General features: G+C 40.5%; 53 protein-coding genes and 1 pseudogene (1 of these 54 running past the window's edge). 43 read left to right on the top strand and 11 right to left on the bottom strand.

Annotated features, from left to right (window positions below):
• The 3 genes from rsmI to mscL form a co-directional block, all read left to right on the top strand.
• Positions 1-576, top strand: the 3' portion of a protein-coding gene (rsmI, locus tag B2V22_RS04005; RefSeq protein WP_290490693.1) for a 16S rRNA (cytidine(1402)-2'-O)-methyltransferase. 321 nt of this gene lie to the left of the window's left edge; 576 of the gene's 897 nt are visible here — the last part of the coding sequence; its start codon lies off the left edge, out of view; it ends in the stop codon at positions 574-576.
• Between the two features lie 8 nt (positions 577-584).
• Positions 585-1,622 (top strand): YdcF family protein, encoded by a 1,038-nt coding sequence (locus tag B2V22_RS04000; protein ID WP_290490692.1) that lies wholly within the window; start codon positions 585-587, stop codon positions 1,620-1,622.
• Between the two features lie 134 nt (positions 1,623-1,756).
• Positions 1,757-2,155: a large conductance mechanosensitive channel protein MscL gene (gene mscL / locus B2V22_RS03995; protein ID WP_290490691.1), complete on the top strand. Its 399-nt coding sequence runs from the start codon at positions 1,757-1,759 to the stop codon at positions 2,153-2,155.
• A gap of 239 nt (positions 2,156-2,394) precedes the next feature.
• Here the strand turns inward: mscL and B2V22_RS03990 are convergent, their stop codons facing one another.
• The 5 genes from B2V22_RS03990 to B2V22_RS03970 form a co-directional block, all read right to left on the bottom strand.
• Positions 2,395-3,774: an MmgE/PrpD family protein gene (locus B2V22_RS03990; RefSeq protein ID WP_290490690.1), complete on the bottom strand. Its 1,380-nt coding sequence runs from the start codon at positions 3,772-3,774 to the stop codon at positions 2,395-2,397.
• 103 nt (positions 3,775-3,877) lie between these two features.
• Positions 3,878-4,729 carry a phosphosulfolactate synthase gene (locus tag B2V22_RS03985; protein WP_003142301.1) on the bottom strand — a complete coding sequence of 284 codons (852 nt, stop codon included), beginning with the start codon at positions 4,727-4,729 and terminating at the stop codon, positions 3,878-3,880.
• Between the two features lie 50 nt (positions 4,730-4,779).
• On the bottom strand, positions 4,780-6,174 hold the full coding sequence (locus tag B2V22_RS03980) for a citrate synthase (protein WP_290490689.1): 1,395 nt from the start codon (positions 6,172-6,174) through the stop codon (positions 4,780-4,782).
• A 436-nt stretch (positions 6,175-6,610) separates the two neighbouring features.
• A complete protein-coding gene (locus tag B2V22_RS03975) occupies positions 6,611-7,720 on the bottom strand; it encodes an NAD(P)/FAD-dependent oxidoreductase (protein ID WP_290490688.1) in 1,110 nt (369 codons plus the stop codon).
• 74 nt (positions 7,721-7,794) lie between these two features.
• Complete coding sequence (locus tag B2V22_RS03970; RefSeq protein WP_290490687.1) at positions 7,795-8,880, bottom strand: hypothetical protein; 1,086 nt, start codon at positions 8,878-8,880, stop codon at positions 7,795-7,797.
• Between the two features lie 376 nt (positions 8,881-9,256).
• On the opposite strand from B2V22_RS03970, the gene B2V22_RS03965 reads away from it, so the two are divergent.
• The 3 genes from B2V22_RS03965 (at position 9,257) to B2V22_RS03955 (ending at position 13,601) form a co-directional block, all read left to right on the top strand.
• Positions 9,257-10,738, top strand: a complete 1,482-nt coding sequence (locus tag B2V22_RS03965) for an ATP-binding cassette domain-containing protein (RefSeq protein ID WP_290490686.1) — start codon at positions 9,257-9,259, stop codon at positions 10,736-10,738.
• Between the two features lie 259 nt (positions 10,739-10,997).
• Complete coding sequence (locus B2V22_RS03960) at positions 10,998-12,149, top strand: pyridoxal phosphate-dependent aminotransferase (protein WP_290490685.1); 1,152 nt, start codon at positions 10,998-11,000, stop codon at positions 12,147-12,149.
• A 210-nt stretch (positions 12,150-12,359) separates the two neighbouring features.
• The gene (locus B2V22_RS03955; protein ID WP_290490684.1) at positions 12,360-13,601 is read left to right on the top strand and encodes an MFS transporter; all 1,242 of its coding nucleotides are present in this window, start codon (positions 12,360-12,362) and stop codon (positions 13,599-13,601) included.
• A 247-nt stretch (positions 13,602-13,848) separates the two neighbouring features.
• On the opposite strand, the gene B2V22_RS03950 is transcribed toward B2V22_RS03955, so the two are convergent.
• From B2V22_RS03950 to B2V22_RS03940, 3 genes are all read right to left on the bottom strand, one after another.
• Positions 13,849-14,688 (bottom strand): aldo/keto reductase, encoded by an 840-nt coding sequence (locus tag B2V22_RS03950; protein WP_290490683.1) that lies wholly within the window; start codon positions 14,686-14,688, stop codon positions 13,849-13,851.
• 127 nt (positions 14,689-14,815) lie between these two features.
• Positions 14,816-16,207 carry an HD domain-containing protein gene (locus B2V22_RS03945; protein WP_290490682.1) on the bottom strand — a complete coding sequence of 464 codons (1,392 nt, stop codon included), beginning with the start codon at positions 16,205-16,207 and terminating at the stop codon, positions 14,816-14,818.
• Between the two features lie 62 nt (positions 16,208-16,269).
• Positions 16,270-17,145 (bottom strand): lipoate--protein ligase family protein, encoded by an 876-nt coding sequence (locus B2V22_RS03940; protein WP_290490681.1) that lies wholly within the window; start codon positions 17,143-17,145, stop codon positions 16,270-16,272.
• Positions 17,146-17,311: 166 nt separating this feature from the next.
• Between B2V22_RS03940 and B2V22_RS03935 the strand changes: the two genes are divergently transcribed.
• From B2V22_RS03935 to B2V22_RS03840, 20 genes are all read left to right on the top strand, one after another.
• Positions 17,312-17,764, top strand: coding sequence for a DUF1934 domain-containing protein (locus tag B2V22_RS03935; RefSeq protein ID WP_290490680.1), 453 nt, complete (start codon positions 17,312-17,314; stop codon positions 17,762-17,764).
• Between the two features lie 71 nt (positions 17,765-17,835).
• On the top strand, positions 17,836-18,414 hold the full coding sequence (rpoE, locus tag B2V22_RS03930; RefSeq protein WP_290490679.1) for a DNA-directed RNA polymerase subunit delta: 579 nt from the start codon (positions 17,836-17,838) through the stop codon (positions 18,412-18,414).
• Between the two features lie 245 nt (positions 18,415-18,659).
• Positions 18,660-20,261 (top strand): CTP synthase, encoded by a 1,602-nt coding sequence (locus B2V22_RS03925; protein WP_290490678.1) that lies wholly within the window; start codon positions 18,660-18,662, stop codon positions 20,259-20,261.
• 389 nt (positions 20,262-20,650) lie between these two features.
• Entirely contained in the window at positions 20,651-21,358 is a 708-nt protein-coding gene (gene pyrF / locus B2V22_RS03920; protein WP_290490677.1) for an orotidine-5'-phosphate decarboxylase, read from the top strand.
• A 12-nt stretch (positions 21,359-21,370) separates the two neighbouring features.
• On the top strand, positions 21,371-22,012 hold the full coding sequence (gene pyrE / locus B2V22_RS03915) for an orotate phosphoribosyltransferase (protein ID WP_290490676.1): 642 nt from the start codon (positions 21,371-21,373) through the stop codon (positions 22,010-22,012).
• Between the two features lie 162 nt (positions 22,013-22,174).
• The gene (locus B2V22_RS03910; RefSeq protein WP_396159381.1) at positions 22,175-23,440 is read left to right on the top strand and encodes an MFS transporter; all 1,266 of its coding nucleotides are present in this window, start codon (positions 22,175-22,177) and stop codon (positions 23,438-23,440) included.
• A 166-nt stretch (positions 23,441-23,606) separates the two neighbouring features.
• Positions 23,607-23,981 (top strand): YbaN family protein, encoded by a 375-nt coding sequence (locus B2V22_RS03905; RefSeq protein ID WP_290490674.1) that lies wholly within the window; start codon positions 23,607-23,609, stop codon positions 23,979-23,981.
• 19 nt (positions 23,982-24,000) lie between these two features.
• Entirely contained in the window at positions 24,001-24,945 is a 945-nt protein-coding gene (locus B2V22_RS03900; protein WP_290490673.1) for an FAD:protein FMN transferase, read from the top strand.
• Between the two features lie 36 nt (positions 24,946-24,981).
• Positions 24,982-25,587, top strand: a complete 606-nt coding sequence (locus B2V22_RS03895) for an NADPH-dependent FMN reductase (RefSeq protein ID WP_290490672.1) — start codon at positions 24,982-24,984, stop codon at positions 25,585-25,587.
• Between the two features lie 19 nt (positions 25,588-25,606).
• Positions 25,607-26,887, top strand: coding sequence for an NAD(P)H-dependent oxidoreductase (locus B2V22_RS03890; RefSeq protein WP_290490671.1), 1,281 nt, complete (start codon positions 25,607-25,609; stop codon positions 26,885-26,887).
• 247 nt (positions 26,888-27,134) lie between these two features.
• The gene (fba, locus tag B2V22_RS03885; RefSeq protein ID WP_290490670.1) at positions 27,135-27,989 is read left to right on the top strand and encodes a class II fructose-1,6-bisphosphate aldolase; all 855 of its coding nucleotides are present in this window, start codon (positions 27,135-27,137) and stop codon (positions 27,987-27,989) included.
• Between the two features lie 440 nt (positions 27,990-28,429).
• On the top strand, positions 28,430-29,710 hold the full coding sequence (locus tag B2V22_RS03880) for a UDP-N-acetylglucosamine 1-carboxyvinyltransferase (protein ID WP_290490669.1): 1,281 nt from the start codon (positions 28,430-28,432) through the stop codon (positions 29,708-29,710).
• A gap of 216 nt (positions 29,711-29,926) precedes the next feature.
• The gene (rho, locus tag B2V22_RS03875; RefSeq protein WP_290490668.1) at positions 29,927-31,222 is read left to right on the top strand and encodes a transcription termination factor Rho; all 1,296 of its coding nucleotides are present in this window, start codon (positions 29,927-29,929) and stop codon (positions 31,220-31,222) included.
• A gap of 104 nt (positions 31,223-31,326) precedes the next feature.
• The gene (locus tag B2V22_RS03870; protein ID WP_003142271.1) at positions 31,327-31,593 is read left to right on the top strand and encodes a type B 50S ribosomal protein L31; all 267 of its coding nucleotides are present in this window, start codon (positions 31,327-31,329) and stop codon (positions 31,591-31,593) included.
• A 215-nt stretch (positions 31,594-31,808) separates the two neighbouring features.
• Positions 31,809-32,192, top strand: coding sequence for a RidA family protein (locus B2V22_RS03865; protein WP_290490667.1), 384 nt, complete (start codon positions 31,809-31,811; stop codon positions 32,190-32,192).
• 278 nt (positions 32,193-32,470) lie between these two features.
• Positions 32,471-33,310, top strand: a complete 840-nt coding sequence (locus tag B2V22_RS03860) for an ABC transporter permease (RefSeq protein ID WP_290490666.1) — start codon at positions 32,471-32,473, stop codon at positions 33,308-33,310.
• Entirely contained in the window at positions 33,310-34,113 is an 804-nt protein-coding gene (locus B2V22_RS03855) for an ABC transporter permease (protein ID WP_290490665.1), read from the top strand. The genes B2V22_RS03860 and B2V22_RS03855 overlap by 1 nt, the downstream gene beginning before the upstream one ends.
• Positions 34,113-35,168, top strand: a complete 1,056-nt coding sequence (locus tag B2V22_RS03850) for an ABC transporter ATP-binding protein (RefSeq protein WP_290490664.1) — start codon at positions 34,113-34,115, stop codon at positions 35,166-35,168. Before B2V22_RS03855 ends, B2V22_RS03850 begins: the two co-directional genes overlap by 1 nt.
• A gap of 53 nt (positions 35,169-35,221) precedes the next feature.
• Positions 35,222-36,325, top strand: a complete 1,104-nt coding sequence (locus B2V22_RS03845) for an extracellular solute-binding protein (protein WP_290490663.1) — start codon at positions 35,222-35,224, stop codon at positions 36,323-36,325.
• A 15-nt stretch (positions 36,326-36,340) separates the two neighbouring features.
• A complete protein-coding gene (locus B2V22_RS03840; RefSeq protein WP_290490662.1) occupies positions 36,341-37,681 on the top strand; it encodes an amidohydrolase in 1,341 nt (446 codons plus the stop codon).
• A 127-nt stretch (positions 37,682-37,808) separates the two neighbouring features.
• Here the strand turns inward: B2V22_RS03840 and B2V22_RS03835 are convergent, their stop codons facing one another.
• Entirely contained in the window at positions 37,809-38,273 is a 465-nt protein-coding gene (locus tag B2V22_RS03835) for a GNAT family N-acetyltransferase (RefSeq protein WP_290490661.1), read from the bottom strand.
• Positions 38,274-38,553: 280 nt separating this feature from the next.
• Between B2V22_RS03835 and cysK the strand changes: the two genes are divergently transcribed.
• The 3 genes from cysK (at position 38,554) to B2V22_RS03820 (ending at position 41,276) form a co-directional block, all read left to right on the top strand.
• On the top strand, positions 38,554-39,474 hold the full coding sequence (gene cysK / locus B2V22_RS03830; protein ID WP_290490660.1) for a cysteine synthase A: 921 nt from the start codon (positions 38,554-38,556) through the stop codon (positions 39,472-39,474).
• Positions 39,464-40,027: a serine O-acetyltransferase EpsC gene (gene epsC / locus B2V22_RS03825; protein ID WP_290490659.1), complete on the top strand. Its 564-nt coding sequence runs from the start codon at positions 39,464-39,466 to the stop codon at positions 40,025-40,027. Before cysK ends, epsC begins: the two co-directional genes overlap by 11 nt.
• Before the next feature lie 544 nt (positions 40,028-40,571).
• Entirely contained in the window at positions 40,572-41,276 is a 705-nt protein-coding gene (locus B2V22_RS03820; RefSeq protein WP_069286487.1) for a class A sortase, read from the top strand.
• 69 nt (positions 41,277-41,345) lie between these two features.
• Here the strand turns inward: B2V22_RS03820 and B2V22_RS03815 are convergent, their stop codons facing one another.
• On the bottom strand, positions 41,346-42,050 hold the full coding sequence (locus B2V22_RS03815) for an SMI1/KNR4 family protein (protein ID WP_069286488.1): 705 nt from the start codon (positions 42,048-42,050) through the stop codon (positions 41,346-41,348).
• 187 nt (positions 42,051-42,237) lie between these two features.
• On the opposite strand from B2V22_RS03815, the gene B2V22_RS03810 reads away from it, so the two are divergent.
• From B2V22_RS03810 to B2V22_RS03755, 12 genes and pseudogenes are all read left to right on the top strand, one after another.
• The gene (locus tag B2V22_RS03810; RefSeq protein WP_225968936.1) at positions 42,238-42,954 is read left to right on the top strand and encodes a hypothetical protein; all 717 of its coding nucleotides are present in this window, start codon (positions 42,238-42,240) and stop codon (positions 42,952-42,954) included.
• Positions 42,955-43,000: 46 nt separating this feature from the next.
• Positions 43,001-44,053, top strand: a complete 1,053-nt coding sequence (locus B2V22_RS03805) for a D-alanine--D-alanine ligase family protein (RefSeq protein WP_290490658.1) — start codon at positions 43,001-43,003, stop codon at positions 44,051-44,053.
• A gap of 126 nt (positions 44,054-44,179) precedes the next feature.
• Positions 44,180-45,580, top strand: coding sequence for a UDP-N-acetylmuramoyl-tripeptide--D-alanyl-D-alanine ligase (locus B2V22_RS03800; RefSeq protein ID WP_290490657.1), 1,401 nt, complete (start codon positions 44,180-44,182; stop codon positions 45,578-45,580).
• A gap of 259 nt (positions 45,581-45,839) precedes the next feature.
• Positions 45,840-47,372, top strand: coding sequence for a DEAD/DEAH box helicase (locus B2V22_RS03795; RefSeq protein WP_290490656.1), 1,533 nt, complete (start codon positions 45,840-45,842; stop codon positions 47,370-47,372).
• Positions 47,373-47,656: 284 nt separating this feature from the next.
• On the top strand, positions 47,657-48,031 hold the full coding sequence (acpS, locus tag B2V22_RS03790; protein WP_290490655.1) for a holo-ACP synthase: 375 nt from the start codon (positions 47,657-47,659) through the stop codon (positions 48,029-48,031).
• Between the two features lie 301 nt (positions 48,032-48,332).
• Positions 48,333-49,553: an ABC transporter ATP-binding protein gene (locus B2V22_RS03785; protein WP_290490654.1), complete on the top strand. Its 1,221-nt coding sequence runs from the start codon at positions 48,333-48,335 to the stop codon at positions 49,551-49,553.
• On the top strand, positions 49,553-50,203 hold the full coding sequence (locus B2V22_RS03780) for an ABC transporter permease (RefSeq protein WP_290490653.1): 651 nt from the start codon (positions 49,553-49,555) through the stop codon (positions 50,201-50,203). Before B2V22_RS03785 ends, B2V22_RS03780 begins: the two co-directional genes overlap by 1 nt.
• Positions 50,187-51,170 carry an osmoprotectant ABC transporter substrate-binding protein gene (locus B2V22_RS03775; protein ID WP_290490652.1) on the top strand — a complete coding sequence of 328 codons (984 nt, stop codon included), beginning with the start codon at positions 50,187-50,189 and terminating at the stop codon, positions 51,168-51,170. Before B2V22_RS03780 ends, B2V22_RS03775 begins: the two co-directional genes overlap by 17 nt.
• Entirely contained in the window at positions 51,170-51,835 is a 666-nt protein-coding gene (locus tag B2V22_RS03770; RefSeq protein WP_290490651.1) for an ABC transporter permease, read from the top strand. The genes B2V22_RS03775 and B2V22_RS03770 overlap by 1 nt, the downstream gene beginning before the upstream one ends.
• Before the next feature lie 27 nt (positions 51,836-51,862).
• Positions 51,863-52,381, top strand: a pseudogene (locus B2V22_RS03765) (DUF2179 domain-containing protein); the annotation flags it as partial.
• Positions 52,382-52,724: 343 nt separating this feature from the next.
• Positions 52,725-53,219 (top strand): QueT transporter family protein, encoded by a 495-nt coding sequence (locus tag B2V22_RS03760; RefSeq protein ID WP_290490649.1) that lies wholly within the window; start codon positions 52,725-52,727, stop codon positions 53,217-53,219.
• An 84-nt stretch (positions 53,220-53,303) separates the two neighbouring features.
• Positions 53,304-53,909: an MBL fold metallo-hydrolase gene (locus B2V22_RS03755; RefSeq protein ID WP_290490648.1), complete on the top strand. Its 606-nt coding sequence runs from the start codon at positions 53,304-53,306 to the stop codon at positions 53,907-53,909.
• A 97-nt stretch (positions 53,910-54,006) separates the two neighbouring features.
• Here B2V22_RS03755 and cbpA read toward each other — a convergent pair whose 3' ends face one another.
• Positions 54,007-54,654: a cyclic di-AMP binding protein CbpA gene (gene cbpA, locus B2V22_RS03750; protein WP_290490647.1), complete on the bottom strand. Its 648-nt coding sequence runs from the start codon at positions 54,652-54,654 to the stop codon at positions 54,007-54,009.
• 522 nt (positions 54,655-55,176) lie between these two features.
• Between cbpA and B2V22_RS03745 the strand changes: the two genes are divergently transcribed.
• On the top strand, positions 55,177-56,520 hold the full coding sequence (locus tag B2V22_RS03745) for a hemolysin family protein (RefSeq protein ID WP_290490646.1): 1,344 nt from the start codon (positions 55,177-55,179) through the stop codon (positions 56,518-56,520).
• 51 nt (positions 56,521-56,571) lie between these two features.
• Positions 56,572-57,324, top strand: coding sequence for an O-methyltransferase (locus B2V22_RS03740; RefSeq protein ID WP_290490645.1), 753 nt, complete (start codon positions 56,572-56,574; stop codon positions 57,322-57,324).
• Positions 57,325-57,671 lie beyond the last annotated feature (347 nt).

Below are 57,671 nucleotides of genomic sequence, written 5' to 3'. Positions count from 1 at the left end.
TTTGAGTTGGCGCAAGCAGCTATTGCAGAAGGTATTCGGGTTGTGCCACTGCCGGGTGCAAATGCGGCCTTAACGGGGCTTGTGGCGTCAGGTTTGGATACTGACCAATTTGCCTTTATTGGCTTTTTACCGCGTAAGAAATCTGAGAAAAAGGCTTTCTTGGATGATTTGGTGAATTTTCCCTACACGATGATGTTTTATGAATCTCCTTACCGCTTGGTGCAAACCCTTGAGGATTGCCGAGAGGCCTTCGGTTCTGACCGGTCTGCGGTAGTAGTACGGGAGTTGACTAAGAAGTTTGAAGAGTTTAACCGAGGCAGCCTGGATGATTTGGTTGTGCATTTTGACCAAAATGGGCCGATTAAAGGGGAGATTTGCTTCTATATTGCGGGTAACGATGCGCCAGTGACTGAGGCAACAATGTTACAGGATGCTTTAGAGGAGATGACTTTGAAGGACCAGGTGGACTGGTGGATGGGTCAAAAGGACTTGTCGACTAAGGATGCCATTAAACAAGTGGCCAAGCAAACAGGCGTGAATAAGCGGGATGTGTACGCAGCTTACCACGAAATCTAGGAGGCTTTATGATTCCATATCTCATAGCGCTGACATGTTTTCTTGTTGGCATCGTCATTTTAGTGATTGCACCAAGGAATTTGGTGGATAATTTCCTGTTTTTAGCAGGTTTTATTATCTTATTTTTTGCTATTTTAAATGATCCTACTTTCAATAACCACCCCTTCTTCCAGCATATTTTTTATTGGTTGGACCGGTATGTGCGGTTATTAGCGCCTTTATTTACCATGATTTTTGGGATCGGGATGATTTCCTATGCTTTGAAAGTCTATCGGATTGAAAAGTCAAAATTGCAGTTGACGGTAGGTTTACTACTGGCTGCTGTATTGATTGGCGGGACTGTCTTCCAATATGTTGCCAGCTTTTTCTACTCGACCCTTTTTCACCAGGAAGTGGTAAGGGTCTTCCAGTTTGCGATGGCCTATTTCGTGCTTGCTTTCGTCAATTATTTGGCGGTGACCTTGCGATTGACATTGTTGGAGGATGAGAGCCAACAGGATTTTGTGGTCATTTTAGGGGAACAGTTGTCTAAGGACGGGAAGCCTTCGAGTGTTTTGGAGAGTCGGTTGGATATGGCAGTGGATTATATCGAGCGGCAACAGTTCCAATTTCAATCGGTGCCACGGATTATCGTGAGTGGAACGTCGACTGGTGCGGAGTCGCAGGTGAGTGAGGCGCGGATTATGGCCGATTATTTGGTGGACCACGGGGTGCCGCCTGAGATGATTTTGCTTGAGGACCAGGCGCATAATACCCATGAGAATTTTATTTATGCGAAAGGGATTATGCAAGCGAATGTGAAGCAGTTGAAAACGACGAAAGCGGTCTTTGTGACGTCATCTTACCATTTATATCGCAGTCAGTTGTACGCAAATATGGAGGGCTTGTACCAGATGTCTGGTGTGGGTGCTCAGGCGACGATGATGGAGCGGATTTTAAATTGGGTGCGGGAGTTTGTGGCCATTATTTTCATGCACCGAAAGCTACATCTGGCGGTTTCTTGCTTGATGATTGGTTTGGGGGTCATTAATTTCGTACATTTTTAATACAATATTGAAACATTTAGCTTGGAATTGTACTTTTTTGTATGTTTTTAGGCTATTTTTTTACAAAAAATAAGAGATATGGTTTAATAAATTATGTATTATTAAACATATTTTATTTAGGGGAGGAAACAAAAATGTTAAAAGAATTCCGCGATTTTATCGCTAAAGGTAACGTATTAGATATGGCTATCGGGGTTGTAATAGCAACTGCGTTTACTGCTATCGTGAACTCATTAGTAAATGATATCATTATGCCATTTGTTGGATTGTTTTTGGGGTCAACAGACTTTACATCTATCACAGTTCAGTTAGGTTCAGCTGTATTAACTGTAGGTAACTTCATCCAAGCAGTGATCACATTCTTAATTATCGCATTGGTATTATTCTTCGTCATGAAGGCTGTAGCATCATTGAAGAGCCAATTCGAAAAAGAAGAGGCTGGTGTTGAAGACGAGGAAGTTGCACTTGTTGATAGCCAAGAATTACTATTAACTGAAATCCGTGACTTATTAAAAGAACAAAATAATAATTAAGGATGCGAGGACCGACGCCAAGAAAGGAACCGTTGGAAGATTAAGGCAGTAGATGACGCAGTCAGCTACAACTTAAACTGAAACGCAGTCCTTTCTGGAGGTCCGAACTCGAATATAAGATGTGAGCTCGATTTTAGGCACCGTCCTTTAATCTATCTTTATCTATTTTGAGCAAAGTAAAAGGCCTAGCTGAGTATGTAAGTATACTCAGCTAGGCCTTTTTAGTTGGCATAATGTGCTTATTTTACTTTTACTTGTCCTAGTAAGTCAGTTAAAACAGTGATATCAACGTTTTCGATATCTTTAATGGTAGCGGCAATCTTATCTGCTAGGTCAGCATCGATTTTACTTGTAAGGCCCTTGTATTTTTCCATTAAGACGTCCCAATCGGCAGGGTGGGTGTTGAAGCCGTGGTAGTCATTTTTCTCAATTTCAAATACTTGGCCGTCGTTGGTTTCTAATTCAATACGGCAAGCCATTTCTGCTGGGAAACGGTCGCTGTATGCTTCAACTGGTTCAACATGGACTTTTTGTAAGAGGTCTTGAACGTCTGAACTAGTAATGCGGGCTGGTTCGTATTGTTCAGGCATGACTTGTCCGTCTAAGTAGGCGACAGCTAGCATGTAAGGTAGTGAATGGTCGGCTTCCTCTTTGAATTGGATGTTCTTCTTGCCACCTTCCTCGCCGCCACCGATAATATTGAAGGCGACGTCAAAGGTGTACAAGCGAATTTCCTTGATGTCATCAGCGGCTATTTTTTCTGCATCTTTCAATTCCAGCAAACCTTCAATAGAAGATTGGGAATGAATTTCAGCATTGTATCGTTTGGTGATGGTCTTGGTTACCCGGTTTAAATCTTCTTTCGACCAGTCGATATCAAATTTACCAGCAATGGAATCCATGAATCCTTTGTTTCCTTCAAAGACCTCTTTAGGTCCGGTAATGCCGTAGCTAGCGAGTAAAGTCGCATGCATGGCACCCATGGCCGTGTTTGGATAAGCTAACCCTTTCCAGTGAGATAGGGCACCGGTTCTAGTCACCCGCAATGAATTGTAGCCTGTACCCGCAATGGCAATGGCATTTGCGGTCTTATCAGCGTCTAATTTCAAGGCAGCGGCCGCACCTGCAGCGGCACCGTAACTCCCTTGTACAGTATGGTCAAAACCATGGTCACGTACGGGGGCAACGTCAGATAAGCGGGTTTGGACTTGGTAGGCGATACCTAAGGCAAGTAAGAAGTCTTTACCGCTTCCGCCTGCGTATTCAGTGGCGGCTAATACTGGGGCAATATTGTCAGATGGGTGGCAGGTTTCGTTTTTCGCTAGGTATGAATCGTTGTAGTCTAAATAACGGATAGCTGCCCCGTTATAAAAGGTTGCGTAGTCAGGGCTAGATTTACCACCACCAAGTAAGGTTACTAGTGGGGCGCCGCCTAGATCTTCTGTCATCTTGCGGATATCTTTCACAGGTTGGCCTTCTAGGGCGCCGATCCCGACTCCGATACTATCTAAGAGACGTAATTTTAATACTTTAACGGCTTCATCTGACAAGTCATCATAGCTACGGCTTTCCACCCAGCTTGCAAGTTGTTGAACCAATGTTTGTTTATCATTTGACATCTACTCGACCTCCGATATGTTATTCAGTCTATTTCCATATAGATAGATAAGAAGGGTATGGTCAAAAACGCATACCCCCTATAGTTGATGTTTATACCACTACTTAGTTTTTACCGTCGTTTAAGGTGATTACACGGCCGAATAACTCGTTGTTGCCCCAGATACCGCGACGGATACCTTCTAATTGTACGATTTGACTATGGTCAACGAACAAGTTCACGTCTGGACCGTAGTTTTTAATGTACCAAGAGAATACATCCGGATCAGCTGCTTCAAACATGACTTTTTCAGTACCTAATTCTGAAGCAAAACGGGTAGCGATTTCTGTTCTCCAACTAGCCACACTTTCAGTGATTCCTTCAGACTCGATCATCAACATGTAAGCCCCAGCTTCTAAACAACGTTTACCTACTTCAATCGCTTGAGCTGGATCAAGTAGACCGGCTGCTTCATTTTGTTCGATTGTGTTGGTACCACCTGAACCGAATTGCACACCGATTTCTGGTTTGGCTAATAGACCGGCATCTTGCACGCGTTCTACTAAACGGACAATGTCATCAGTTGGCATAGTAATAAATCCTGTAGAGATTTCAATGATGTCAAAACCAACACGTTTACATTCGCTAATGTAGTAGTCTACCGCTTCAATTCCTTGTGTTAAAACATATTCCATGAATCCACCTGTAGATACTTTGACACCATATTCATGCGCCAAGTCTAAAATTTTAATCAATTCTTCTTCAGGCATTAAGGTGAAAGAACCACCAGCAAATTTCAAGATATCTACATGTTCACCCATTGTTTCTAACACATCGCGTAAGTAGCGTTCACCCATAACTGTATAGTATGGTCCACGGATTTCTGTAATCCCGCGTGTACGTGGTTTTGCTTGACGGTTGTTATGTTTAATTTTAGCAAAGGCTTCTTTGTTGTTTAGATCAGTGTTGTTTCCCATAGTAATCACTTTCCCTTTCGTAAACCAGAGTGTCTGTTGGCATTTGATCGTTACTTGATCGCTAGTTGACTATGTTTGCTTTGCCTATCTTCCATGGTTAGGTAGGGCTTGTTTTCGGAAATATTGACATAAGCTGGGCGGATAATTTTCGGGTCTTGAATTTGTTCCAAGCGATGGGCGCACCAACCGGCAGTTCGTGCGACGGCAAAGATTGGGGTATAGAGGTCTGGACTCAGTCCAAGCATTCTATAAACAAGGCCCGTGTATAAATCGACGTTGGCACAAATTTCACTGCCAGGGCGCTTTTCATTGAGGAGGTCTTTGGTGATAGCTTCGATGTTACTTAGGAGGTTGAAATCATCGCAATAGCCTTTCTCAATGGCCATTTCTTTCGCCTTATCTTTCAGCAAAACAGCTCGTGGGTCTGACTTTGTATATACTGCATGCCCCATACCGTAGATGAGACCTGACTGGTCAAACGCTTGCTTATTTAAGATATCACGTAGGTATTTTTCAACTTGGCCCTTATCCGTCCAATCAGCCGTTGTGGCTTTTAAATCTTGCACCATGGCTTCTACCATCGAATTGGCACCACCGTGTTTTGACCCTTTAAGCGAACTTAAGGCTGTTGAAATGGTTGAATAAGTATCCGTTCCTGTTGAAGACACTACGTGAGTAGCGAAGGTGGAATTGTTCCCGCCACCGTGTTCGGCATGGATAATCAAACATAGGTCTAATAACTTGGCTTCCTCATCTGTAAATGTCGCGTCTGGACGAATGAGATGAAGGATCGTTTCAGCTGTCGACATATTCGGCTCCAGGTGATGCAAGATAAGTGACGCATCATCGTAGTAATACTTCTTACCTATGTAGGAATAGGCAAGTATGAGTGGCATCTTCGCAATGATAGAAATGACTTGGGAGATTTGATTTTCAAAATCACGATCTTCCGCCTTATCATCAAAGGAATAAAGTGCCAGCAATACCCGCTGCATATTATTCATGACGTTTTTGGATGGTGAATTAATAATGAAATTTTCGATGAAGCTATCGGGGAGTTTTCGATTCTCCTCCAGTAATTCATCAAAAGCAGCCATTTCTCCCTTAGTTGGTAAACTGCCAGAGAGCAACAGGTAAATAGTTTCTTCATAGCCGAATTTATCTTCTTTAAAATAATTCTCTACTAAGTCTGTCAATCGAATTCCCCGATAACGGAGTTCCCCATCTGTTGGAATTATTTTATTATTTAGTATTTTATATCCTGAAACTGAAGCAATTCCAGACACGCCAACCAATACCCCTGTACCATCGTCATTCCGTAGACCGTGTTTCAAGTCATAGGTAGAATAATGATCATGAGAGATGGTCGTGTTAGCTTTTACTACATCAACAAATTGACGTCCAAACGCTCTGTTATCAAAATCGATAGACAAGATATACCGCACCCTTTCTTTAATTTTAATAAAACATGCAAAACAAAATCCTTGTAGAAAAGGCTACAAGTAAGTTTTGATACCTGTATCCTAGTCACTTTGAATTTGAATGTCAACTATTATTTTAAGAATACAATGAGAATAAATCTCATCTTTTTCTTATCTCGCAAGGGTTTGCGTCGTGTAAAATAATTTAAAAAAATTTTTTAAAAAAGTAGGATGACAGAAGATACCTCACATGATTTTCTCATCAATGTAACATTATATCCGCGATTCATGTTAGCTTTGTAAGAAAAAGCACAATGCTAGCAGGATTAGAAATTAATTCAAAAGTTATGCGAACTAAGTAGGTGAAAAAAGAACGCGAAAAAGTCCTTGCTGATTCATTTGAGACAGCAAGGACTGTGTATTGTATCGGTTATTTGAAATGAATTGAAAGACTTTCCTACTATTGGACACGTTTTTGGATATAATTTTCAACGGCATAGTCGCTAGGATCAAGCAAGGTTTCCTCATTGTTGATTAGGCGACTCATCTCTCTAGCAATCAAAGGGCCAGTGGTTAAACCAGATGAACCCAGGCCGGATGCTACATAAACATTTGGTCGGTCAGGCAATGGTCCGTAGAAGGGCGCATAGTCAGAGGTGTAAGCCCGGCTACCAATTTTATAATCAGTGACTGGATAGTTAGCCAATTCAGGGACTAGTTGATAGATTGTGGAAAAGATACCCACTAATCGACTTGGGTCTGTGGATAAATCAAATCCTTCTTCGTCTTCATGACTAGCACCCACAAAGATTTTCCCGTCTAAATGGGGGATAAAATCACCTTCACCTTCAGGCATAATCAGGGGTAATGCTGGGGTATCCCAGTCAGTTTCTATCACTGCCAGTTGGCCTTTTTGAGGGCGGACATCTACTTGATAGCCCAGTGGGTCAAGAATCTGACCCAGCCAAGCACCAGTCGCTAAAACCACGGTATCATAGACTTCTTGGTCATTTTTTACCATAATTTTACCATCATTTAAGAAAGTTAATTCAACCCGACCATTCACAACTTTTAGATTTTTCCCCTTAGCTGCGGCAATTAAATCCTGACATAAAGCTTGACCGTCTACTACCGCACCGCCATCCGTTTCAATCAGGTCATTGTCATAGTGAAACTGTGGAAATCTAGCCTGTTGATAAGTTGGGGATAACTTGTTAATTTCTTGGATTAAAGGGGCTTCTGCCTGCCGTTTTTCAGCAATCGCCATCAAATCATCGATCAGTTTGGGCTTTTTCTTCAACAACCAAGTTGTTTTTTGTTGATAAGCCTGAGTCACTATCCCAGTGTCCGCCAAATCTTTCAATAAGTCTCGGTAAAAATGGGCCCCACCATTGGCTAGGCGGTACCAGGGTTTATTGCGACGTTTAGAGAACCAGGGGCAGATAATACCGGCCGCCGCTTTAGTAGCTTGTCCAGTTCCGTCGTCATACAAGGTTACATCATGGTCTTTGGTTAAATAAAAGGCAGCGGTCGATCCAAGGATCCCGCCACCTATTACTGCTATCTTCACTTAGTTAGCTCCTTACTATATATCAGTACAATGTATCAGTACCAAAATCAGCGCATTTCATCTTTTGCTAGACTTTATTTTTTACGGCGCTGACTGGTTTTGTCAGTTTCGCTAATTTTTTTATCGTCTTTATCTGCCATATCAGTGTAACCATCGCGTTCTTGACGGTCCTGCATTTCCCGGTAAGTCTTCCGGTTAATAATCGGACGTTTCAACATAACGGTATTCCACAAGTTATTTAGACGCATGGGTTCATCAGAGACTGACGGTTTTTCTTCATTATGATTATCAGGTGTTTTGTCTAATTCCCGAACTGGGGTTAAATCCTCGACGTCATTCCCCGGCTTGCCTGTTAAATAGGCGCCTAAAGTTGGTGAATAAGTGTCGTCATCACTTAAAGTTGACTGAGCCGCTCGGTTTGAAATCCACAAGTCTACTTTGTCGCCCACATTAAAGTAAGCAACCAAGAAGTAGTAAGCCACAGCAATGATGGCCACCAACCATACCAACCAAACAGGTAGGTTTACTTGGGCTACCCGGTATGAATGGATAATGTAGGGTAGGATGAAAACCAGTGCGGCAGAAAAGATGCCGGCCAATAAATATAAGACATTAAAGCCTTGATACCACTTGCGGCCAAAGGCGGTATTGCGTCTGAAAGTCACCCAGAAGAAAATGGCTGTGAAAATCACGAAAACCTGTAGAGGCAATCCTAAAATCGATACCGCAACTGGCATCTGGATAGCAGAAGCAAAGTCCCCCCACCATGCGTAACCGGCAATAAACATATAAGTCGCATAAATGGTTAAAGTTAAGATGAAAAATGATAGAACAGCTGGTACATACTTAGCTAAATTAAAATCATAACGTTCAATATTCAAGCGACGTAGGGTCAACTTGCAATAATCTTCCCCCGACATCCCCAGCACTTCCTCCGCTGAAATTTGTCGCAATTCCGCCACTTGCAACCGATCCACTAATTTCGATAATTCCTGATAAATCGCTGGTTGCGCTGGACCACTCGTTAGAAAGTACCCCTCACAATCCTGGAAGAAGGACCGCATATCCGCCGATAAGGCGCTGGCTTTCTCATGCGTCTCGGCTCGCAAAACTTGCATTTGGTTGACACTCGCATCCGTATTATATCTCCGTTGTGCCATGGTATACACTCCTCATTAGTACAATTGATATATTTATTTAGAAAAAGGGTTAAAGCGTTTTTGCGGGCATCCCTTATAACGCCACTTCCTTTTCATTATATACTACCAAAAGTCAGACCAATAGCGGTAGCCTTTAAATCTTTTGTAATTTTTAATGGTTAGGGATTTTTGTCGCACTTTTGAAAGCAGCGGGCCACGAATCCACATGCCAGGTAAAAACAAAGGTAGAGAATTGTTATATAGGATAAGTGGCCCTTGATTTTTTGTGCATATGATAATATGATTAGAATAAAACGATATTTTATTCTGTATTTCTAATCCTTTGATTTTTTGGGTGTAAGTTTCGTTTGGGGTTATTTTGGTATAGGGAGGGTCTATGAAGAAGTATTTTAAATGGTATTGGAAAGAAAATGCACTGTTAACTTTGATTATCTTGCTAGGGGCAGTGGCACAAATTGTCGCCAGCGTTTTGAATGCCAATGTCTTAAATGCATTGATTGCCTTTGATTGGCAGACGATGATAGTGTCTATCTTATGGGTGACCTTGTTACAAGTCGCTTATATCTTAACGCTCCTGGTTAAAATTCCCTATCAGGCGAAAGTTACGCAAAAGATGGTAGCAGCCATTCGAAAGGATATTACAGAATCCATTGAAAAAATGCTCTACCAAGAATACCATGGGAAGCATTCTTCCGCCTTTGCTTCTTGGTTAACCAATGATATCAATACCATTGAGGAGAGCGGTTTTGCAGGTGTATACGAAATCATTAATTTAGCCGTCATGGGCATCGGCGCGATTATTGCTTTATTGTATTTTCATTGGTCTATTCTATTATTCTCACTTGCTTCAGCTGTGTTAACCTTATTGTTACCACAATTAGTGACGAAACGTGTTCAGGATGCAACAGTTGAAGTCACCAAGGAACAAGAGCAGTTCATGCAGACCATTACTAGTACTTTACAAGGATTTGATACCTTGTTTTCTTATAATTTGCTTTCTCGGATTACGCGACGCATTGAACAAGGATCCAAACAAGTGGCCACTGCAACTGTGCACCAACATCAACAAGTCACCTATTCAGCTATTCTGGGTGCATCCGGCAACCTTTTTGGCCAAATTGGGGTTTGGGTATTGAGTGCAGTTTTGGCCTTTAGACAAGTGATTTCTATTGGGTCGATTTCAGCAACAGAAGGCTTGAGTTTTCAAATATTTAATAGTGTAGGGAATATCACCAATTATTGGATGGAAGTGCGAACCGTTTATCCAATCTTTGAAAAATTTGCCAGCATTGAACAAACAGAACAAGCCACTTACAATGCATTTGTCGTTAGTGACACAGGGATTGACTTAGAAAATTTAGCTTATGCCTACGAAGATAAGGTGATTTTTGAAGAACTCAATTATCATTTTGACCAAGGCCATAAATACGCCATTGTTGGGCCTAGTGGATCAGGAAAAACGACTTTACTGAATATCTTAAATGGGAAACTAACCGACTACAGCGGATCAGCCCGTCTGATGGATAATGAGTTAAAAACAGTTGACGGGTATGACATTCGCCAAGAAGTCATTTATCTAGACCAAACGCCATATATGTTTGAGGGGACGATTCGAGATAATATTACCTTAAATAATGATTTCTCTGATGACGCTATTTGGATCGCATTAACAAAGGCGGGGTTGGCGACTGCAGTAAAAGCTCTTGACCATCAATTGGACAGCAATATCGGTGAAGCCGGACGCTTATTGTCAGGTGGTCAGAAACAACGGCTAGCCTTGGCCCGTGGTTTAGTCCATGGTAAAAAGATTATCCTACTTGATGAGGGGACCTCTTCACTTGACCAGGACACTGNNTAAAAATCGAAAAGGACTTGGTCGATGATCCAAGTTTGACAGTAATTATGATTACCCATCACTTACATAGCGACATTGAGGCATCACTTGATGGCATCCTAGATTTAGGGACTTGATTGGTTTGTCTTGGAGATTAGCTTGGTATTGCCTGTCCTTTTGCCAAAATGTTTGGAAAAGACATCACGATTTTTGGGGATAAGTGCTACAATATAGAAAATACGCGGTTGGGGGACTGACCGATTAATGAGAGGATTTGTGTGGTATGACGATTAATGAGCGATTAAAGCAGATTACGCCGTCTGAGATTCGGGCTTTTGATGCGCAGGTGTCAACGATTCCAGGCTTATTGAATTTTACGATTGGGGAGCCGAACTTTGATGTGCCTGAGTTTATTAAGGATGCGATGAAAGAGGCTTTGGATAACAATTTCACCCATTATGCGGCTTCGGATGGCTTACAAGAATTGCGACAAGCGATTGCTAATTTCTATCATCGTCGTCATCAGCTGAAGTTAAACTGGCAACAAATTATGGTGACAGTTGGGGCTAGTCAAGGGTTTATGATTACTATGATGGCCCTTTTGAATCCTGGCGACAAGGTCTTGATTCCTTCGCCGTATTTCCCACTATATAGCTATTCCTCCATTTTATCCGGTGGGGAGTCAATTTTTGTGGATACGTCTGCGGATGACTTTGTCTTAACGCCTGAAGCTTTGGACCGCCAGTTGCAAGCCCATCCTGAAGTGAAGTTGTTGATGCTGAATTATCCGAATAATCCAACTGGGACCACTTATACTAAAGCTCAAGTACAAGCTTTGGCGGAAGTCTTACGGAAATATCCAGATGTCTATATCTTATCGGATGAAATTTACGGGGACTTGGTTTATGACGGCGACCACTATTCAATGGTAGAAGAATTGCCGAACCGGACTATTTTACTGGCAGGTGCGTCTAAATCTTATGCCATGACCGGCTTTAGACTAGGTTTCTTACATATTCCAGCTGACCTCTACGAAGAGTTGTTCAAAATTTTCCAAACTATGGTAACCTGTGTATCAACACTTGACCAGTGGGCTGGGGTAGCTGCTTATAACGACGGCGATCAAGCTATTGACGACATGAAGGATGAATACAACCACCGCCGGAAGATGATTGTGGACCGGATGACTGCTATGGGATTTGATATCCCGCATCCGGCTGGCGCATTTTATGTATTCCCCCGCATTCCAGCCAAATACGGTGACGATGACCAAGCCTTTGCCCTAGATTTAGCGGAAAATGCGAAAGTCGGTGTCATTCCTGGCTCAGCCTTTGGGCCAGGCGGCCAAGGTTACTTCCGTTTCTCTTATGCTGCAGCCTACGAGGATATCGCCGTAGCCATGGACCGGATGGCGGCCTTTATGGAAGCATTATAGAAAAATAAATAGAAGAAAAATAAATAGAATAAATAAAGTCGGGGCCGCGGGTCTCGATTTTTTTGTTTTGTCAAAGTGGGTTTCGATGTCATTAGCTTTTGCCTATAAATTACTTGTGTATGCCTTTTTGAACGGCTTAAATATCGACAGGGGAAGCTTGGTCGAGTAAGATGGAAGATGAAGAAAGATTGAAATATGGGGGAGATTTCCATGAATGAAATCAATGAACAAACAAATAGCAACTGGGTAAGGGATGTCGCATTATTCCTAACCAGTCAGGGAATTTCCCTATTCGGCTCATCCATCGTCCAGTATGCCATTATGTGGCATATTACGATTGAAACAGGGTCTGGTGTCATGATGACCTTGTATATCATCTGCGCATTTCTACCAACCTTTTTACTGTCGCCAGTAACAGGGGTCTGGGCTGACCGGTTTAACCGTAAGCGATTAATCATGTGGGCTGATGGTGGGATTGCAGTAGCTACCCTGATTTTAGCCCTGTTGTATATGCAGGGTTACCAAGAGATTTGGATGTTACTGATTGTGGCGGCCATTCGTGCCTTTGGGGCAGCCGTTCAAACACCGGCAGTGGGTGCCATTTTGCCCCAAATCGTCCCTAAATCAGAATTAACTCGGATCAACGGCCTCAACTCCTCAATTCAAGGAATCCTAAACTTCGGATCGCCCTTGATATCAGCGGGTTTACTAGCAGCTTGGCCACTGGCTTATATCTTCCTAGTCGATGTGGTTACAGCAGGATTAGCGATTGTTACCATGCTCTTCTTGAAAGTTCGGACCCATGATAAGGCAAATAGCAACCAGTCTGCGTCCTATGCTGTCGATTTTATGTTGGGTGTCCGTTACGTCAAAAACCATGACTTCCTAAGAAACCTATTCATTTTCTTCGGAATTTTCATGTTACTGATCGCGCCAGCCTCAATGTTACCGACCTTAGTTGTGACAAGGACGTATGGAGACGAAGTGTGGCGGTTGTCAGCTATTGAAATTGCCTTCTCAGTCGGGTTCGTCTTAGGTGGTGGCTTGATTTCTTGGTGGCAAGGATTTCCCAACCGAATCAAGACCATGGCCTTGGGTTCCTTTATCTTGGCAGCCTGTACCTTGGGATTAGGGTCGACCAGCAACTTCTGGTTGTATGTCGTCCTGATGGTCATTACAGGGATTGCTGTCCCTTTATTCAATACACCGTCTATGGTATTGATCCAAGACCACGTGGAAGAAGCCTATCTAGGTCGGGTGTTTGGCGTTATGTCTATGATTAACACCGCCATGATGCCTTTAGGAATGGCCTTGTTTGGCCCATTAGCCGACTTTATGCCTATTTCCTATATCCTGTTATTCGCAGGATTTGCCTTGGTCATTCTATCATTTGGCTTTTTACGGAATAAAGCCTTGCTCGAAGCAGGGAAACCAATAGCTAAAATTAAATAGGCCACAATAAAAAGACAGGATTAAACCTGTCTTTTTATTTTCATGACTTATACGCCTATCACCTTGCTCTGGTCGAATTTTCTTCCAAAGAAAAGGATTCTAGGGATTTTAATGAAGAGTATAGTGTAGTGTTCAAAACATTGGGTCCTTGATTTCCAACTGAACCACCTAATAACTGTGAATCACTTGCTGTACAGATATATGAACTCATTTTAATCTGCCCTTATTAAAGTAAATATGCTTAAGACTACCTACTTAAAATATATTTGACTCTTTCTGGATCCCAATGTGGTGCTTGGTTTGGTTGTCCAGTATCTAAGCCTTTCAGTTTGGCCATATCTTCATCTGATAATTCAAAATCAAAGACATCAAAGTTTTCATCCATGCGTTCTTTATGGGTAGTTTTTGGAATTACTACATAACCTAATTGTAGTAAGAATCTTAGGCCAACTTGGCTATTTGACTTACCGTATTTATCACCAATGGCTTTGATATCAGAGTGGTTAAAGAAATCATGATTACCTTGTGCAAGTGGTCCCCAAGCTTCAAGGACTGTACCATATGGTTCCATCACTTTTTGTAAGGCTTCTTGTTGGTAGAAGACGTGTGCTTCTACTTGGTTGACCATAGGTTTAACATCCACAAAATGCACGAAATCTTGGTAACGACCTGGGTAGAAGTTAGAAATACCAATCGCTCGAATAACACCTTGACGGTAAAGTTTCTCTAAGGCACGCCAAGCACCGAAATAATCACCGAATGGCTGATGTAATAAGACTAAGTCTAGGTAATCAGTCCCCAAACGGTTTAGTGATCCTAAGACCGCATCGTGTGTTTTTTCTTCACCATAATCACTTGGCCAGATTTTCGTGGTTAAAAAAATATCCTCACGTGGTACATCTGACATGGCTAGACCTGAACCGACCGCTTCCTCATTTTGATAAAATTGGGCGGTATCAATCGACCGATAGCCGGATGCCAAAGCATCAATAACTGAACGTTCACATTCCGAATAATCCTTGATTTGAAAGACACCAAAACCTAACTGGGGCATATCAACACCATTATATAAGCGAACATTTTCCATATTCCCACCTCCGTTACCTTCATTATAATTTAAAAAGCTTACAAAGTTAAAATGTAAGCTTTCTCGTATAATTATATTTTAAAGTATAGGATTGAATTTTAGGGATAATGAGATGTTTGTTAGCAGACTAGATAAAGGTATCTGTTAGGTTTTCGTCTAATGGTGTGATTTTACCTGTTTTGGTCATGGCGTGGATTTGCGTCAAGATAGGTTCAAACAAGGTAATGTTGTCACGGTTTTTCCCATAGAATAACTCATTAGGTAAGAATAGGCGCTCATCACCGCGCTGTTGACCAGTAAAGGCTGCGATTAAACTCGAAGCTTTTGACAATTCGACCATGTGGCCATTTTTCTCAACTAATTCAATTTGCGTACGTGGTTTCTCCGCATTTGGTCTGTAGAAATCATACGGTAAATCAAAGCGCGAGTTGATGGCAACGTAGTATTGGATGTCATAGCCCAATTTACCCACTAAGTCGATTAATATTTTCACGTCTTCTTGGTTTTCAACCTCGTTATAAGTGACTGACTTAAATGGTTTACGGTTGATAAACCGGTCAGCTAAATCTCGCAAGACTGGGTCTTCTGCATAGAAAATCCAGTGTTGGAAATAAGTTTGTAAGACCCCGTCATCTAGGCGCAGGTAGTCTTCTAATGTCCAGTCCTGAGTAAAAAATGGCTCTAAGAATGAAGCGTGGGTATCACGACTGGTAAATGCATCTTTTGTCAGGAACAATTCTTGAGCACGTTTTAACAAATGGTGGAGTAGCATTTCCATCCCTCTTGAAACAGGGTGGAAGTAGACTTGCATGTACATTTGATAACGACTTGTAATATAGTCCTCCACTGCGTGCATGCCGTTGTAGTCAAAACGAATCCCGTCTTTATAAGGGTGCATCACTCGCAGAATTCGACTCAAATCAAAGTTCCCGTAATTGGTCCCTGAGAAGTAAGAGTCACGGAGTAGATAATCCATCCGGTCAGCGTCAATTTGACTAGAAATCAACTGAACAACTTGTGGATTTGGGTAAGTCTTATCAATGACTGATGCCACTTGTCTTGGGAAATCAGCGGATACCCCACGCAAAATCTGGTTGACCTCAGTGGCTTCTGACAAAATGATTTCTCTGGTCATCTTTTCGTGATCGGTATTGAAGATATTTTCAAAAGTATGGGAAAAAGGCCCGTGCCCAATATCATGCAAGAGGGCTGCACATAAAACCACTAATCGCTCAGAATCATCCCAAACCCCGCCGTTTTCAATCGAAAAATTGCGAACGAATTTATCACAAATCTTCCGGGCAATTTCATACACACCTAATGAATGACTAAACCGTGAATGTTCCGCGCCGTGGAAGGTATAAGAAGCCGTCCCCATTTGTTTGATTCGGCGTAGGCGTTGCATTTCTTTAGCATTGATTAGGTCCATAATTACCTGGTGTTGGACGTGGATGTAGTCGTGCACGGGGTCCCGAAACACCTTCTCGGGTATGCGTTTACTCGCTTCTGCAATACTCATAACAGTCTCCTTTGTCAAATTCTGCCTCTCTATATTTATACGTGAAGGTGGGCGGTTTCTATCTATTGATTCGCTAATATATCGTAAAGGACTTGGTTTCGTTTCTGCATCCGTTGGCTATAAGTCACCGTATCCAAAGTCTCTTGACTTCGTTCGACTAATTCAACCCCAGCATCCGCAATCACTGTTAACAAGTCATCGACAAATTTTTCGACTGTATCAATAGGCGCGAAGTCGGACAAGTTGGCCATAACATTAGGGTCCACGTTTGGATACCGGCCTTTTTCATCTTTACTTGCTTGACCGAATTTGTACATATCAGCGATTAATTGGCCGCGACTGGCTTGATCTCCGGTGATTGACATGTAGAGGTAGATACCTACTGCATGACCGATTCTACGTTGGGCAATACCGGCTACTTTTTGCCCACGAATGGATACGTCAAATTTACCAGGGCAGTAGGATGTTGCGACTTCCCCGACTTCTAGTGATATACCATATGCGTCCATCATTGCTTGTAAGAGTGTGACGATAAAGTCATAAGCCTGATCGATGGTAAAGGATTTGTTTTTAGTGTCCATCAATAGGGTCACGTTCAAGACATTTGGGTCAGATACCACCGCTAACCCACCAGCAGGTCGTACAACCGGCAAAATGGCTTGGTCCTCATACAGCCAAGTCACAGCTTGATTAAAGTCTGGTAGCCTAGTGTCCATGCCCCCAAGGATAACAGTTGGGCGGGTTGGCCAGAAATGAATGGCTAAGGGCGCTTCAAAAGATTCTTGGTTAATAGCATTCAAGATAGTGTCATCAACTGCAAAGGGTAACAAGGCTATATCTGCTTCCTCTAAATCATAGGCTTGATTATTTTGAGTAATATCTTTATAAACCGCCATAGTCAGCGGTTTGTCGCTTGTTTTAAAGTCGTCAAACATCATGTGAAAGTCCTTCCCACTAATTTGTCTATATTGTACCATAAAAGTAGCTATTTCCCCTATTTCACGGCGGTTTCATAGGTATCTAATCTTTGAAGTCTAAGGGAATCGTGTTAGAATAGGGGAGGTTAAATATACAAGAAAAATTGTCATTAGAGGAGGTTGCCAAATGGCAAATGCTGGTAAACAAGCAATCCAGTTAAAAGTTAAAAACTATATCCAACAAGATCGTGATGGCCAACAAGTGCAAGAGGAATTTACCACGAAAACAAAGGGTTACTACTATGAAGTCGGCGAGGCTATTTATGTAGAATATGAAGAAAAAATCACTGAAAACACGGTAGCTGTCCGTTTAAAATTTGAAGCTAACGATAAAGTGACTATCCGTCGTCAAGTGAACGGTACAGAAACGACAATGAATCTAGTCAAAGGTAAAAAAACGGATATTCTCTACCATGTGACAGATGCACAAGCAATTACTTTCCAAGGACAATTAAATTTACTTAATGTAAACCAAAACGATGCGGATACCTTTAATGCCCGGATGGCATACAACTTATACCAATCAGAAGAAATGATTGGGCAATACCAAATCGAATTGCAAACAAGGGTCCATGTGTAGTAATATATAGTGGATATACTAGACGATTAATCACAAGTGCGTTGGTTATAAGGCGAAAGGATGAACTAGTAGTGGAATTAAAAGGATTTGCTGGTCAAAACAAAGAACAGTTATCAATGGTTGAAGTCGCATACCAAATTTTAGTGGAAACGAATAATGTATTCGAGTTCAATGATTTATTAGCTGAAATTCAAGATTTCTTGAACATGCCACAAGATGAATTAGAAGGCAAAATGGCGAATTTCTACACAGAAATGAACTATGATGGTAGTTTTATCTCTTTAGGTGAAAACCGTTGGGGCTTACGTGAGTGGTATGCAGTTGATTCAATCGATGAAGAAATTGTTTCTTCTATCGATGATGACGATATTAAAGCGAAACACAAAGGTAGCAAGAGTCTATTGGCGTCTGTTGAAGATGACGATTTAATTGACTACGCGTCTGACGACCCAGAAGATGTGGACTACGTTGAAGACGAAGAAGATTACGATGACGAAGAAGAAGATGAAGAAGACGAAATTTCAGCTTACTCTTCTGACCTAGGTGAATTAGGCGATGACGAGGAAGAAGACGATCTTGAAGATGGTCTTGAAGGCGACCTTAGCTTAGTTGACGAAGATGATGATGAGGAAGACGAAGAAGACTTCTAACAAAGACTTCTAACAAAGATTTCTAAACTTCTATAAAAAACATGTTGTTTTTCCTTGACTCAAATAAGTGAATGAATTATTATTCTATTTGGGCACTTTAGTTTCATAACTATTGTGAGATGAACACGTTACTCCCTGTCTTTCTTAGGAAAGATGGGGATTTTTTTATTTTTTCTAAGGAAAATAGTTATCCGCATCTCCCTTCTTATGTAAGCATATAAATTTTTTGGAAAAGGAAGGATATCATGACAAAGTATATTTTTGTAACCGGTGGGGTAGTTTCTTCAATCGGTAAAGGTTTAGTTGCAGCATCTTTAGGACGTTTATTAAAAAATAGAGGTTTAAAAGTAACCATTCAAAAGTTTGACCCATACATTAACGTTGACCCAGGTACAATGAGCCCTTATCAACATGGGGAAGTATTTGTGTTAAATGATGGAACTGAAACAGACCTAGACTTAGGTCACTACGAACGTTTTATTGATATCAACTTAAATCAATACTCAAACGTGACAACTGGTAAAATCTACTCAGAAGTTATCAACAAAGAACGTCGCGGGGACTACTTAGGGGCAACTGTCCAAGTAATTCCACACATTACTGACTCAATCAAAGATAAAATCTTACGTGCTGGTGATACAACAGGCGCTGACGTCGTGATCACTGAGGTTGGTGGTACAGTTGGGGATATCGAATCAACACCATTCGTTGAAGCATTACGTCAAATGCGTTCACAAGTTGGCGCTGACAACGTATGCTACATCCACACAACTTTACTACCATATATCGCAGCAGCTGGTGAGTTGAAAACAAAACCTACGCAACACTCTGTGAAAGAATTACGTGGTATGGGGATTCAACCTAATATCTTGGTTGTACGTTCAGAACACCCACTACCAGACGGTATGACTGCGAAAATCGCTCAATTCTGTGACGTTGAAGAAGATGCCGTTATCGAGAATCGCGACGTAGAAACAATCTACACACTACCATTGCGTCTACAACAAGAAGGTTTAGACGATAAAGTATGTGAAGTATTAGGTCTAGACGAAACACCAGAAGCAGACATGCGCGAATGGCGTAACCTTGAAAACCGTGTATTAAACCTATCTAAGAAAGTGAAAATCGCTTTAGTTGGTAAATACGTATCGCTTCAAGACGCTTACCTATCAGTAGCAGAATCATTACGTCACGCCGGCTATGCCCACGATGCAGAAATCGACATCGACTGGATCGACTCTGAAACCATTACAGCGGACAACGTACAAGAGATCCTTGGTAATGCTGACGGTATCTTAGTACCAGGTGGTTTCGGTAACCGTGGTATTGAAGGTAAAATCCAAGCCATCAAATACGCACGTGAAAACAATGTACCATTCCAAGGTATCTGTTTAGGGCTACAAGTGGCTTCTATTGAATTTGCTCGTCACGTATTAGGTTACACAGACGCTAACTCAACTGAAATCAATCCAAACACTGAACACCCAGTAATCGACTTGATGACAACACAATCAGGCCTTGAAAACTTAGGTGGTACACAACGTTTAGGTCTATACCCATGTGCCCTTAAAGAAGGTTCTAAAGCACGTGAATTATACAACAATGAAGCCTTAGTTGAAGAGCGTCACCGTCACCGTTGGGAATTCAATAACACTTACCGTGAAGAATTCGAAAAAGCTGGTATGATTTTCTCTGGAACATCACCAGATGGCAACCTAGTTGAAATCATTGAAATTCCAGAACATCCATTCTTTGTGGCATCCCAATTCCACCCAGAATTTATCTCACGTCCAGACCGTCCACAAGCAATCTTTAATGGATTCATTGGCGCGGCATTAGAAGCGTAAGAATTATAAATTGTAAATTATCCGTTCTTTTTGTACGTTTTGTATAAGAGAACGGATATTTTTTAATTGTATATCCTTGTCTTATCAAGATTTCGTTGATAATGTAAATATTTATTAAAATATATGTTGACTCTTTCTTTCTAAGTCGGTACAATAGCCAACAGAGTAAAAACAGGGGAAACTGCACTAGCGTATGGATGCCCTGCACATAAGAGCTGTTCGCTCACAAGAATAACCACTTTATTTTGTTAGTGAACAAATTTTAAGACCAGCATCCGCTAGTATATAATCAGCAACCTTGTTTCGTTGTTGGTTATTTTTTTTGCCCATTTTTAGATAAATGAGAAAAAAATGAAAAGATAATAGAAAAATATGAGAGGAAGTGCCATGTGGATCCGAAGAAACCAATTATTGCCTTAGATTTTCCTAATCAAGAAGAGGTATTTGCGTTCCTTGATCAGTTCCAAGGTCAACAACTAAATGTAAAAGTAGGTATGGAATTGTTTTATGCTGGTGGGACAGCTTTCTTAAAAGAGTTACAAGCAAAAGGCCACGACATTTTCTTAGACTTGAAATTATACGATATTCCCAATACGGTTGAGCGCGCAATGGCCATTTTAGCCAGTACTGGTGTTGCAATGGTCAATGTACATGCGGCTGGTGGGAAAGAGATGATGCAAGCAGCGCTTCGTGGTTTAGAGGCAGGTTCGACAGGTAAACGCCCGATGTTAATTAGTGTCACGCAATTAACGTCCACTTCTACTGAACAAATGAACGAAGAACAAGGAATTCCAGGTGAAGTATTGGATTCAGTATTGCGCTACGCTAGATTAACTAAAGCAGCGGGCCTTGATGGTGTGGTTTGTTCACCACTTGAAGCAGCAGCTATTAAAGAAGCTTGCGGAGAAGACTTCCAAACAATTACACCGGGTATCCGCCTAGCGACTTCTGTTGCGGATGACCAAAAACGAATCATGACACCAAGCCAAGCAGCCCAAGGCGGTTCTGATTATATCGTTGTTGGACGACCAATTACACAAGCCAATAACTCAAAAGTAACTTACGATCAAATCACAGCTGATTGGTCTGGACAATAAGGAGGGTGCAAGATGACAGTAGAAAAAGCCGATTTGGTAGCACAAAAATTACTAGAGATTAAAGCTGTAAACTTTAGCCCTGAGGCACCATATACTTGGGCCAGCGGACTTAAAGCGCCGATTTATACAGATAACCGATTAATCATGTCATACCCGAGTGTGCGTTCAACAGTGGAAGATGCTTTGGCTGAATTAATCAAAGAAAACTTCCCTGACGTAGATGTGATTGCAGGTACTGCAACTGCTGGTATTCCACATGCTGCATTTGTAAGTGAACGTTTAGACTTACCAATGATTTATGTGCGTTCTTCTGCCAAAGATCACGGTAAGCAAAATGCTATTGAAGGTGCTTTAGAAGCAGGCGCAAAAGTAGTGATCATTGAAGACTTGATTTCAACTGGTGGTAGCGTGATTACTGCAGCTGACAAGATTCAAGAAGCGGGCGGCCAAGTAGTAGCAGCAGTAGCTATTTTTGACTATTTATTAGCAGCTTCAAAAGATGCTTTCAAACAAGCTGGCTATCCTTTAATGACCTTGACAAACTACGTGAAGATTTTGGATTACGCAGTAAAAGATCCTAAATTATCACCACATTATGACAAGTTGATGGAATGGTACAAAGACCCTAAAGCTTGGTCTGAAAAACACGGTTAAGTTGATTTAACCTGCTATACAAATAACAGCGTTACAAAATTTATGTCCTTATTTTTTTTTGCCCATTTTTATTTTCACGGTGACTAAATGAGGGAATTACACCAGTTTTACCAAAAAAGGAGCACAAAAATGGAAAAAACAATCGAAAAAAATGCATTACAAGTGGAAGATCACAAGTTAAACAAATCGCAACGAAACGCCTTGATTGCTGCTATTGTTGCATCAGGGACAGATGATTTGAACGTGATGTTCTTATCATTTTCAATGTCATCTATCATCAGCCAATTAGGGATTTCAAGTGTAGCTGCTGGTTGGATCGCGACAATTACCAACTTAGGGATGCTAGCTGGAGGTTTGCTATTCGGGGTCTTAGCTGACCGTTGGGACAAGATGAAGGTTTTCTACTTAACAATTCTTACTTTCTCTATCGCAACAGCTTTAATCTTCTTCACGCCAAATATTCAATACCTATACCTACTACGCTTTATCGCAGGAATCGGGGTTGGTGGTGAGTACGGGGTAGCCATCTCGATTATGGCCGGACTTGTTCCTGCTAAACAATTAGGCCGGATTTCATCCTTGAACGGGATTGTCGGTCAAATCGGTTCTATCAGTTCGGCGCTTCTAGCAGGTTTTATTGTACCAACACTTGGTTGGAGAGGGTTGTTTCTATTCGGGATCTTACCAATCCTAGTGGTTGTGTGGGCTAAATTAACTATTAATGAAGATGAATTAGGGATTAATACAGACGAAGTGACAGAAGACCTTGTAGAGATTGATGACAGGGAGAAGCCAGCTATTAGAGACCTGTTCAAGACACCAGGGCAAGCCTATCAAACAATCATCTTAATGGTGATGACAACTGTACAAATTGCTGGTTATTTTGGAATGATGAACTGGTTACCAACTATTATGCAAGAACAAGTTGGGGTAACTGTTTCAGGTTCATCTACTTGGATGGTGACAACAATCTTAGGTATGTGTTTAGGGATGCTAACATTTGGACAAATCTTAGATAGATTAGGGCCAAGATTGTCTTATGGTGTCTACTTAATCGCGTCAGCAGTTTCAGTTTACTTGTTCACTTTTGCCAACTCAGCTATGACCATCTTAATCGGTGGTGCCGTCGTTGGTTTCTTCGTAAACGGTATGTTCGCAGGCTACGGGGCAATGATTTCACGTCTTTATCCATTTAAAATCAATGCGATTGCCAACAACACGATTTTAAACGTTGGACGCGCAGTCGGTGGGTTCTCCTCAGTAATTATTGGTTTCATCTTAGATGCTTCTGGTGTGGGTATGGTCATGCTTTTCTTAGCCAGCCTTTACCTAGTCAGCTTTATCGCCATGATGAGCTTGCCACAATTGAAACAAGCGAACTATGAAAAACATCAATTAAATATTCGTCATAAGGCGCTAGATAAGTAATACAATTTGGTTCAAGATTGATAATAAAATAAGACATATTTTAGAGGGTGCAACACAAATGTTGCACCCTCTTTTTGTCATTTGGATATTTCATTGACGGGATAAATATAGTTTGATAATTTGAGGTAGATATACCATGTGATTTTTTTCTCAAGGGGGGTGAGTAATGCAAATGAGAACTATTAAAGAGAAGGTTTTTCTAATAATGGGCTTATTGAGTGTGATCCTAGGGAGTATAGGCGTTATATTGCCTGTTCTACCGACAACCCCATTCTTGTTGCTCGCTGGCTGGTTTTTCACGCGAAGTTCACCGCGATTTAAAAACTGGTTAGAATCTACTCGTTTATATGAAAACTATGTAGGCGAATTTAAGCGACAGGGTGGTATCAGCAAGCGCAAAAAAATTCATATCCTAATGACAACTTATCTTGTGATGGGTTTATCAATGTTACTTATGCCATTAAAAGGTGTACAAATTTTTGTAGGCGTTTGTGGTTTAATTTTTGGTTACTGTCTACTATTTAGGGTGGAAGAGGTTTAAGGAGTTGGAGGCTAGTGATTTGGACTTTGAGCAACGGCATTCTATAAATTTGATGGGTACGACGATTGACCTAATGGTTGACCATCCAAATAGTCATTCTTTATTACTTGCTGCAGTCCAGCGTTTGTTTCAATTGGAAGCGCGTTTTTCAGCGAATGACCCATCTTCTGAATTAATGGCGGTTAATCAAATGGCAGGAGTTAAGGCTGTACGCGTTCATCCAGAGCTATTTCATCTCATTCAAATCGGTAAAAAAGAGAGTATTACATCGGGACGAAAGCTAAATATAGCTATTGGACCGTTAGTTAACTTATGGCGGATTGGTTTTTCGGATTATCGTAAACCTAGCCAGCAAGAGATTGATGGTCGGCTGACTTTAGTAGACCCGAATGAAATTCATCTGGATGAAATAAAGAAAACAGTTTACCTTACTAAGCCAGGTATGTCGATTGATTTAGGTGCGCTTGCAAAAGGGTATGCGGCAGATCAAATTATCGCCTATTTCAAAAATCAAGGCGTAACCAGGGCATCTATTAATCTTGGTGGTAACCTTAGATTCTATGGCCATCGACCCAGTCATACAGAAAGTACACATTGGCGTATAGGTATCCAAGATCCTGACCAAACCCGTGGTTATAACAAGGCCATTGTCGATTTAAGTAACCGATCGGTTGTAACGTCTGGGGATTACGTACGCGTATTCGAACAGGATGGACATCTTTACCATCATATTTTAGATTCCACAAATGGTAAGCCATTTCAAGCGGACGTTCGCAGTGTCACTGTGGTAAGTGAATCTTCGTTAGATGGTGAAATTTGGACTACTCGATTGTTTCCCTTATCTAAGGAAGCAATTATCAATCAAGCAGAACAAATAGAACAGATTGAAGTGTTGGTTGTTGACCAACAGGGACAAGTCACCTATACATCTGGTTTAGAGGGCAAAGTTGAACTTATTTGTTAGCAGGTTATATTTCTACTATAGAAAGGACAGAAAATCATGAAACATATTATCGGAATCGTAGGGACAAATTCTAAGAAATCTACTAATAGAAAACTTCTTAAATATATTCAGAAACATTTTGCAGATCAAGCTGAAATTGAATTATTGGAAATCCGTGATTATCCAATATTTACTAAACCAGAAGATAAGACACTTCCAAATATTGTTGAAGAGGACGCTAAAAAAATCGAGCAAGCAGATGCGGTCATTATTAGTGCTGCAGAATATAATCATTCCATTACTTCTTCACTAACTAATGCCTTACATTGGTTAAGCTATTATATTTATCCCTTAGCAGATAAACCAATTATGATTACTGGTGCCTCTAACGGTCGTTTAGGATCTTCTAGAGCACAAATGCACTTGCGCCAGATTCTAGACTCACCGGATATTAGAGCACGTGTGATACCAAATTCAGAATTTCTATTAGGAAATTCTTTACAAGCTTTTGATGATGATGGTGATTTAAGTGACCAAAAATCTGTTAAACAATTAGAAGATATTTTTAAAGAATTTATTCAATTTATTGATCATACACAAGAATTTACGCAGCTAAGAACTGAGACAAAAGCAGCTGCTGAAAACTACGAGTGGACCAAGTAGAAAGGACTAGGGTGACAAAATGAAAATTGTTGGAATTGTTGGCTCAACTGCTGAAAAATCATATAACCGTTTATTGTTACAATATATTCAAAGAGAATTCACTGATTTATTTGATCTAGAGATTCTTGAAATTGACCAAATACCTTTATTTAACCAAGATAACCCGGAGTTAGCGACAGAGGGGCCTGTTCATACATTGAATCGGAAGATCCGACAAGCAGATGGTGTGATTATTGCTACAGCGGAGCACAACCATACAACGCCAGGGCCTTTGAAGAGTGCATTGGAATGGCTATCCTTCACAATTCATCCATTGAAAAACAAACCTGTAAAAATCATCGGTGCTTCTTATCTAGACCAAGGAACATCACGATCACAATTACACTTACGTCAAATTCTTGAGGCACCCGGAATCGATGCCTTAGTAATGCCAGGTCAAGAGTTCCTATTAGGAAATTGTAAAGAGGCAATCAACGCTAATGGTGATTTAGTTGAACCTAGCACTGTAAGTTTCTTGAAAGGTAGCTTAGAGAAGTTTATGAAGTACGTTGAATCTGTTCAACCACTTAAAGATAACCCCGTATTCCCTGAGGAAGATTTAACTGCAACTAAGCATTGTGACACAACCATTGAAGGTGTAGACATGACCGCACCGGATTGGGTTGAGCAAGCTGCAGCAAAAGTGGGCGCTGTCGAAGGTGATACCTATGTGAAACTGGATAGAGGATTGTTAACAGTAAACCAATTAAACTGGTTCTTAAAGACTATCCCTCTTGAATTGACTTATGCAGATGAGAACAATCAGTATATTTACTATAACCGAGTGAAACCTGGTCAAGACATGTTTGCTTCTCGTTACGAAAAAGATGTTGGTAGCCCACTTGGTGCTGTTCACCCACCACGTGCTGTGAAGAACGTTTCTTGGGTAATCTCTCAATTGCGGTCAGGAAACAAGGAAGGTATCCATGTACACGTACCAATCCATAAAGATCATTATGTTGTCCATAATTATGTAGCTATTCATGATGAAGATGGTAAGTATCGTGGAATCAACGAGCATGTTTTAGACTTGCAACCTGTAATTGAGTGGTATCTAGAACAAACTGGACAAAAGGTAGTGAAGATTGAGGAAGATACAACTGATGCTTCAACTAGCGCTTCAATGAATGGTGCATGGAGTCACGACGACAAAAACGCTGTGGAAGCTGATGCTAAAAGTGCTGCAAGTGATGCAGAAGTAGCAGATACAACCACTGCAGCTATTGGTACTGATGAAGATTCGAGTGCTAGCCAATCTTAGTCAGTGTGATAGCCTAATTTAGGGAAAAAGGATATTGTTAGTCAAAAAAGCCTATAAAGGCTTAGGAATATTATTGCAAAAATTGCAAGAGCAGAATAATAAAAACGATGTATGCGTTTGCCAATTGTCATTTTATGGCATCAATTAATATTTATTTTTTTATGAGACAAAACTCTTGTAAAATGCAATTGATAAGGGTTACAATAAGCACGAGCACATCAAAATTAAAAATCAGGGGGATCTATTTATGCCATTAGAAAACATGGTCGACATGCTGACAAAAGCGAAAGACGGTCAATATGCAGTAGCACAATTAAACATTAACAACTTGGAATGGACTCAAGCTGTTTTAGAAGCAGCCCAAGCAGAAAACTCACCAGTAATTTTAGGTGTTTCTGAGGGTGCTGGTAAATACATGGGTGGCCCAGAAGTTGTTGCCGCTATGGTTAAAGCTTTAGTTGAAACTATGGAAATCACTGTTCCTGTTGCATTACATTTAGACCACGGTTCATCTTTTGAATCTGCTAAACGTGCAATCGACGCTGGATACACTTCAGTAATGATCGATGGTTCTCATCACCCAATTGAGGACAACATCGCTATGACTAAACAAGTTGTAGAATACGCACACGAACGTGGCGCTTCTGTTGAAGGTGAAATCGGTACTGTTGGTGGTACTGAAGACGGCGTTACTGCTGGTATCAACTACGCAGATAAAGAAGAATGTAAACGTATCGTTGACGAAGCGGGTATCGATGCATTAGCTGCAGCCTTAGGTTCAGTTCATGGTCCTTACTCAGGCGAACCTGTTTTAGGTTTCGATGAAATGAAAGAAATTTCTGAATACACAAACACACCATTAGTATTACACGGTGGTTCAGGTATTCCAGAAGAACAAATCAAAAAAGCTATCGAACGCGGCCATGCGAAAATCAACGTAAATACTGAATTACAAATCGTATTTACTGCTGCAGTTCGTGAAAACTTAAATAATGATGACAAAGTATACGACCCACGTAAAGTTTTAGCACCAGGTAAAGCTGCGATTGTTAAAACTGCACGTGAAACATTACGTATGTTTGGTTCTTCAAACAAAGCATAATTCATTTTAGCCAGTGAATTTCCGCTTTATATATCCTTTTTTGAGCAATGACCTTTTGGTTGTTGCTCTTTTTTTGTACTTGAAATCCTCAAATTTACGTGAAATTGCCTTTTTCCCAAGATGTTTAAACCTTTCGGATGAAAAATGGTTGGTTCATGGGTTATAATAAATTAAATATCTCTTATAACTGATTGTATATATATGTCAAATTTTACAAAGAAGTTAAAAAAACCATTAAAATTGGTGGGGATGGTAGTTATATCTTAGAGAATTAGGTATAATCAATCTTGCTTTATCTATCATAGAATCGGAAAAGTATGCAAAATCCGCATATATGATTCAAATAGGTAATTAATGAATGAACTTAACAAAAGCTAAAAGGCTTAGATAAAATGAAATAAATAAAACGAAAATGAAAACGATGAGTGAGGGGTTTTATAATGGAAAAATTTATCATCAAGGGTGGTAATCCGTTAAAGGGTGAGATTACGGTTTCTGGAGCGAAGAATAGTGCAGTTGCGCTAATTCCTGCAGCGATTATGGCGGATTCACCGGTGGTAATTGAGGGCGTACCGGAAATTGACGACGTGTTCGCTTTAATTGAAATATTGAAAGACTTTAATGTAAAGGTTGATTTCAACGAGCATGTCATGCGTATTGACCCAACGAACATGGAAAATGTCCCAATGCCTGATGGTAAGATCCAAAGCTTGCGCGCATCTTACTACTTCATGGGTGCCTTATTAGGTAAATACGGTGAGGGTGTTGTAGGTTTACCAGGTGGTTGTAACTTGGGTCCTCGTCCAATGGATTTACACTTAAAAGGGTTTGAAGCTTTAGGTGCTGAAGTAAGCAACGAATTAGGTGCTATGCACTTAACGACTAACGGTAACGGCCTTACAGGTACTGAAATTTACCTAGATGTTGTCAGCGTTGGTGCAACAATCAACATCATGTTGGCAGCTTCTCGCGCTAAAGGGATAACTGTCATTGAAAATGCAGCCCGTGAACCTGAAATCATTGATATCGCTATGTTATTAAACAAAATGGGTGCCAAGATTAAAGGTGTAGGTACTTCTACTATCCGTATTGAAGGTGTGGACGAGATGCACGGTGCTTCTCACCAACAAATTCCTGACCGTATCGAAGCCGGTACTTATATTGCAGCCGCTGCGGCAGTTGGCCAAGGAGTTACTGTCAACAATGTAATTGCTGAACATATCGAAAGTTTCCTAGCGAAATTGCGTGAGATGGGTGTCAAAATGGATATCAGCGATGATGCTATTTACATTCATCCAAATGATGGTCAATTAAAAGCTGTAGATATTAAAACAGCGCCATACCCAGGATTCGCAACTGACTTACAACAACCTATTACGCCATTATTATTAACAGCAAATGGTAACGGTAAATTAGTGGATACGATTTATCCAAAACGTGTGAAACATGTACCTGAGTTAGCGCGTATGGGTGCAAATATTGAAGCACAAAATGACCAAATTACTTACAATGGCCCTAACCAATTAACAGGTGCAACTGTCACGGCTTCAGACTTACGTGCTGGTGCTGGTCTAGTAATTGCTGGGTTAATGGCTGAAGGTGAAACTGAATTATATGGTGCCGGTAATATTTTACGTGGTTATGACCATATCGTTGAAAAATTGTCAGCTTTAGGTGCTGATATTCAATTGGTACAATACGATTATTCTACAGTAAACTAATGTTGTCGCTGTAGTGATGCATGTTAGGGCTGTGGCAAAGGTGCCGCAGTCCTTTACATTTTTACCCAAACAACAAGCAAGTCCTCTCTTAACACTTCTTAGACCCAAGGAGCTACTGGCTTCATAATGGCCAGCGACATCTTTTTGCACTCAGCTTCTAGGCGGTCGTCCTTTTCCAGAAAGTAACTAAGTATTGATAGAAATGAAGGTTTTTTTATGTCAGAAAATGAGCAAGAACACGTAAAGTTGCATAGTTTGCAGGCTATGACGTTGAAGGAGATTTACCAGTATGCAAAGGCGTATAAGGTCCCTTACTATAGTCAAATGAATAAGAAGGAGCTGATTATGGCTGTCTTGCGGGCGCAAGAGGTGAGTCAGGGCTTTATGAATGTCGAGGGTGTGCTTGATATTACGGGGTCTGATTTTGGTTTCTTGCGGTCGATTAATTATTCGCCTAGTCAGGAGGATATTTATATTTCGAATTCTCAGATTCGCCGGTTTGGTTTGCGAAATGGGGATTTAGTATCGGGGACAGCTCGTCCGCCTAAGGCTTCTGAGCGGTACTTGGGTTTGATGCATGTGTACGCGGTGAATGGTAAGGACCCAGATGAGGCGAAGGAACGGGCGCATTTTCCGGCCTTGACCCCTGTCTACCCGAATGAACAGCTACGGTTAGAGTCGATACCCGGACGTTTGTCTGCCCGGATGATTGATTTGATTTCGCCTGTTGGTTACGGTCAACGTGGTTTGATTGTGGCACCACCTAAGGCTGGTAAAACGGTCTTGATGAAGGAAATCGCTAACGGGATTACCGCCAATAATCCGGATGTTGAGTTGATCATGCTGTTAATTGATGAGCGGCCTGAAGAGGTGACGGATTTAGAGCGGTCAATTGACGGTGAAGTGGTTTCTTCTACTTTCGATCAACGGCCTGAAAACCATGTGCGGATTGCGGAGTTGGTTTTAGAACGGGCGCGTCGCTTGGTGGAAGATAAGCGTGATGTCGTTATCTTGATGGATTCAATTACGCGCTTGGCTCGTGCTTACAACTTGGTTGAGAAGCCGAGTGGCCGGACTTTATCTGGAGGTATTGACCCAGCTGCTTTCTATAAGCCAAAGAAATTCTTTGGATCAGCCCGAAATATTGAAGATGGGGGTTCCTTAACTATTCTGGCGACAGCTTTAGTAGATACGGGTTCTCGTATGGACGATATGATTTATGAGGAGTTCAAGGGAACGGGTAATGCGGAGATTCACTTATCACGTGACTTGGCAGAGTCTCGTGTCTTCCCAGCAATCGATATTCGTCGTTCATCTACTCGTAAGGAAGAGTTGTTGCATGATGAGTCGACCTTGAAAGTGTTATGGAAATTGCGCCAGACGATGAAGGGCGATATGTTGGTTTATACCAATGAAATGCTGAAAGAAATGAAGAAAACTGAAACTAATGATCAGTTTATTGAACGGCTTGATGTCTTTTTATCCAAAGGAAAAAACAAGGGTAAATCATAAATATCTACTTGAAAGTGATAGTTGATTATGATAGACTACTCGTGTTATGTTAAAAATAATCTCTGGGCTGCAGAAGTTCAGGGCGAAAAGGAGAGTATGTACAAATGAAACAAGAGATTCATCCAGATTACCATCCAGTAGTATTTATGGATACAAGTACAGGATACAAATTCTTATCTGGTTCAACAGTTCATTCTGCTGAAACAGTTGAGTGGGAAGATGGTAACACTTACCCATTGATCCGTGTTGAGACTTCATCAGACTCACATCCATTCTACACTGGACGTCAAAAATTCACACAAGCAGATGGTCGTGTGGACCGTTTCAACAAAAAATACGGTTTCAAAGACGAAAACGCAGAAGAAGCATAAAAAGACTGAATTTATCAGTTTTCAAGGGTATCCATGTTGGATATCCTTTTTTTATGTATTTAAATTTAGGGCATCATATATCTAATGTTTATAATGACGATAACTCTAAAAGGTGGATAGGGATACTTTATGTTTAATTTAACCATCGACAATTCTCCTAAATTAGTAAATAATAGATATATAAGATTAAAAAATTATTAGAGGAGATGTTATCTATGACAAAAAAAGCAATTGCAACTGAAAAAGCGCCAGCAGCTTTAGGGCCATATTCTCAAGCCGTTAGTGTGAATGGTACTGTTTATGTGTCTGGACAATTACCAATTGATCCAGCAACGGGTGAATTTGCGACTACTGATATTCAAGGGCAAACCCGTCAATCATTAACCAATATTCAAGCTATTTTAGCGGAAGCAGGATTGGATATGTCTAATGTAGTAAAGACAACAGTTTTATTAGATAATATCGATGATTTTGCGGCTATGAATGAAGTCTACGCTGAATTCTTTACAGGCGTAACACCTGCCCGTGCAGCTTTTGAAGTTGCGGCAATTCCTAAAGGTGCACTAGTAGAAATTGAAGCAGTTGCTGTAGCAGAATAATAATTGAATAACACCAATGTATTTTGAAAGAGTAGTTTTCCTTGGAGGAGGCTACTCTTTTTTTGATGGCTAGAAGAGCAATTTGATGGATTTGTCGTAGGTGACATAATGTTCGTTTTTAAGTCTTTGTAGCTACTTATATATAAAATAGGTAAAATACAAAAGGTTAAATCCGAACAATTTTATAATAAATACGTATAATATCAATAATTTTATTTTAATTCGTTCGTGTTTGTGCTTAAATGATTAGTATGTTTTAAAAGAAAGGAAGAAAAATAATGCACAAAGTAAGTCGCACGATAGCACTACTACCAACCCTTATATTGGTACTTGTGTTCTTGCTAATTCCTTTAGCCATGCTATTTGTGACCACATTTGTCACCGAATCTGGTAATCCAATTGAATATTATCGTTCGTTTTTTGAAAGTAGCTATAGTTTGAATGTCTTATGGCGAACACTTTATATCGCTTTGACTGTTACGGTGATTTGTATCATTTTAGGGGTACCGACTGCCTACTTCATATCTGGATTGAATAGTCGATGGAAGAATATCATGATGGCAGTTACTGTTTTCCCTTTATTAACCAATTCCGTGGTTCGGAGTTTTGCTTGGATTAATATTCTTGGACAAAATGGCGTGGTCAATCAGCTCTTATTATCGTTGAAGATCATTGATCAACCTTTAAGTCTCTTGTATACCGAGTTTGCGATTATCATCGGTTCTGTTTATTTGTTTCTACCAACAATGATTACTTCTTTGGTGGGGGTTATGGACAATATTGATGATGAAATTGTTGAAGCTGCTGGTAGTTTAGGATTGAACCAACTTCAAGTGTTTATCAAGGTAGTTGTACCGCTAAGTGTTTCGGGCATGATAGTTGGGTCTATTCTAGTTTTTACAGGTACCCTAACAGCTTATACCACACCGCAACTATTGGGAGGCAATCGTAATATGGTCTTGGCTACATATTTAAGACAGTCAGCGATGACACTTGGAGATTGGCAATTAGCCAGTGTGATTGCAGTGATTATGGTTGTGGTAACAGTTTTGGTTATGTGGTTATTGAATAAATTAGCTGCTCGTCTTGATCGACGGTTGTATGAGGAGGAAAACTGATGCGAAAATCTAAATTACTCCTTTTGATAGCTAGTATGGTGTTTATATTTCTGTTGATTCCTTTAGTCGTTATAGTAGTGACATCTTTTGGGACTGCGGCAACTATTCAATTCCCCATTCAAGGTTTCACACTAGATTGGTATCTAGTCGTCTTTCAATCAGAAACTTTTAAGCGTTCCTTTATGACGAGTTTAATCGTAGGCCTTGTGGCAGTAATTATTGCCCTACTTATTGGCATTCCGGCAGCTTATGCGCTGGAAAAGGGAAACTTTAAAGGGAAAAACTTCCTTAATAATATTTTCCTGTCACCCACTTTAGTTCCGGGTATGGTGATCGGGTACGTATTAATGCAGCTGGTTACCGTTCAATTTCAATTATCTATTATGACTGGATTAATCATGAGTCATTTAATTATTTCCATTCCTTATGTGATTCGAGTTGTTGGATCAGCCTTACAAAATATGGATGATTCATTGGAAGAAGCAGCATGGACGCTTGGATTAACTAGGACACAAGCTTTAATTCAGATTGTCTTGCCTAATATTCGTTCAGGAATCATGTCTGCATTTTTATTGGCGTTTATCAATTCTTTTAACAATATTCCAGTTTCAATGTTCTTGTCGGGTCCAGGTGTTTCGACGCTACCGATTACCTTAATGAGCTATATGGAATTCAACTATGACCCGTCTGTTTCAGCTTTATCCACATTATTAATGGTAGTGACTATTGTGTTAATGGTGCTAGTAGACAAAACGATTGGCATTTCTGCCATCAACCAAACCAATGATGAAGGAGGCCAATAATGGCTTTTGTAGAATTAAATAATATTGGCGTTTCTTATGATAAGAAAGAGCATTATGTTCTTGAAGACCTTTCTATTAAAATCAAGCAAGGAGAATTCCTTTCTTTACTTGGTCCTAGTGGTTGCGGGAAGACGACAACATTGCGTGTGATTGCAGGGCTAATCAATCCGCAAAAAGGGCAATTCATTCTAGATGGTGAAGATATGACGGATGTGTCTGTTCATAAACGCGGCTTTGGAATGGTTTTTCAAAGTTATGCTTTGTTTCCACATTTAAGTGTCTTTGACAATGTTGCTTTTGGTTTAAAAGCAAAAAAAATTGCGACAACAGTGATTGAAGAAAAAGTACAACGTTTTATTGAAATTTGTGGACTTAAAGGCTTTGAACAACGTTTTCCAAAACAATTATCTGGTGGTCAACGACAACGTGTAGCCTTAGCTAGAGCGCTAGTTTTAGAACCCAAGTTATTGTTATTGGATGAGCCGTTATCCAATCTAGATGCGAAACTTCGTGTAACGATGCGTCAGGAAATTCGCCGTATTCAACAACAATTAGGGATTACAACTATCTTTGTGACCCATGATCAGGAAGAGTGCTTCTCTATTTCTGACAAGGTAGCGATTATGAATCAAGGGGTTATTGAGCAATTCAATACACCAGAAGAAATCTACCGCCATCCTAGAAGTCATTTCGTAGCCGACTTTATTGGTTTTGAAAACTTCATTACTGTAACCAAGGAAGGCAGTGCATATATTGATAATAAAGGTCAGCAGTTTGAAGTGGATGCAAGTGATGAGACATCTACTGCTGGTCAAGTCGTTTTGACCATTCGCCCAGCTGACATTCAAATGAGGGCAGATGACGCTATCCCAGGAAGTAATCAAATTCGTGGAAAAATTCGTGTTCGGACCTATCTTGGTAGAGGGTATCAATATGAAGTAGCAAGTGAGCAAGGTAATTTTATTGTGACGACTGCTGATAGTGATTTATTTGAAGTTGATCAAGAGGTTACACTTACCTTACCAAGCGACCGAATGATTATATTGGCTAAATAATTGACAGAGAATGACTAGATACAGCATTGATATATAAAGAGGAGAATAATCTTATGAAGAAAAGTATTTTAACTTTAATTGGCGTTCCAGCTATTTTATTAACTTTAGCAGGTTGTGGCAATTCCGCGGCTAATCTTGAGAGTTCGTCTGCAAGTTCAAGTGATACAAACGAAACTGCTAGCAATTCTGGTGAGGCTGGTCAGTTTACTTTATCTACTTTTGGCTTAAGCCAGGATATCGTTGAGCAGGATGTTACAACACCTTTTGGGGAGAACAATAACTATGATGTTGTTTTAGAAGTAGGAAATGCGGCAGAACGCTTGTCTAAAGTTGAAAGTGGCGCTTCTACAGGGATAGATGCAATTGAGTTATCTCAATTACAAGCAGATCAAGGTGCTAGTGCAGACCTTTTTGACACTGTAACTGAAGAACAGGTACCAAATATTGCGAATTTATCTGAAGGTGCTAAGGAAGTATACGAAAATGGTGCAGGTGTACCGTATACAGTCAATAGTATTGGGATTGTTTATGATCCTGACGTAGTTGGGCATGAAATTGAAGAATGGAACCAATTATGGGACGAGGAATATGCAAGTGCCATCTCTATTCCAGATATTTCAACAACTTTTGGTCCAGCGATGTTATATCTAGCTAGTGATTATAAAGATGTGGACATTACTTCAGATAAAGGAGAAGCAGCATTTGTGGGATTAAGTGAATTATCACCAAATGTAGTCAAAACTTACGAAAAATCTTCAGATCTAGTTAATATGTTCCAAGCAGGTGAAATTGAAGTAGCCGTTGTTGCTGACTTTGCCTATGACCTTATCAAAGAAAGTAATCCAAACGTTGAATATGTAGTGCCAGAATCAGGTACTTATGCTAATTACAATACGATTAATATCCCAACTACAGCTGAAAACAAAGAAGCAGCATATGCTTATATTGACTGGAGAATTTCTCAAGAATTACAATCTACTACTGCAACTTCATTAAACGAAGCACCCGTAAATACGACGGTTGAATTATCTGAAGAAGCTGCTGCCAATAAAACTTATGGGGCTGTGGCTGAACGTGCGCAGTCAATTGACACGAAATTTGTCAATGAGCAAATGGCAGATTGGTTAACTAAATGGAATGAAACCTTGAACAAATAGCGAGGAGTTTTATCGATGAAGACACTCATAAAAAATGCATGGATAGTCACTATGGATGATGATTGGAATGATTATCCCGAAGGCTTTCTACTAATTGAAGATACAGTGATTCAAGATCTTGGGCCAATGGCCAAATATGATGACACGTATCCGGATGCTTTTGAAGAGAGTATCAAGGTGGTAGATGCTGCTGGTGGACTCCTGATACCTGGAATGATTAACACGCATTGTCATATGGGGATGATTCCTTTTCGGGGATTAGGCGATGATATGAAAGATCGGTTATTCCGGCTTTTGCTACCATTAGAGCGTAGTCTGACAAAAGAATTATGTTGTGCATCTTCCAAGATGGCAATTGCAGAAATGCTACAATCTGGTATTACGACTGTTTTTGATATGTATTTCTACGAAAATGACGTAGCAGAGGTAGCTAACGAAATGGGAATACGTGCCTTTCTTGGCCAAACTGTTCAATCGTCTACTTCGTGCGAAAATTTAAACGAAATTAATTACGGCATGAAGCTCTTACCTGAATTCATCGAAAAATGGCGTAACCATGAATTGGTGAAACCAGCGATTGGCCCACATGCGACTTATTCAGTTGACCTACCAGTCTTACAAGAAATCGCTCAAATTGCGAAGGACAATGACATCTTATATGGGATTCACATGTCGGAAATGGACCAGGAGATGGCGGAATTTAGGGAAAAATATCAATCAACACCAGTTCAGTATTTAGCTGATCAAGGCGTTTTGAATGATCATATGGTTGCTGTACACTGCATTCACACGAATGAGGAAAATATAAAAGTACTAGACCAATACGGCGTATCCGTTGCCCATTGTGTTGTAGCGAATACCAAGTCAGCTAAGGGGGTGGCACCTATTCAAAAAATGCTTGATGCGGGTGTCACAGTTGGTTTAGGAACAGATGGACCAAGCTCAGGCAATATCTTAGATATGTTCAATCAAATGCGGACTATGGCTTATGCACAAAAAACAGCCAATAAAAACCGGTCAGCATTTCCCGCTAAAGACATTTTTTACCTAGCCACACGTGGTGGGGCTAAGGCCTTGCACATAGAGAATAAGGTAGGCCAGCTGTCGATAGGCTATGAGGCTGATATTGTCTTATTAGAGACGAAGTCTTTCAATATGTTCCCAGTTTATGATCCCTATTCAACCATCGTTTACCAAGGTAAATCAGAAAATGTACAAGATGTTTGGGTTAATGGCGCCCATCTAGTAGATAATGGTCAATTAACTCGAGTACACCAAGAAGAGATGAAACGAGAAATTTCAGTGGTAATGGATGAGTTTGTAGCTACAGCAAAAGAAATGCTAGAAGAAGTGTAATTGAAAAAAGAATGGCTATGTATAAGTAAGAGTGTTGGTGAAGAAATTCGTCAGCGCTCTTTTTTGATGGTAGAAATCTTTTTTCAAAAAAAGCGACCTAACATGTCCGTTAAGTCGTTGTGATAGTTTATAAAATGTCTTCTAATGTCGTTTTAAAGGTCTGCATGCCCATTTTTTCATAGAAAGATTTGGCTGAGTCGTTGAAGGCCCAAACGTTTAGGGTGATGCGGCGGCAACCTGTATCGGCGGCTAATTCTTTAGTGGCTTGGTAAAGGGTTTGGCCGACATGTTTACCACGGGCATTTTGATCAACACAGATATCATCAATGTATAAGGATTTCTCGCCAACTAGAAACGCACTTTCAGAGGTTTCTTGGAAGATACCAAACATGTAACCAAGTACACGATTATCTTCAATAGCGACTAAAATTGGGCGTTGTGGATCTTCAATAATGTTCGCAATTTCATCCGAAGTATACTTAGGCGCTTCCTTCAGGATGTCTGGCCGAGCTTGGTGGTGAATCAAATTGACTTGTTCTAGTAGTTTTAAAATATCAGGAATATCTATACCCTGTGCGAATCGAATATCCATATGTACCTCCAAGAGATTTAATAAGTCCATGATACGCCTTTAATTCTTATTGTCAAAGTGTTTATCCCCCCTTTTCTTGATAGACAAATACAATCAAAATCCTTCAATTATTCATCATCAAAAACTGAGCAAAGCAATTGCTTATGTGCAATGAAAAAGGTACTATTCGGGTAGATAGTTCACTTGTCTTTCAGTTAGAAAACTCTTGAGAAATTCAGAAAAGTATAGCGTGAAAGCAAGTAGTCAAAAAATGATGATAGCTTATATATGGAGGGATTTTATGTTATTTGAAAATATTGTAGACGCGATTGGTTATACACCTTTGGTCAAAATTAATGGTTTGGATGAAGATTCTGCGGATATCTATGTCAAGTTAGAGAAAAATAATCCATCAGGTTCGGTAAAAGACCGTCCCGTAAAATATATTGTCCAAGACTTGTTGGATTCAGGAAAAGTATCAGTTGGCGGAACAATTGTTGAGTCAACTTCTGGTAATACGGGTGTTGGATTAGCTATGGTTGGTGCGGCTTTAGGTATTAATGTCGTGATCGTGATGCCAGAATCAATGAGTATCGAGCGTCGTCAATTGATCCAAGCTTACGGTGCGGAACTGATTTTGACAGATAAATCTGGTGGTATGGCATTGGCTGGTGAAACCGCTGAAAAAGTTGCGGCTGAACGTAATGGTGTGGTCTTTGGTCAATTTACAAACGGAGCCAATGTGACTGCCCACGAGGAAACAACTGCCAAAGAAATCTTAGCTGACTTACCGAATGTTGACGGCTTTGTGGTTGGTATTGGTACTGGTGGTACGGTTTCAGGTGTTGGTCATGTCTTAAAAGAGAAGAATCCAGCTACTGTTGTTTGGGGTGGTGAGCCAAGTGATTCACCGCTATTAACTGAAGGTAAGGCAGGCCCTCATAAGATTCAAGGATTAGGTGCCAACTTTATTCCTAAAGTCTTAGATCAATCTATTTTAGACAAAGTAGCGACTGTTTCAAATGAAGATGCGATTGCGGCAGCCAAAGAATTGGCGACTTCTCAAGGGATTTTCGCTGGTTTCTCTTCAGGTGCTAACTATGTAGCGGCAAAAGAGCTCGCTAAAGAATTAGGTAAAGGCAAGGTTGTTGTCACCGTATTACCAGATTCAGGTGAACGTTACCTATCAACTAGCCAATTCGGTGATGGGCATGCTGAGTGATGAGTTAAACGAAGCGCACCGCGACTTCGCCCAATACATATATGACCACGATCCAGCGCCTCATTCCTTAGAAGAAGTCTTTCTATATCCAGGTTTTCAGGCAGTGGTCCGCCATATCGCAGAGCGAGAACTCTATTTACAAGAAGACTATTATGGTGCCCGGAAAATGGCAGAAGCGACCCGCAAGGATACAGGCATTGAAATCCATCCAGGGGCCCAAATTGGGAAAAACGTCTTTATCGACCACGGCATGGGCGTTGTCATTGGGGAAACGGCTATTGTTGGCGACCGGGTCAAGTTGTACCACGGGGTCACTTTAGGCGGGACTGGTAATGACAAGGGGGCAAAGCGCCATCCGACCATCCAACATGACGTTGAGGTGGGGGCAAACGCCACTGTTTTAGGTAATGTCACTGTTGGCCACCATGCCAAAGTTGGGGCCAATGCTGTTGTAATTCATGATGTGCCACCCTATGCGACGGCCGTTGGGGTGCCTGCCCGCATTATTTTACATGACAAGAATTGGAACCGAATAGGTGAATATAGTATTTAACATAGGAAGTGTGACAAAAGTCACTAAGAATTGAAGCGCTGGACCAAAAGGTGAACATTTACGGCAAGTAATTGGGTATTTTGGGAAGTGTCGGATAATTCTGACTTTTGGCATCCGATACTACAGGTATGCTTGAAATGGGGATAAGTTTCATCATTCTGGGTATATGTGTGGCTAAAACCGCCTTCATCCACAGTAAAATAGGGAAAAGGACACTTTTTAAGGCAAAAGTGTCCTTTTTTGTCTGCGATTTGTGTATGAGTCTGTGGATTTGTGGATAAGTATGTGGGTAAATGGGGTATTCTTGTGTAAAATCTGTGTAGATATCCGGACACTTATCAACAAGCTGTGGGAAACTTTTGTAAAAACGGTTGAAAACTTGATAAATAAGGCTGGTATTATTCAAATGGTGTGAATAAGTTGGTGGAAAGTCAAAAACTTGTCTGTGGATTGAATTTGTGACAAAGGTCTAGATAGCGGATGGTTGGAAAATGTGTCATAATGAGCCTTGAAAATAATGCGAATTGGAAGTAGGTGTCTATTGATGAGAAGAGTGGGCTTTCGTCGGGTTTTAGGACTGATATTATTGGTGATTGGGATAGTCATTATGATCAACCAGGCTTGGCCAGTGGTACAGGTGTATTTAAACCAGCAAGATGTGGCGGTAGCAAATTATACGGCTGAAGAGCTACAAGAAAATGCGTCGGACCAGTCAAATGGCCAGTTTGATTTCAATGAGGTTCGCAATGTGTCGGCAACAGAAGTCAACCAAGTGCGGGCGGACATTGAATCGGGCGAAGCAGACTTGGATGTCCTGGGGGCAGTAGCTATTCCGGATGCCAATTTAAATACCGCAGTCATTAAAGGCATGTCTGATGTAGCCATGGTGTCGGGTGCAGGGACTATGTTCCCAGACCAAGTCATGGGCCAAGGGAATTATACTTTAGCTAGCCACCATATCGGCTACGGGACAGATATCTTACTGAATAACATTTCGGATTCAGTGACGGTTGGGGATAAAATTTACCTGACAGATTTGACCAACGTTTACGTATATGAAACTTTCTTCGTTGAAGCAGTGAATCCTGATCAAGTGCAGTATATTTCGCAAGAAGTGACGGGTAATCCTATTATTACCTTGATGACGTGTACAGCTGATTTGACCCAACGGTGGATTGTGCAAGGGAATTTAACCGAAACAGTGGCTTTCGGTGAGGCGCCTGCTGAAGTGCAAGCATTATTTCAGTAGTGTATCAAAATAATATAGACAAAAAACGGCTAGCCCATTTGAAAGGGTTAGCCGTTTTTGAATAACATCCTATAAGGATAAAATTGATTTGTGGCCTTGGCTGTAAGTGTTCAAGGCTGCTTGGAATTGGTCGAAGGGTTTTGTATCGAAATGAGCCAGCAAGTCTTGCCAGTCATTTTGCCATCCTTGCCCTAAAAGTGGGCCGTAGTCCGCAAGTAGGTCAGCGATTTCTTGGAAAGAATTGGCTTGTAAGATGGCCACATTCACCCGGTGATAGGAGACTAATGTTGGTGCTGGTAGTCCTAAAAAGCGGTGTTCGAATAGGTCTAAAAAGCTAGCAAAGTCGGGCGCTAAAATGCTGACTTGGCCTAAGCCAACATCCATATAGGCTACGGCTGGTTCGCCTTTATCGCTTACTTGACTAAAGTCGAAATAGGCGACGCGGTCGTGGTCTTCGTAAAAGATAATCCCTGTATCTGGAATGTTAGGTCGGTGGACGAAGTCCTTTTGCCTAGTGATGGACGGGATGTGGTAATCGGCGCCTGGTTTTTGTTCGTACATGCCGGCGATATAAGGGATGTAGACGGCGGTAAGAGCGTCTCGACTTGGGCGTTTGCTTGCCACGTAACTGTGTGAGGTATAACCACCATTTTGTTGGTTGACTAGATTATGATAAGAAATTGGTAAATCTGCGACAGAATACCGTTTATATATTGGTGATTTAGGTAAATAAGTGTAAAATTGTTTTTGCAATGGAGATGCAATCAAGTGCATGTTGAAAAGCCTCCTTAAAGATTTGACTATCAATCATTGGTATTTTAAAGCTTTTATCTGACGAAAGATAGTGTTTTGAAACGTAATTTGATAAAATATATACTGGAATAAGAGGTGCACAGCTGTGACAAATGACTATATATACATTTTTACAAACCCTATCTCGAATCAGGTACAATCATTAGGAGTGGGTTTGAAATATTTTACAAGTGCGGTAAATAAAGTACCAAATAACTTGTTACTCATCAAGAACCCAAACCATTTAGGCCGTTTTGATGAATTTACCCGTTTCCATATAGTGAGCGGACACGAGGCTGTGAGAGAATTTATTGATGGCCAAGCTAACGAAGTCCAATCCCAAACCAAATGGATTGATTTTAAATATGAATCCCTATTCCAACAGCTATCTGACCAGGAAATTGCGGAGCTTTTATTTTTAGGCCATACGGATGCACCGTTGAACCAGCCGACTTTCTATAAATTGGGCAACCGATTTACCTTTTTTGGTTCAACCTATCCCAATTCATACCCAACAACTAAAATGTACTACCGAGACATTCACGACTTCTTCAAGCAACTAGGCCACGTCCTAGCGGCCAAGGTGACTGAAGACTTACAGGAGCAAAAGCCCATGTTTTTATTCCGCAAGAAGCCGGTAGTGAAAACAGTCAAGTCAGTCCCCATACCGGCCAAGCCAATTTTGGGTCATCTGGCACGGTTAAGTCACGACGGTATCCTCATTACCTTTGAAGGTGCTGATCATGTTGGCACCAACAAACGGGAATTTCGCGTATACCTCGCTGAAGATAACCCGCGTTTTGTTGAAACAGACAAGGCTTCGCATTTATTATTCGGCCGACTCACCTATGATTTAACAAGCGAAACTTGGGACTTCCAAGCTTAAAAACTGATAGATTTTAATACGACAGACAATCGACGGAGGAATTTTCATGGAAATTATCGTTTTATTCGGTGGAAAAAGTGCGGAGCATGATATTTCTATCTTAACCGCAACAGCCATCATGCAAAAAATTCAATACGATCGCCATAGCGTAACACCGGTATATATTGACCGCCAAGGCCACTGGTTTAAAGGTGAGAACATGACCGAAAAACCAGATGCGCAAGCAAACTTCCGGCTAGACCAAGTGGGCCAAGCGATTGTGCCTACTGACGTTTTGCTAGAAGGGACTGACCAAATCGTTTTCCCAGCACTACACGGACCAAACGGGGAAGACGGGACCATTCAAGGTTTATTCGAAAGTTTAAACGTGGCTTACGTTGGTGCAGGCGTCTTAGCGTCGGCGGCTGGTATGGATAAGATTGTCTCAAAACACTTGTTCAACCAAGCGGGCTTACCGCAAGTGCCATTTGTGGACCTAACTTCATACGAATGGGAGAAAAACCAGGAAGTGGCCATTGAAAAAGTAACCAATGAACTGGCCTACCCAGTATTTGTGAAACCAGCCAATATGGGGTCAAGTGTTGGGGTATCTGAAGCGATTGATGATGCTTCATTATTAGCAGCCTTAACCTTAGCCTTCCGTTATGACCGCCGTGTCTTAGTTGAAACCAGCGTGCAAAATCCGCGTGAAGTGGAACTAGCAGTCTTGGGGAACGACGAAGTTTTCGTTTCATTACCTGGTGAATTGGCAAAAGGGCAAGGTTTCTACAACTATGAAGAGAAATACTTGAACAATACCACTGAGATGATCATTCCTGCAGCGATTGACGAGCCAACGGTGGCGAAATTGCAAGACTATGCACGTAAGGCTTACTTAGCCCTAGACGGTTCGGGTTTATCACGAACGGACTTTTTCCTAACTGAATCTGGGGAAATTTATATTAACGAGGTCAATACTTTGCCAGGATTCACCCAATTTTCTATGTACCCAGCTTTATGGGAAGCGAGCGGCAAGTCATATGCTGATTTATTAGAAGAATTGATTCAATTAGGGTTAAGTCGCTATAATAAGAAGCAAAGTATTCAGCAGTCACTCTAGTCACTGTAGCAAGTCTGATAGGATACCTTAAATAAGTAGTCTAAATAGTCACTAAATCACAGAAGCGATTACAGCTAAGGCGCTGGATGCAAGAATGAGCGACCTTTAGTAGTTAGAGAGGCAAGTATGAAACCCACACAAATTAAAGATATCGTAAAAGCTGTTGAGGCAATTGATTTCACATCAACAGCTCGGTTTACAGAAATTGATTCAGTCGAATTCGATTCACGATTAATTACCCCAGGTGCTTTGTTTGTACCCTTGAAAGGTGCGACAGATGGCCATTCTTATATTGATAAAGCCATTGAAAACGGGGCCGTTGCGGCCCTATGGTCCAACGACCCCAATGAAGCGCCTGTTGGTTTTCCAATTATTCAAGTAGAAGATACCCTGGTTGCCATGCAGGCGCTTGCCAAGGCTTACCTAGGATGGATCAAGCCGAAAGTGGTTGGCATTACCGGTTCTTCTGGGAAAACAACCACCAAAGATATGACAGCAGCAGCCCTATCGACGGCCCTAAAAGTCCACAAGACAAACGGTAACTACAACAATGATATTGGTTTACCTAAAACCATCCTAGATATGCCAGAAGATACAGACGTCATTGTCCTAGAAATGGGAATGTCAGGTGCTGGTGAGATTTCCTTCTTGAGTAAATTGGCGGAGCCGGATGTTGTGGTCATTACCATGATTGGGGAAAACCACATCGAATTCCTAGGGTCACGGGAAAATATTGCCAAGGCTAAGTTGGAAATTTTAGATGGCTTGAAAGAAGAAGGGACCTTTATTTACCCGGGGGATGAGCCTTTAATTGTCGACCAAATGCCAACCGATTTACCGCAATCGACTTTAACAATTGGCTTAAATGATGATCAAGATATCTTCGCCTTTGACGTGATGATGGACCAATTCCAATCGACCTTCTATACCAATTTGTCACCTGAATTAAAAATGGAAATTCCTTTATCAGGTGGCTATAACGTACAGAACGCCTTATATGCCTTAGGGGTTGCCTACTCATTTGGTTTATCAATGGAGCAAGTCCGTCCTAATTTAGCTGAATTTTCAATTACGGCTGATCGTGGTTCATGGGAACGTGGAATTTTAGATACGCAAATCTTGAATGATACGTACAATGCCAGCCCTTCAGCCATGAAAGCTGTCATCCGAAACTTCTCAGCCATTGCTTCAAAAGGTATGTCTCAAAAGATTTTAGTCTTAGGAGACATGTTAGAACTGGGTGCTTTCTCTGATGAATTGCACAGAGAGATTGCTACTGTGATTGGTTTGAATACCTTCAAGCATGTCTTTTTATATGGACCGCGCATCAAACCCCTAGTGGATGCTTTGCTCGAAAAGGGAATGCATCCAGATTTAATTACCTATATTGAGTCAGACAAGGAAGCCTTGATTGAACAAGTTAAAGCCATTTTGCAAGCAGAGGACAAGGTCTTAGTGAAGGCAAGTAATGGGATGGGCTTAATTGAGGTGGTGGAAGCGTTAAGAATCGCTTCACCTGAAGAATAATAAACCTTAAGCCCCTTCACCACTAATATTAAACTCTAGTGAGATTTGTGCTTTTCGTTTGTACCTCGCCTTTAGATGTGCTATAGTATCCTAGCTTGAGTATGTTTAGAGGAGTAGCGGAGATTCTGCTACTAAAGTAATCAATATCAGTTGGAAATAGTCGAGCCTGATGCATTTGGCATACTCGGCTATTTTTGTTATGTGGAAAGCTTTTTCACAGAGATAAATAGTTCACTCAAGTAGAAAAAGGAGAGACTAGATGAAATTTAATGAAATGAATCTATCAAAGCCACTGCTTCGCGCGATCGAAGAGATGGGTTTTGAGGAAGCAACACCCATCCAAGCACAAACGATTCCGATGGCACTTGAGGGGAAAGATGTCTTTGGACAGGCCCAAACAGGTACTGGTAAAACAGCTGCTTTTGGTTTGCCATTACTAGAAAAAGTTCATGAAAATGGTGGCGTACAAGCCCTAATTATTGAACCAACTCGTGAATTAGCTGTGCAAACAGGTGAAGAATTATACCGCCTTGGTAAATTTAAAGGTATCCACACAACAACTGTATACGGTGGTGCGTCAATCGGACACCAAATCAAATTATTGAAGAAAAACCCACCAGTTGTAATTGGTACACCAGGTCGTATCTTAGACCTTATCAAACGTGGTGTATTGAAATTAAACAATGTGGAAACTTTGGTATTAGATGAAGCAGACGAAATGTTGAAAATGGGCTTTGTTGAAGATATCGAATCAATTATTCGTGAATTACCAACAGAACGCCAAACACTACTTTTCTCTGCAACAGTACCGCAAGAAATCAAACGTATTGCGGATAACTTCATGAAGGACCCAGCAACTGTTCATATCAAAACAAAACAAATGACTGCGGACTTAATTGATCAATATTACACACGTTGCAAAGACTACGAAAAATTCGACTTGTTAACACGTTTTATCGATGTGCATAATCCTGAATTGTCAATCGTTTTCGCCCGTACAAAACGTCGCGTTGACGAAGTGGCACGTGGATTAATTGAACGTGGTTACTCAGCTGAAGGTATCCACGGTGACTTAAGCCAAGATAAACGTTTAGGGGTTTTACGTAACTTCAAAAATGGTAAATTAGATATCTTAGTAGCGACAGACGTTGCTGCACGTGGTTTAGATATTTCAGGCGTAACACATGTTTACAACTTCGATATTCCACAAGACCCTGAATCATATGTTCACCGTATTGGTCGTACAGGTCGTGCTGGTAAAGAAGGTATGTCAGTAACATTCGTTACAGGTAACGAAATGTCTTACTTACGTACAATTGAAGACCTAACCAAGAAACAAATGTCTGCCCTACGTCCACCTACGACACAAGAAGCCTTCCGTGGCCAATTAGCAAATGTAGTTGAAATCGTTAAAGAGTTAACTGAAGTTGACGATACAGACATGTACCAAGATGCGATTACTTACTTATCAGAAAACTATACTGAAGACGAAATTGCCTTAGCATTAGTTCGTTCATTAGTGAAAGATCCTTCTTCTGTAAAAGTAGAAATCACACCAGAACGTCCATTACCAAACCGTAACAAACGTAACTTCCACCGTAATGCGTCAAACCGCAAAAATAATGGTGGCGGAAACCGTGACCGTAACGGTAAAGGTGGCTACAAAGGTGACCGAAAAGGTGGCTACAAAGGTAACGCTAAGGACAAGAACCGTAACAACTATGACCGTAAAAAATCAAACGGTGGTAACAAACAATCAAAAGGCAAATCAGCAGAATTTAAAATTCGTTAGTAAGCTGTGACAAAAGTCGTTTAGACTTGTAACGTGCTGGAGCAAAAGCCGAATAAGCACTGTAAGTGTTTAGCGTATTTTGTGAAGCGTCGACTGAGTCTGATGTTTGGCGCCCGATGATAGTGCAAAGTTTAAAAGACTAGCATTCAATCCCTTAAAGACTTTCGACCCAATCAAACAGGTAAATGAGGTTAAATAACTTCATTTGCCTGTTTTTTTGCTTACCATAAAGGTGCAGTTTTGCAATAAATAGACTAAAATATAAGTAAATAGTTATTTAATAGATGATAGGAAGAGGTCCCATGATTATTGGTTTAGGAACAGATTTAGTTGAAACTGCACGGATTAAGGAGGCGATTGCCAACAACGCACGTTTTGTCGGTAAATTACTCACAGATCAAGAACTGAGCACTTATCAAGAGATTCATAATGAAAAACGGCAGATAGAGTTTATTGCTGGCCGTTGGGCCGCCAAAGAAGCTTTCGCTAAAGCATACGGAACAGGTATTTCAAGTCAGCTGCATTTTCACGATATTGAAGTCTCTAACGATGACCAACGTAAACCCCTCATTATTTGCAATAAGGTCACAAGTCCGATTCATATCACCATCAGCCATACCGACCACTATGCGACCGCAACTGTCATCATTGAAGCGTAACTAGTAAAAGATGAAACTCAACCATCTTTTCGCATAATAAATACTAGATAGAACAGTTTTCACTATTTTTACATTTCAAGTATACAAAAATTGTATATTTAAAAATTCAATTTTTAGTCATTAAAAAGGTGAACAATTCCTTATAACTTATACAATGTTATTGCAAAGTTAACTTCTTATAAAAGTGGATTTGTCGCCTTTTTGTCCAATAAATCGATATATATTTGGTCATCTTTTCAAATTTTGATAGAGTTAAAAGAGACTTTTTCTATAAAAAGGCAAAAATTAGGAGGATTAAGTGATGATAGAATTCAAGAATGTCGAAAAGGTATATCCAGGGGGCACAACCGCTGTAAAAGATGCCTCTTTGACAATTGATGATGGTGAGTTTGTATGTTTCATTGGGACTTCAGGTTCCGGTAAGACAACAGCGCTACGGATGATTAACCGTATGCACGATCCATCAGGCGGGGAAATTCTGATTGACGGCGAAGCAACAACTTCAAAAGATCCAGTAGAATTACGCCGCGGAATTGGCTATGTAATCCAACAAACAGGATTGATGCCACATATGACTGTATACGACAACATCGTAACAGTGCCTCGTTTACTTAAATGGGATGAGAAGAAAAACAGAGATATTGCAGAACGTTTAATGAACCGAGTTGAGTTGCCTGTAGAATACTTAGACCGCTACCCAAGCGAGTTATCAGGTGGACAACAACAACGTATTGGGGTTATCCGTGCCTTAGCAGCCAATCCAAAAATCGTTTTAATGGATGAACCATTTGGTGCCTTGGACCCAATTACCCGTGATGCATTACAAGAACTGGTAAAAGAGCTACAAGTGGAATTTGGTTCAACTTTCGTGTTCGTAACCCATGATATGGATGAAGCCCTAAACTTAGCTGACCGTATTGCGGTATGGCATGAAGGTGACTTGATTCAATACGATACACCAGATGAAATCTTACGTAATCCAGCTAATGAACATGTACGTGGTTTCTTAGGTGAAGACCGCTTAATGCAAGCACAAACTGATTTCATTACGGTAAAAGAAATCATGATTACTACACCGTTAACAGCTACTTTAGGGATGTCTTTAGGTAAAGCCATTACCATCATGCGCGACAATCATGTCGATTCATTATTTGTAATCGATGATGAACACCATCTAAAAGGGCTATTAACCTTAAATGACGTGGCTTCAAGTGGTGCCAACACCAGCTTATCTGTAGCTGACGTTATGCATACTAACATTCGCCCAGTGTCTGAGGATGCTTTAGTACAAGATACAACTACACAAATCCTAAAAGGGCGTATTCCTAACATGCCAGTGGTTGACCGGGAAGGCCGTTTAACTGGTCTGGTTACCCGTTCAGCATTAGTAAACCTTGTTTACAACTCAATTTGGGGTGATGAGGAAGAAATTGACAAGTTAACGGATGAACCCGTATTTGAAAATGCAGAAACAACAGCAGTTCACCCAATTGATGCGCCTACTGAAGGAGCTGATAAATAATGCAAGAGTTTATTGCCAGCCAAGGTAGTGAAGTCATTCGCCTACTTTGGGAGCATATTTACATGTCACTGATTTCCTTAGGTTTAGGTGTGATTGTGGCTGTACCTTTAGGTATCTTCCTTTCACAAGTACCAAAAGTAGCTAATGTAGTGATTGCTATTGTGTCAGTTATGCAAACAATTCCAACGCTAGCGCTTTTAGCTTTAATGATTCCTTTCCTAGGTGTTGGTAAGGTGCCGGCAATTGTCGCCTTATTTATCTACTCGCTATTACCAATTCTCCGTAATACTTACTTAGGGATGTCAAACGTAAACCCAGACTTATTAGATGCCGCTAAAGGGATGGGGTTGAAACGAATGCAAATTATTCGCCAAGTACAACTACCACTTGCGGTACCAGTTATTATGGCCGGTATCCGTCTATCAACTGTTTACGTTATCGCCTGGACAACACTAGCTTCTTATATCGGTGGTGGTGGTCTAGGGGACATGATCTTTAACGGATTGAATCTATTTAGACCAGACTTAATTTTAGGTGGTACGATTCCTGTAACCATCCTTGCGGTCATTGTTGACTTAGTGATGGCACGTATAGAGGAATGGGTTACACCAACAACCTCTTCTAAGAAAGGAGATGAATCACTTGCGTAAAATGAAATATCTTAAGACATCCATTGTTGCTGTCTTATCGACAATTATTTTAACAGCTTGTTCATTACCTGGATTAGGTGGGTCATCTGAAAACGGGATTTCCATTGTTTCTGGGTCAACAACAGAACGTCTAATCTTAGGGCATATCGTTGAAGGTATGGTTAACCATTATACGGATGCACCAACAAATATTATTCCCAACTTAGGGTCATCAACGATGAACCATCAAGCGCTTGAAACAGGTGATGCCAACGTATCAGCGGTAAACTATACCGGGACATCACTAACAGGTGAGTTGGGTATGGAAGCTGAAACGGATCCAGATTTGGCCTTAGAAACAGTTATTTCAGAATTCGAGTCGCAATATGATATGCATTGGTATACACCAGGTTATGGTTTTGCTAACACATATGCCTTCATGGTTCGCCGTGAAGATGCAGAAGAGTACGGCTTAGAAACTGTATCTGACTTGGAAGAATATGCGGATGAGTTTTCAGTTGGGGTAGATAATACCTGGTTAAATCGTGAAGGTGATGGATATGAAGCCTTTAAAGAAGTCTATGATTTTGATTTCTCAGAGTTATACCCAATGACAATCGGGTTAGTTTACTCAGCAGTCTCTTCTGGTGAAGTAGACGTTGTATTAGGTTACTCTACTGATGGTCGCATTATTTCCGAAGACTTAGTTGTACTTGAGGATGACAAACGTCTTTTCCCACCATATGATGGGGCACCAGTTGCAACTAATGAAGTGCGCGAAGAGTTCCCTGAATTGGATGATATTTTCCAAAAATTAGCTAATAAAATATCGGATGAAACAATGCAAGAGTTAAACTTCCAAAGTGACCAGTATTTATTAGAACCACAGACTGTTGCAGAACGCTTTTTAGAAGAGAACAACTATTTTGAAGATGCAGAACCTTATATTGAACCAGTGTCGCAAGATAATTTAGGAGGTGAAGAGTAATGGTAGACGTTACACAATTAAACTTATCTGAGCAAATCGTGTATTACTTCCAACAAAATGGGATGTATCTATTATCACAATTCTTCCGCCAACTATTGATGACTTCTTACGGGGTAGTCTTCGCGATCATGGTGGCCGTACCATTAGGTTTCTTTATTGCCCACAAACGTAAAACGTCTGGCTTTATCTTAGGTTTAGCCAACATTATTCAAACTGTGCCGAACTTAGCTTTGCTTTCAGTAGTCATGTTAGTGATGGGTCTAGGACCTAACTTGGTTGTGTTTACCATTTTCTTATACTCAATCTTACCAATTCTACGAAATACTTATACTGGTGTGATCAGTGTAGATGATACAATGGTAGATGTTGGTAAAGGGATGGGGATGACCCCTTGGCAAGTGATTTATAAAGTTGAACTGCCACTAGCACTGTCAGTTATCATGGGTGGTATCCGTAATGCCTTTATTACAGGTATCGGGATTTCTACAATCGGTACATTCGTTGGTGCCGGTGGACTTGGTGACGTGTTGCAACGTGGTGTAAATGCGTCAGAGGGTACATCTATCATCATCGCAGCAGTGATTCCAATCTCACTTATGTCAATCCTAGCTGACTGGTTGTTAGGACTAATTGAGAAACGATTGGACCCGTCATCAACCAAATAATCTAGCAATAAATGAAAGGATGAGTCTATGGATTGGAGCTTACTACTGCAAATCTTTCTCATCAACTTGGTATACATCATGTTGAATACCATTCGGACCCTATTGACCATGCGCGGTTATCAAAAAATCGCGCCAATCATAGCCGTTGTAGAGGTAACGGTTTATACATTAGGGCTATCCATGGTAATGCAATACCTATCAAATCCGATTTACCTGATCGTCTACGCATTAGGATTCGGTGTAGGAATTTATTGCGGAATGATGATTGAAACCAAACTCGCACTGGGCTACTCAGTTGTCGAAGTTTACGTGCAAAATGACGACCATACCCTAGCTAACGCCTTACGTGAACGTGGCTACGGGGTAACCATTCAAGTAGGTTACGGCCGTGACGGTGATCGGCTGATCCTAACGATCCTGACACCGCGGTCAAATGAAGTCTATTTGCACCGGACTATTGATGAAATTGATCCCAAAGCATTCTACCTATCTTATGATGCCAAATATATCCATGGCGGTTTCTGGTCTAAACGGGTAAACCCGCGTTTGATCAAACGATCAAAAGTCAAAGATCAACAAAACGACAATATCGTGGTTGAGGAAGTAGAATCAAGAGAAGAATATGTAGAGGAAACAGGTTACTTATTCGATGAAGAGGTCAACCAAGAAACAAAAGATCCTTCATTTGAACAAGATTTAGATGGAAAATCTGATCAGAAAGCAAATGAAAAATAAGTAGCAAAAAAAGCAGTGATTGACAACAAAGTCCGTCACTGCTTTTTTATAGGCAAAATAGCGCTATTTCTATCTTGTATTATGCCCAATGTTACTGTATTTTTATAACTGTTGTTCGCAAACATCCAACAGAAAAAAACTAGGAGGCATTTTTATGAAAACAAGAAAATTGGTGAACTCAGCTATGATCACCGCGATTTACATCGTTTTAATGTATTTCGTCCAACCTTTAGGATTCGGTGCCATTCAATTCCGCGTATCAGAGGGCTTGAATCACTTAGCCGTTTTTCACAAAGACTACAAATGGGGCGTCGTACTGGGCGTATTCCTAGCTAACCTGATGTTCTCGGCATCTCTAGGTATTTACGATATCGTATTTGGGACACTGCACACTTTGCTATCATTCTTAGTGGCCGAGTACCTATTCAGATTCGCTAAAGACACCAAACAACGCATGATCATCCTCAGTCTGGTCTTCTCAGTCATGATCTTCATCATCGCGCTAGAATTATTCTGGGTGATCCAACTTCCATTCTGGTTGACATACTTTACTACGTTCTTAAGTGAAATCATCATTATGGGGATCACCGCACCATTATTCTACTACTTAGACAAACGCCTAAACTTCAGAAAATTGATGGAAGGGTAATTGTTTGTCCTTTAGAGGGTTGATTGCTAAAATATGTAAAGAAAGACACTATGTGACCGTCTAATAAAGGTGGAGGGATAACGGATGCAAGTATATCAATTAACAGTAGGACCTGTCCAAGAACATCCTTACTTTATCGTCAAAGACAACAAGGATACACTGGTCATTGATCCTGGTGACCAAGTAGAAACAATCGAAGAACTGATTGCAGAAAACCAGTTAAATCCAGTAGCGATTCTCTTGACCCACGCCCATTTCGACCATATCGGTGCCGTAGAAGACATTCGCGAGCGGTATAACATTAATGTATGGCAACATATCATCGAAGCCGACTGGTTGGAAGACAAGCAAACCAGAATGCCAAAAACCCGTACCCATTATTGGGACAAAATGGGGCAACAATCCATTGCTGGCTTCACTTTTAAAACTGCACACGTACCAGGGCATTCCCCAGGATCCGTTGTATATATTTTTGAGGAAGACGGCTTCGTCGTTGCTGGCGATACCCTATTCAAAGGAACCATTGGTCGAACTGACTTAGACCATGGTGACAAAGATGTATTAATTACCGGTATCAAGCGACATTTGTTGACCTTACCGGATGAAACGCAAGTTCTTCCAGGGCACGGTGAAATTACTACAATTGGTCAGGAACAAGCGACCAATCCATTTTTACAGGGCAATCTCTAAAATAGAAACAATCCTTATATAAGCAAAGAAAAACCTAGTCCATTGACGCCATTACGGTAGTCAAAGGGCTAGGTTTTCTTGTGTCAAAATGTACACCTTAGCTTAAGGCGATTGATTTAGTATTACCAACAGAAAGAATCTTATAATTCTTCCGTTCAATCCTTGAGATAATTTTCTCAAGCGACTGATGTGAACAGTCACCTTTTAATGAAATGATGATATTTGATAAGTCAGTTTTCGGATCAACAGTCGTAACCACCGTCTTGATAGAAGCAAAGCGACCGATAATACGGGAAATGACTGCTAAAGCACCTTGGTCTTCTTGGTTTGCTTGAATCGTTAAGACAAAACCGTCCTCATCCAAAGACCAAGCCTTGAACAAACCGCGCTCATAAGCACGGTGAGTTAGGATGCCATAGAAAGTATGGTCTTCGTTCAAGACACTGATATAAGGTAGGTCCCGAATGGCAAAAATGGTTTGGAAAAGGGTTGAATTGGTATAGATGTATTTCGTTGCATTCTTTAAATGATGGGTAACCGATACATCTAAAGACTCGCCATTTAAAAGTCTCTTGTAAATGTGTTGTCGGTAAATGTTTCCGCGATACATCGTTCCGGACTGACTTAAGATCGGCAGGGACCGGAAATTATATTCTTTCATAATGTCTAAGGCTTCTTGTAAGGTATTAGCCTCGGTGACATATTTAACGTCCTCCCGCTTGATACTTAGTTCCCGGATGTTCATATGTATGACCTCGCTCTTTCATTATATTCATTTTCGACCCAATTATACCATAAAGATGGCAAAATCATGCTAAAGATTATAGTAAGGTTAGAAGGTTGCGAAAATTGTTGCAGGTATTGTACAACATGTTGCATGGGTAGCATCTAAAAGTACGCCGAATATTCATTTCTGCGTAAACGAAATCCCTACAAATTAGGTACCAGTGAACCATCCATTCGCTTTAGCTGATGTACCTCACCTACAAACTTACATTAAAGCTTACGATGGTAAAGAATTCAACCTGGTTTAATTGAACAGAGTTAGTATCTGTAAAGATGAGGATTATTTGTTTTCTATACAACTTCTTTAGTTTGTTGGGTTTCTCCTTTTTGTCAAAACTGTTAGTCAAAAAGCTTGAAAATAGGATGAAGTCCGCAATCTTTAGCCATACTTATAAGTTGAATCTTGCCTTTTAAACCTAGGGGTTGTATACTAAAATTAGATTATTGTACATACATATAATAAAGGAGAGAATTCGACATTATGGGAGATCCTGGGGCCTCAAACGTAGGGGGACAGATATTATTAATTATTATTTTAACATTGGTGAATGCCTTCCTAGCAGGAGCTGAAATGGCCTTTGTATCTGTTAACCATTCAAAACTAGAAACTATGGCAGAAGAAGGAGATATAAAATCTCAAAAAGTAATAAAACTTCTTGAAAACTCTGATGATTTCTTATCAACGATTCAAGTAGGGATTACTTTTGCTGGTTTCTTCTCATCTGCAGCAGCGTCTACGACCTTCGTTTCTTATTTAGAGCCGTATCTATCTGGTATTCCAGCAGGTGAAACAATTGCTACAGCAGCTGTAACCTTAATCTTGTCATACTTCACATTGGTATTAGGTGAGTTATATCCAAAACAACTAGCCTTACAAGTACCTGAATCGTATGCACGACAATCAGCTGGTATTATTTCGGTGTTAAAAGCATTCTTCAAACCTTTCGTATGGTTGCTAACAGCATCAACAAATGTATTGAAGAAAATAACTCCACTCGAGTTTTCTGAAGACAGCCAACAATTTACTCGTGAAGAAATTCAAGGGATTATTAATTCCTCACGTCGTGAAGGTGTAATTGATAGTGATGAGTTCCAAATGATGCAAGGTGTATTATCTTTGGATACTAAATTGGCTAGAGAGGTAATGACTCCTCGTACTGATACCTTTATGGTAGATATTGAAGATGACAACCAAGAAATCGTAAATGAAATCTTAAGCTCCCAATATTCTCGTGTGCCAGTCTATAAAGATGATAAAGATGACATTGTTGGAATTATCCATACAAAAGATATTTTACGTGAAGCGCGTAAAGTAGGTTTTGAAAATATCGAAATCACTAACGTTGTTAAACCAGCTTTCTTTGCACCGGAAACAAGCTTTATTGATGATTTACTATTAGACTTTAAGAAAAACCATCAACATCTAGCCATCCTCAAAGATGAATATAATGGTGTAGTTGGTTTGGTTACCCTAGAAGACTTAATCGAAGAAATCGTCGGGGACATTGAAGATGAGTATGATGAAATTTCACATCTTTACAAACGTATCAATGACACTACTTACATTATTAATGGAATCATGCCAATCGATAAGTTTAACCACTTATTCAAAACAAACGTAGAATCCGATGAGTCAGATACCATTGCAGGTTACATGATTGAAATTCTAGGTTACTTCCCTGAAGACCGAGCAGAAGAAGTGATCCGAATTGAAAATTATAAGCTAATGACCACGGCAGTTGAAAATGGACGTATCCGAGGTATCCAAGTTAAGAAATTGGATATCGATGAATTAGCTGAAGAAGAAGTAGAAGAAAATAAATAGCATTAAAAAGTTCGGAATCTTTCCGGACTTTTTTCAACTAAAGGAGTAAATATGACTGAAGTAAATCAAGCAAATCAAATAAATGAAACGAAAGAAAAAGTAGTGCAAAATGAAATGATGGACCGCCCAGTAGTAGAATCAGGCGTATTAAACTTCATGCGTACTGGACAAAACGACTTTCCAGCACCACTAAAAGAATTAGAAGATTACGCCCATGAAAACCGCGTACCAGTAATCCCTCATGAAACAGCAGTTTTCTTAGATTTTCTATTAAGTGTTAAACAACCAAGGAAAATTCTAGAAATCGGTATGGCCATCGGATTCTCTGGATCGTTAATGGTTTATGACCATCCTGAAAGATCCTTAGATACCATCGATCGTTATGACAAAATGATTGCTGCTGCTAAAGTCAACTTTAAAAAATTAGGTGTAACACACCAAGTAACTATCCACGAAGGTGACGCCAAAGATGTATTGCCAACTCTAGAAACTAAATATGACTTTGCCTTATTAGATTCAGCGAAAGCAAAATACTTTGACTTCTTCCCATTAATCATGGACCGACTAGAAGTTGGTGGCATCTTGATGATTGACGATATCTTCCAAGGTGGTACAGTCTTTAATGGATTGGACACCATTCCAAAACGTGTTCGTAAAATCCATAAAAAATTAAATCTACTTTTAGAGGAAGTGGTGGGTCATCCAAACTTAAAAACCTCTGTCTTACCTCTAGGTGATGGTGTCTTACTTGTAGAGAAGATTGATGATACAGATTTCTCCTACTTGTTAGAGAAAAACTTCTAATAAATAATATAGATAGAAATCAAGTCGTGGAGGAACTTCACGGCTTTTTTTCTTAATCTGAAATTTGCGAAAGGAAAATTTGTTAAATATTTTTAATTCGAAACCATTGACTTTGAAAGAATAGGGTGGTAATATAAATATCCAATAGCGGAGACGACATTTTGCGTTAAACACTATTGAAAAATAAATATTGACTTGAATCTAAAACTGAGTTACTATGTAAAAGTTGCTTGTTGATGAAACATCAAGTCAAGTAATATGATATTCAAGTCGTCAACACGACATCGTTTGTATGAAACATCAAAAAAACTTTTTGTTGACAAATGTCGAATGAAGATGATATGATA

It is taken from the genome of Aerococcus sp. UBA6277 (genome assembly GCF_002440555.1).
In the GTDB taxonomy this organism is placed as follows: Bacteria; Bacillota; Bacilli; order Lactobacillales; family Aerococcaceae; genus Aerococcus.
Note: the sequence above shows the minus strand (reverse complement) of the source record. Positions and strands in the feature narration are given on the sequence as shown.

What these genes read in the sequence shown, in the direction of transcription:
- B2V22_RS04000 (WP_290490692.1), top strand. Translation starts at nt 585, where the DNA reads ATGATTCCATATCTCATAGCGCTGACATGTTTTCTTGTTGGCATCGTC.
- mscL (WP_290490691.1), top strand. Translation starts at nt 1,757, where the DNA reads ATGTTAAAAGAATTCCGCGATTTTATCGCTAAAGGTAACGTATTAGAT.
- B2V22_RS03990 (WP_290490690.1), bottom strand. Translation starts at nt 3,774, where the DNA reads ATGTCAAATGATAAACAAACATTGGTTCAACAACTTGCAAGCTGGGTG.
- B2V22_RS03985 (WP_003142301.1), bottom strand. Translation starts at nt 4,729, where the DNA reads ATGGGAAACAACACTGATCTAAACAACAAAGAAGCCTTTGCTAAAATT.
- B2V22_RS03970 (WP_290490687.1), bottom strand. Translation starts at nt 8,880, where the DNA reads ATGGCACAACGGAGATATAATACGGATGCGAGTGTCAACCAAATGCAA.
- B2V22_RS03960 (WP_290490685.1), top strand. Translation starts at nt 10,998, where the DNA reads ATGACGATTAATGAGCGATTAAAGCAGATTACGCCGTCTGAGATTCGG.
- B2V22_RS03955 (WP_290490684.1), top strand. Translation starts at nt 12,360, where the DNA reads ATGAATGAAATCAATGAACAAACAAATAGCAACTGGGTAAGGGATGTC.
- B2V22_RS03950 (WP_290490683.1), bottom strand. Translation starts at nt 14,688, where the DNA reads ATGGAAAATGTTCGCTTATATAATGGTGTTGATATGCCCCAGTTAGGT.
- B2V22_RS03945 (WP_290490682.1), bottom strand. Translation starts at nt 16,207, where the DNA reads ATGAGTATTGCAGAAGCGAGTAAACGCATACCCGAGAAGGTGTTTCGG.
- B2V22_RS03940 (WP_290490681.1), bottom strand. Translation starts at nt 17,145, where the DNA reads ATGATGTTTGACGACTTTAAAACAAGCGACAAACCGCTGACTATGGCG.
- B2V22_RS03935 (WP_290490680.1), top strand. Translation starts at nt 17,312, where the DNA reads ATGGCAAATGCTGGTAAACAAGCAATCCAGTTAAAAGTTAAAAACTAT.
- B2V22_RS03925 (WP_290490678.1), top strand. Translation starts at nt 18,660, where the DNA reads ATGACAAAGTATATTTTTGTAACCGGTGGGGTAGTTTCTTCAATCGGT.
- pyrE (WP_290490676.1), top strand. Translation starts at nt 21,371, where the DNA reads ATGACAGTAGAAAAAGCCGATTTGGTAGCACAAAAATTACTAGAGATT.
- B2V22_RS03905 (WP_290490674.1), top strand. Translation starts at nt 23,607, where the DNA reads ATGCAAATGAGAACTATTAAAGAGAAGGTTTTTCTAATAATGGGCTTA.
- B2V22_RS03895 (WP_290490672.1), top strand. Translation starts at nt 24,982, where the DNA reads ATGAAACATATTATCGGAATCGTAGGGACAAATTCTAAGAAATCTACT.
- B2V22_RS03890 (WP_290490671.1), top strand. Translation starts at nt 25,607, where the DNA reads ATGAAAATTGTTGGAATTGTTGGCTCAACTGCTGAAAAATCATATAAC.
- fba (WP_290490670.1), top strand. Translation starts at nt 27,135, where the DNA reads ATGCCATTAGAAAACATGGTCGACATGCTGACAAAAGCGAAAGACGGT.
- B2V22_RS03880 (WP_290490669.1), top strand. Translation starts at nt 28,430, where the DNA reads ATGGAAAAATTTATCATCAAGGGTGGTAATCCGTTAAAGGGTGAGATT.
- rho (WP_290490668.1), top strand. Translation starts at nt 29,927, where the DNA reads ATGTCAGAAAATGAGCAAGAACACGTAAAGTTGCATAGTTTGCAGGCT.
- B2V22_RS03870 (WP_003142271.1), top strand. Translation starts at nt 31,327, where the DNA reads ATGAAACAAGAGATTCATCCAGATTACCATCCAGTAGTATTTATGGAT.
- B2V22_RS03865 (WP_290490667.1), top strand. Translation starts at nt 31,809, where the DNA reads ATGACAAAAAAAGCAATTGCAACTGAAAAAGCGCCAGCAGCTTTAGGG.
- B2V22_RS03860 (WP_290490666.1), top strand. Translation starts at nt 32,471, where the DNA reads ATGCACAAAGTAAGTCGCACGATAGCACTACTACCAACCCTTATATTG.
- B2V22_RS03855 (WP_290490665.1), top strand. Translation starts at nt 33,310, where the DNA reads ATGCGAAAATCTAAATTACTCCTTTTGATAGCTAGTATGGTGTTTATA.
- B2V22_RS03850 (WP_290490664.1), top strand. Translation starts at nt 34,113, where the DNA reads ATGGCTTTTGTAGAATTAAATAATATTGGCGTTTCTTATGATAAGAAA.
- B2V22_RS03845 (WP_290490663.1), top strand. Translation starts at nt 35,222, where the DNA reads ATGAAGAAAAGTATTTTAACTTTAATTGGCGTTCCAGCTATTTTATTA.
- B2V22_RS03840 (WP_290490662.1), top strand. Translation starts at nt 36,341, where the DNA reads ATGAAGACACTCATAAAAAATGCATGGATAGTCACTATGGATGATGAT.
- B2V22_RS03835 (WP_290490661.1), bottom strand. Translation starts at nt 38,273, where the DNA reads ATGGATATTCGATTCGCACAGGGTATAGATATTCCTGATATTTTAAAA.
- cysK (WP_290490660.1), top strand. Translation starts at nt 38,554, where the DNA reads ATGTTATTTGAAAATATTGTAGACGCGATTGGTTATACACCTTTGGTC.
- epsC (WP_290490659.1), top strand. Translation starts at nt 39,464, where the DNA reads ATGCTGAGTGATGAGTTAAACGAAGCGCACCGCGACTTCGCCCAATAC.
- B2V22_RS03820 (WP_069286487.1), top strand. Translation starts at nt 40,572, where the DNA reads ATGAGAAGAGTGGGCTTTCGTCGGGTTTTAGGACTGATATTATTGGTG.
- B2V22_RS03815 (WP_069286488.1), bottom strand. Translation starts at nt 42,050, where the DNA reads ATGCACTTGATTGCATCTCCATTGCAAAAACAATTTTACACTTATTTA.
- B2V22_RS03805 (WP_290490658.1), top strand. Translation starts at nt 43,001, where the DNA reads ATGGAAATTATCGTTTTATTCGGTGGAAAAAGTGCGGAGCATGATATT.
- B2V22_RS03800 (WP_290490657.1), top strand. Translation starts at nt 44,180, where the DNA reads ATGAAACCCACACAAATTAAAGATATCGTAAAAGCTGTTGAGGCAATT.
- B2V22_RS03795 (WP_290490656.1), top strand. Translation starts at nt 45,840, where the DNA reads ATGAAATTTAATGAAATGAATCTATCAAAGCCACTGCTTCGCGCGATC.
- acpS (WP_290490655.1), top strand. Translation starts at nt 47,657, where the DNA reads ATGATAGGAAGAGGTCCCATGATTATTGGTTTAGGAACAGATTTAGTT.
- B2V22_RS03785 (WP_290490654.1), top strand. Translation starts at nt 48,333, where the DNA reads ATGATAGAATTCAAGAATGTCGAAAAGGTATATCCAGGGGGCACAACC.
- B2V22_RS03780 (WP_290490653.1), top strand. Translation starts at nt 49,553, where the DNA reads ATGCAAGAGTTTATTGCCAGCCAAGGTAGTGAAGTCATTCGCCTACTT.
- B2V22_RS03775 (WP_290490652.1), top strand. Translation starts at nt 50,187, where the DNA reads ATGAATCACTTGCGTAAAATGAAATATCTTAAGACATCCATTGTTGCT.
- B2V22_RS03770 (WP_290490651.1), top strand. Translation starts at nt 51,170, where the DNA reads ATGGTAGACGTTACACAATTAAACTTATCTGAGCAAATCGTGTATTAC.
- B2V22_RS03760 (WP_290490649.1), top strand. Translation starts at nt 52,725, where the DNA reads ATGAAAACAAGAAAATTGGTGAACTCAGCTATGATCACCGCGATTTAC.
- B2V22_RS03755 (WP_290490648.1), top strand. Translation starts at nt 53,304, where the DNA reads ATGCAAGTATATCAATTAACAGTAGGACCTGTCCAAGAACATCCTTAC.
- cbpA (WP_290490647.1), bottom strand. Translation starts at nt 54,654, where the DNA reads ATGAACATCCGGGAACTAAGTATCAAGCGGGAGGACGTTAAATATGTC.
- B2V22_RS03745 (WP_290490646.1), top strand. Translation starts at nt 55,177, where the DNA reads ATGGGAGATCCTGGGGCCTCAAACGTAGGGGGACAGATATTATTAATT.
- B2V22_RS03740 (WP_290490645.1), top strand. Translation starts at nt 56,572, where the DNA reads ATGACTGAAGTAAATCAAGCAAATCAAATAAATGAAACGAAAGAAAAA.